Here is a 57,671-nt window from a genome sequence, read left to right as displayed (position 1 = left end):
CATCTTTAACCGCTTTACCATTCACTTTTATTGCTCCTGTTTTTAATAACCCTTTTACTTCTTTTCGACTACCATATCCCATATTAGCTAATAACTTATCTAATCTCATAAAATCCTCCTCAGTTTATATCCGAAAAGAAAGTGACTCATTGAATGAGTCACTTTCTCATTAACCGTTTGCTGGACGACGGCGCAAAATTTTTCGTTCAATTATGTTTATAATTCGTTTGCCCATTACTCGCTCTAGTAATGTCGAACGGTACGTTGCTACACCGTATACAATCCCTCCGACCCCTGCTCCAATAAAGGTGATCACCACAGCAGCGATGCGGCTTTGATCATACGCTAAGAAGAAGCCTAAAATAAAGGAAAGCAACTTAACGCTTAACCCCATAATTGCAACGAAGATAAAGATTAACACTGTACGTTTGATAAACGCATGGTAATCATAATTCGCATGCTTTTTAATGAGATAAAATGTATACGCAATAGATACAAGATAACCAAGAGCCGTTGCTAAAATTGAACCTAGCTCATGAAATAGATAAATAAATGGTACGTTACAAATAATTTTCACAATTAGACCAAATGCTAAACTGATTACCGCGTATTTTTGTTTATTCACACCTTGTAAAATCGCAGCATTCACAGTGAAAAATGAAAACAATAACGCAACCGGCGCATAAGCTAATAGAACTGTTCCACCAGCTTTAATATCTTCTATACCAAAGAATGTTCCATAGGCTGGACCCGCTAAAGCCATCAACCCAACTGATGCCGGTAATACTAAAAACATAATCGTTTGATACGTTTGGTCAATCTGTTTTTGAAGAGCCGTGTAATCTTGATTCACAAATGAACGTGTAATGGTTGGAACGAGTGTTAATCCAAACGCTGTCGCTAATGAAACAGGAATCATTACAAGCTTTGGTACATACGACTGCACAATCCCATTCATCGTTTCTGCAATTTCTTTTTGACCAGCAGCAACCATTGTACGGTTAAATGTAAATTGATCAACATACTGATAAAGGGGAATTGCAAGCCCTACAAATACATAAGGAATAGAATACGTAAACAACTCTTTAAAAATAGAAACCGTTGAAATACGCGTTGGCGTAACTTTTTGCTCTTGTACCATTTTGTCTAAATGAGGTTTTCGTTTTTTCCAATACCATAACAAGACAGCTAGTCCACCAAGCGCCCCTACAAATGCACCCATTGTTGCAAATCCAACCGCTAAGGCTAAACTTCCTCCGACAACTTTTAACACGATGTACGTAGAAGCGAGTAAGAAGACAACGCGGACAAACTGTTCAATAACTTGTGAAACAGCAGTTGGCCCCATAGACTGGTGTCCTTGGAAAAATCCTCGCATTAAACTCATAATAGGTACGACAAGAAGCGCCACGCTCACCATGCGCATAACCATGACAACGTCTTCTAACGAGTTATCTAAATCGGCTCCTCCTAGTGTTAAATCCGCAATAAAAGGAGATAAAGAATAAAGTAAGAGAAAAGATAAAACCCCTGTGACAAGCATAAGCTTAAGACCTGCACGATACATTCTCCTACTCGTATAGTAATCACCCATTGCGTTATATTTAGATACGAATTTTGAAACAGCCATCGGCATCCCTGCCGTTGCAATACTTAGGTAAATGGCATATTGGTTATATCCATATCCAAACAGCGCTCCACCTACAGCTCCAACGAGCGTTGCAAATGGAAAAATATAAATCATTCCTAATATGCGAGAAATATAGGTTCCTAACGTTAACACAAATGTTCCTCGTAATAGCTTTGAATCAGACATAAGCTTCCTCCGATACGTAATGTTACACTTTGATAATAGTGATAGAATAAAAAGGAATCAAGTTGCAGTTTTATTTCAGACATGCTTTAATGTTAACTGCTGCTAGCAGCTAGAAAAAAACAAGACTATAGCCCATTTTATCCAAAGTTTCTTCATTTGTCAGTGAACAAACTCAAATTTTATAAAATAGACAGGTTGGTGGAGATATGATTTATGATGTAATCGTAATCGGAGGAGGACCTTCTGGTTTGATGGCATCGATTGCAGCCGGTGAAAAAGGCGCAAAGGTACTATTAGTAGATAAAGGAACAAAGCTCGGTCGAAAGTTAGCTATTTCGGGTGGTGGACGCTGTAATGTTACGAACCGACTCCCAATCGATGAAATTATTAAGCACATTCCAGGAAACGGACGCTTTTTATATAGTGCATTTTCGATTTTTAATAATGAAGATATCATCAGATTTTTTGAAAACCTCGGGATTGCTTTAAAGGAAGAGGATCACGGACGCATGTTTCCCGTGTCAAATAAAGCACAATCAGTCGTTGATGCACTCATTGGTGAATTAAAGCGTTTAAACGTTCATGTACGCACAAATACGCCTGTAAGAAAAGTCGCATATGAGAACAATGCAGTAAAAGAAGTGCAGCTAGAGACGGGTGAAGTAATCCAAGCCAAGGCAGTCATTTTAGCTGTTGGAGGAAAGTCTGTTCCTCATACCGGTTCTACAGGCGATGGCTATGCTTGGGCGGAAGCAGCGGGACATACCATTACAGAACTTTATCCCACCGAAGTTCCCGTCACTTCAAGTGAATCATTTATTCGAGACAAGACATTGCAAGGTTTATCTTTACGTAGCGTTGGATTAAGCGTACTAAACAAGAAAGGCAAGCCTGTGATTACTCATCGAATGGATATGATTTTTACACACTTTGGAATTTCTGGACCCGCGGTATTGCGCTGCAGTCAATATGTTGTCAAAGAACTTAAAAAACAAAAAACAAAGACTGTTCAAATGATGATTGATTCGTTTCCAGACATAAATGAAGAAAATCTCTTTCAAAAAGTCGTAGCTCTTTTAAAAGAAGAACCAAAAAAAGCAATTAAAAATGTGTTAAAAGGGTTTGTGCCCGAGCGCTATTTATTATTTTTGTTTCAAGCTTCGCATATTGAAGAACAAGAACTTGCTGGACAAATTTCACATGATCGACTTCGCGAATTTGTTAGTCTTCTGAAACAATTTACGTTTTCTGTAAATGGAACGTTATCTCTTGAAAAAGCCTTTGTAACAGGTGGAGGCGTATCGGTAAAAGAGGTGCATCCAAAAGAAATGTCTTCAAAATTCATGAGTGGCCTCTACTTTTGCGGTGAAATTCTAGATATTCATGGATATACAGGTGGTTATAATATTACGTCAGCTTTAGTAACTGGAAGACTTGCTGGAGCAAATGCTGGAGAGTATGCCAAAAGCCTAGCGCATTAATGCGCTAGGCTTTATATATGACCATTGCTGAAAAACAGTATACTTGTTCATCTCGGTCCACATCTACTGTAACTTGATACTTAATGTCCACAATATCCTCATCATCAATTTTTTTCAAAAAGCGATTTAGAGCTACTTCTAAATCTTTTTCATGCTCTTTATCAAACACTTTTACCTGAACCACACCGCGACACCACTTTCATCCCATGATTATCACTGCTTGGACATTTCTATTAACATATGTATCAATCACTATAGACATTCTTATAAAATTTATACGTTGAATAAAAAAGAGTCTGGAATAAAAACAAATGATTCTTTCTCAAAGATGAATTATACCTTTTCTAAAGTAGTCAGGCTGGAACCACCAGTTCGTTCTATTGCGCCGCAGATGCGTGTCCTCCGCTCCGTTCCACTAAGTTTTTTAACTTATTTTAGGAATGAAGAAAAAGATACCCAAACTATCAAAAGTCGTTACCTTCCAATAGTTCGGATATCTCGTTAGCTAAAATACTTATGTCTCATCTTTTTTATTTACTTTTTAGTTGTTTCGCCTTCCCACTCAAGCATACCGCCAACCATGTTGCGTACTTTATACCCTTGCTCTTGTAAGTAGTAGCATACGTTCTCGCTACGACGTCCTGAGCGACAGATAAAGATATATTCTTTATCCTTATCAAAGGCATCAATATGTGCAGGAATATCATTCATACGAATATGTTTTGCTCCTGGAATAATGCCTTCTTCTACTTCTTCATCTTCGCGAACATCTATTAGTTCAAGTTCTTCATTTTGCTCCAAACGTTTCTTTAGCTCTTCTGTTGTAATTTCTTTTACTTGTTCCATCTTTTTCAACCCTCTCATTATGTATTCGTTCCCATGTTATTATTGTAACAAAAGTGATAAATGAAATTCTACTTACATGAAAAAAGCCTGAGGCTCTTGCCTCAGACTTCTATCATTAGTTCGCTACAATGTTTACTAATTTCCCTGGTACAGCAATCACTTTTCGGACAGTCTTGCCTTCGATTTGCTCTTGCACGTTTTCATTTGCCATTGCGATATCTTGAAGCTGTTCACGTGATGCTTCAGCTGGAACGTTTAGCTTTGCACGTACTTTACCGTTCACTTGAACAACAATTTCAACTTCATCATCTACTAATTTTGCTTCATCAAAAGCAGGCCAAGCCTCATACGAGATTGTTTCTTCGTAGCCAAGCTTATTCCACAGCTCTTCTGTAACGTGTGGACAAATTGGTGCAAGTAATTTCACGATGCCTTCCACGTATTGTTTTGGAAGAACATCGACTTTATATGCGTCGTTGATAAACACCATTAATTGTGAGATTGCTGTATTAAAACGAAGAGCTTCATAATCTTCTGTTACCTTCTTCACCGTTTGGTGATATACACGCTCTAATGTTTTATCATCGCTTTCCTGTACTTTATTGCTTAGCTCACCGTTGTCATCCATTAGCAAACGCCATACGCGATCGATGAAACGTCTTGCTCCGTCTAATCCTTTTGTTGACCATGCAATAGACGCATCTAAAGGTCCCATGAACATTTCATATAGACGAAGCGTATCTGCACCGTGACTCTCAACAATCTCATCAGGGTTAACAACGTTACCTTTTGACTTACTCATCTTCTCATTGTTTTCGCCAAGAATCATTCCTTGGTTAAATAACTTTTGGAAAGGTTCTTTTGTCGGTACTACTCCAATATCATATAAGAACTTGTGCCAGAAGCGAGCATATAATAAATGAAGAACGGCATGCTCTGCACCACCAATGTAAATATCAACCGGTAACCATTCTTTTAGCTTTTCTGCGTCAGCCAATGCATCTTCATTCTTTGGATCGATGTAGCGTAAGTAGTACCAGCAGCTTCCAGCCCATTGTGGCATCGTGTTTGTTTCACGACGACCTTTTTTACCTGTTTCTGGGTCTACTACGTTTACAAATTCATCAATGTTTGCTAATGGTGATTCACCAGTACCTGACGGCTTAATTTCCGTTGTTTTCGGAAGTACTAATGGAAGCTCACTTTCTGGAACAGGCGTTGTTGTACCATCTTCCCAATGAATTACTGGAATTGGTTCTCCCCAATAGCGCTGACGGCTAAACAACCAGTCGCGTAAACGATACGTAACTTGTTTTTCACCTTTTTTGTTTGTTTCTAGCCAAGCAATCATATTCTCAATTGCTTCTTCTTTATTTAAGCCGTTTAAGAAGTCAGAGTTAACGTGTTCGCCATCTCCTGTGTACGCTTCTTTCGAAACGTCTCCTCCCGCTACAACTTCCTTAATTGGAAGTTCAAATTTAACAGCAAATTCATAGTCACGCTCATCGTGAGCTGGAACTGCCATGATTGCACCTGTTCCGTAACTCATTAATACGTAATCTGCAATCCAGATTGGCATTTTTTCGCCATTTACTGGGTTAATCGCATAAGCTCCCGTAAATACACCTGTTTTATCTTTCGCTAAATCTGTACGCTCTAAATCACTTTTGCTTTTAATTTTCTCAATATAAGCATCTACTGCTGCTTTTTGCTCAGCTGTTGTGATTTTATCAACAAATGGATGCTCTGGTGCTAACACGGCATACGTTGCGCCAAAAAGCGTATCTGGACGCGTAGTGAACACCGTAAACGTTTCATCATGCCCATCAATTGTAAAGTGAACATGCGCCCCTTCAGAGCGACCAATCCAATTGCGCTGCATTTCTTTAATACTCTCTGGCCAATCTAATTCTTCTAAATCCTCTAGTAATCGATCTGCATAAGCAGTAATTTTTAACATCCACTGCTTCATTGGACGTCGTTCTACTGGGTGACCTCCACGTTCACTTTTACCATCAATAACTTCTTCATTTGCTAATACTGTTCCAAGAGCTGGACACCAGTTTACCGCAACTTCATCAATATACGCTAATCCTTTTTCATATAACTTTAAGAAAATCCACTGCGTCCATTTATAGTAGCTTGGATCTGTTGTATTAATCTCACGCTCCCAGTCATATGAGAAACCTAGAGATTTAATTTGGCGACGGAAGTTGTTAATGTTTTGCTCTGTGAATTGCGCTGGGTCATTTCCTGTATCTAACGCATACTGCTCTGCTGGTAAACCGAACGCGTCCCATCCCATTGGATGAAGTACGTTATATCCCTGCATACGCTTCATACGAGATAAAATATCTGTTGCTGTATACCCTTCTGGATGCCCTACATGTAGGCCAGCTCCAGATGGATATGGAAACATATCTAGCGCATAAAATTTACGCTTTCCTTTATCTTCAGTCGTTTTAAATGTCTGATTTTCTTCCCAAACCTGTTGCCACTTCTTCTCAATTTGCTTATGGTTAAAGGCCATGAATACTCCTCCTTCTATTTTAAGACAATGGTGTTAGAACTATAAAAAACCCCTCATCCCTTAAGAAAGGGACGAGAGGTTGAATAAACTTCCCGCGGTACCACCCACATTAGCACAAATTATGTATGTACTCACTCATTTTCCTTAACGCGGATGACGATAAATGCTACTTCGTTCACATTTACAGCTCAAAGGTGAGTTCATGAACGGTCGTTTGTTGACTCCCACCAACCGTCAACTCTCTTTGCTCGTATCGCTCACTACTATTCCTTCTCAATGCTTTTCATATAGTAACTACCTTGTATTGTAAATAATATGTGATTAAACTGCAAGTTGTTCACACCATTTTATCAAAGTTTCTCTTCTTATTTATAAACAAATCTCTTAAAAACATACATAATGCCCATTTTTTTAAGAAATATCCAAACATTCAGCACACAAACGGCTAAAATGTCCATGTGCTGAACAGCTTACTCTTTAAATACCCACTCCAAACGTAAAGAGTGCAATAGCTATCGCTAACCCTACGAGCGGAACAACGACAGTCATAGCTGCCACGGAACCATAGGCATCTTTATGTGTTTCACCACAAATAGAGTTAATTGTAGTTACAACATATCCATTATGGGGAAGTGAGTCCAACACGCCAGATGAAATGGCCACAACTCGATGAAGTGCTTCAGGATTAACACCTGCGTCCATATAATGTGGTGCTAAGAGCGGTAAAGCAATCGCTTGGCCACCGGATGCCGATCCGGTCATCCCTGCGATAACGCTTACTGCAATGGCGCCTCCAATTAACGGACTGCCCGGAATACTGGTCATCGCTTCAACAGCGACATTAAAAGCAGGAGCTGCCTTTGCTACTCCGCCAAATCCAACAACAGCTGCCGTATTTCCAATTGCAATTAAAGCACCAAGTGTTCCTTCAGATAGCGCTCCCCAGAAGTCTTTAAAGTAACGACGGTTTAATACATACGTAGCAATGATTCCACTTAATAGCGCAATGATAAGAGCTGATTGCATCAATGAATTATGGAATACAAATGAACAAATAAGAACGACAACTAAAGGAATTAAACTAAGCAATGGATGAGGTAACTCTCTTCCTTTCTCCATTTTTGGGTCCGTCTCTCTCTCAACAAAGTGCTCACCATTTTGCACTGCTTTTGTAATAATTTTCTTCAACCACCAATAGCCAAACACTGCCATTAATACCGCCACAATTAAACTTACTTCCCAACCTGCATAAGGCGATGTATTCAAATAATCAATTGGAATCCAGTTTTGAATTTCAGGTGAACCAGCTGAAGTCATTGTAAACGTAACAGAGCCAAAAGCAAGAGCAGCTGGAATAAAGCGTCGTGGTAGGTTAGCTTGCTTAAACAAACTTACCGCCATGGGATACACAGAAAAAGCTACGACAAACAAGCTGACTCCACCATAAGTTAATACAGCACAGGCTAAAACAATGGCTAATACAGCTCTTTTCATACCGAGCTTTTCAACAATCCATTTTGAAACGCTATCAGCAGCACCGCTATCTTCCATCACTTTTCCAAAGATTGCTCCAAGTAAGAACATTAAATACCAAGACGTCACAAAGCCCGTAAATCCTGACATATAGTTACCAACAAAGTTCACTTCACCTTCTTTAACAAGCTGCGGAAACAAAGGCATTCCACTTGTTAAAGCTACTACTAAAGCACTTAAAGGTCCTGCTATTAATAAGTTCATTCCTCTCATAGTAAGCACAATAAGCAAGACTAAACCACCGATTAACCCAATCATACTAAGCACGTTTTCTTCCCCCTTTATATTAGAAAGCGTTTACAATCAAGTGGAAAACAACCTCCTCCCTGCTGACTTCTACTATCTTATTAGACAAACCATTGAGACATACCAGGTTTTATGGAACAAAAAAGCGACGCCGTCTGGCATCGCTTTTCAGCTTTTTAATTTATTTTGAAACCGTTACTTGATAACGCTTTGTAGATTGTTCTTTTATTCTCAAATCATAAAACCATGTTGTGAAAAATGTTAAGAATAGAAAAGCAATTAAGCTATACACGAGCACAGAAACATCAAAATGATCCACCATCATCCCACCGAAAACAGGACCAATCATTCTGCCACCCGTAGCCGTACTATTTACAATGCCTTGATAGAATCCTTCTCTACCTTTTGGCGCTAATTCGTTTGCTACTGCTGGAACTGCAGGCCAAACAAACATTTCTCCAATCGTTAAGACAATCATCGCAATTAAAAAGTCTACAAATGTAGTTGCCTGCAAAACAATAATAAAAGATGCAATAAAGATTGCCGTACCAATCATAATTTGCACTTTTAACGTCTTCGCAAACTTTTGTACGACTGGTACAATAAACGGCTGTGCTGCAACGATTAAAATACCATTAATTGTCCAAAGCATACTGTACTGAGATAATGGGATATTAAGCTCTAATGTATGCGTAGCAATTGTTGTTTGCCACTGTACATACGCCATCCAGCACAGCAAATAGCCCACACATAAAGTTAATAAAGCAATCAGCTTATAGTGATTTTTAATCCCCTTAGCTTCTTGCAATACACTCGTTTGGGCTGAACCCGTAACTGAAATGTTCTTGTACGTGAAAAGTGCAATCAATAAAAAAACCACGTACAGTAACGTGTTTGCTAAGAAGATATAGGTAAATGAATAAGAAGCTACAATTCCTCCAAGAGCTGCACCAATTGCTACCCCTGCATTTTGAGCTACGTAAATGGCATTAAAGGACTTACGTCCACCTTCTGGCCAAACCGTTCCAGCCATTGCGTACATAGATGGAAATACAATTCCCGAGCCAAAACCAACGATGACAAGTAATACAACGTATGTAGGCCAATCGTGAAAAAACACTAACCCAACCAATGCTATCAAGGTGATAACAATACCTGATAAAATGGATTTATACCCTCCTATTTTATCAAACAAGGTACCTCCAATAAGATTACCAATTACGCTAGCACCAGCATTTAACATTAAAACAAAGCCTGCTACGGATAATGATTTACCGAGATGATCATGTATATAAATTGTATTTAAAGGCCATAAAAACGAAGCGCCCGTAACGTTTACTAACATTCCAATGATTAAAAACCATAATGACTTTGGCATATCTATTTCTCCTTTCAACTGTTGAGAACGTTTAAAGCCAACGTACATTCTAGTCCTTTCTACTTTATTTCGCAATGAGTTAGCATATAGAAAGTTAATTAAAAATGTTTTCAATTAACTTTCTATTAAAAAAGAGAGTTTGGGACATAACAAAATGATTGCTTCTAAGAGACGAACAATAGCTGTTCCAATCTCTTTGGTTTGTCTGAACACGTTCGTTCCATTGCGCTACGGCCACTCGCTTTCCGCGGGGAGGAACCTGAGCTTCCTCGCTGCGCTGCGGGATCTCCGTTTTCCCTCTCTTTCCCGCAGGAGTCGAGTGTCCAACGCTCCATTCCCCCCTGTTTCCAACATTGTTTTCACAATCAACCAAAAAACCTGAACGATTAAAAGTGAGAAACTCTCAATCGTTCAGGTTTATCATTGGCTGAATTACTTATGTCCCAGCCTCTTTTACCTTATTTGGTTTTTGATTTATCGGGCTGTGCACGCTTGCTGTTACGAGCCTTTAACTCTTTTACTGGATCGAAATCTTTACCTACTTCAATATCGTTATTATTGATTCCATCTTTTGTCTTTTGCTCTGGATTATTCTGATTTGAACGAGTAGCCATCGCTATTTCCCCCCTTAATGTTCAGTTAGGATCATTTGATTTTGCGTTTGCTGAATTTGAAGGCGCATGCGATAAAGCTGTTCACGCTGTTGATCATTTGCGCTATGAGCAAGCTCTTCAAGTTCTTTATATGCATTTTCAAGGCCAAGCTGTGCTTTTGTATATTCTGTATCATTATAATGTTCTTGTTTCATGCCTTCAGATAATTGACTTTGCGCATATCGAAGCGCATCTTCACATTGCTGAAGAAGCTTATCTACTGATTGACGTGTTGCCATGATTATCTCCCTCCACACTCTTTAGTTTCAGATGTATTTTGCTCATCTTTGGACAAATTTACGACATATCTCTAGAAAAAATCATTTGTAAAATATAGAATTTCACATTGCCTTTGGAACTTTTCTTTTTTTCTGATACAATTTGATGTTGTATTTAAGACACGTACTGTACATAGATAAAGGAGGGTATTGACTTGAGTCAAGAAAACCCATTTCCATATAAAGCGGAGGATAAACGTTATCACACATGGAACTACCATTTAAGACAACACTTTGGTCATAAAGTATTTAAAGTGGCGTTAGACGGCGGATTTGACTGTCCTAATCGAGACGGAACCGTTGCATACGGTGGATGTACCTTTTGTAGCGCTGCGGGATCTGGAGATTTTGCTGGAAATCGCACTGAAAGCTTGACTACACAATTTAACAAGATAAAAGAAAAGATGCACCATAAGTGGAAAGACGGAAAATATATTGCTTACTTCCAAGCATTCACAAATACACATGCACCAGTCGAAGAATTACGCCAAAAATATGAAGAAGTTTTAGCATTACCAGGCGTTGTCGGATTATCCATTGCTACCCGCCCAGATTGCTTACCAGATGACGTAGTTGAGTATTTAGCAGAACTCAACGAACGTACGTATTTATGGGTAGAGCTAGGGCTACAAACGATTCATGAGAGTACTTCTGCGTTAATTAATCGTGCACACGACCATGCATGTTACTTAGAGGGTGTTGCAAAGCTTCGAAAGCATGGGATTCGCGTTTGTGCTCATATTATTAATGGCCTTCCTCTTGAAACTCAAGATATGATGATGGAAACTGCAAGGGAAGTAGCAGAAATGGATGTACAAGGCATTAAGATTCACTTACTTCATTTATTAAAAGGCACTCCAATGGTGAAGCAGTATGAGAAAGGCCTACTCAAATTTTTATCATTTGATGATTACATCAGCCTTGTGTGCAACCAGCTTGAAATTTTACCACCAGAGATGATTGTTCATCGCATTACAGGAGATGGCCCAATTGACTTGATGATTGGACCGATGTGGAGCGTGGATAAATGGAATGTATTAAACACAATTGACCAAGAGCTCAAACGTCGAGGTAGCTACCAAGGAAAATTCTTTGCAAAGGGTGTTTCAGCATTATGAAAATTGAACGCATTCTTCCTTTTGCTCGCACGCTGTTAACAAGTGCTGTTAACGAAGGTGATACGGTCATTGATGCGACCGTTGGAAACGGTCACGACACGTCATTCTTAGCAAAATTAGTGGGCGCAAGTGGACATGTATACGGATTTGATATCCAAGATGAAGCAATTCAAAATACGTCTGAACGATTGGCTAAACAAGGGATTGAACAACAAGTTACTCTTATAAAAGATAGCCATAGTCGTTTAAAAAAACATATTCCAACTCATTTACATGGTAACCTAACAGGTGCAATCTTCAATCTTGGATACTTACCGGGTGGAAATAAAAAAATTGTTACTCTCTCAACGTCCACCATTCAAGCGATTGAGCAGCTGATTGAACTATTAGCACCCGAGGGGATTATCGTACTTGTTATTTATCACGGACATGAACAAGGACAGATAGAACGTGATGATGTGCTTCATTATGTATCGAATCTTGACCAACAAATCGTTCATGTTTTACGCTACCAGTTTATAAACCAACAAAATAATCCGCCATTTATTGTGGCCATTGAAAAAAGATAAGCTTTTGCCATTTGGCAAAAGCTTATCTTTTTAACATTCGATATAATCGCCCGTTGACATAGAAGAAATAACTCAAAGACCCACCTGCTTTTATAAGTTTTTTAGCGCTTCGAGCTACTTCCTTTTGGCTCCGAACTTTTTGATCTGATAAATAAACACCAAGTAAACCTTGGTAAATAAAACGGTGAAAATGAGCATCTGGTAAATGTTGAGCATGCTCGCCAGACTTTGTGACAAAATGTAGAAATCGATTCATCATATCTTGATGATGAGGATAATAGAAGCAGAAGTTTAGATCTCCTCCTTCAACGTCTTCCTCTTGATCGATTAAATAATCTAACAAGATATGCAACCCTTGAATATAAGGAAAGTAACCATTGCGTACTTGCTCTGCATGTTGCACTGTAAAGCCTTTTGTAAAGCTATACGCAGCTAAACAAAAGATACCGAGCGTCGAACCCGAACATGCTGAAAATTCATACCATGACATCGATGGCAATGACTCCTTATGCTCTGAAAACCACTTCTCAAGCCTAGGTACACGTTCTTCTATCTTTACATGTTTATGTATCTGTAAGTCACAATAATAATTAGCCAATTCAATCAAGTACGGCGCTACAATAGCGTACTTAGGTGCTTTTTCCAGCGTCTGTTGACATGTCAGAACCAGCTCATTAAGATATCCACCGTCATCTTTATCATCTCTATAGCGGTAATAGTCTTTTAATGGTGCACCAGGTGTTAACGCGTCTGGCATAGATTCATGGAGCGCTGCAAAATCTTTTGGATCGAGCGAATTGCTGCGATCACACAAGTTGTCTAAATAGTCACTAATGGTCTGATACGCAACGATAAAGCGAATACAGGTTTTCATTTGTTCTTTTGCCAAAATGGCCAGTATACCTCCTCCTTCACAGTGAAAGGTTTTGGTATCAATGCTATCTAAAGCTTGCGTTCGCAGTTCCATATTTGGTATTTTTTCTGCTTTCAAACGCCACTGTTTCAGCTCTTCATGTACAGTTGGCATGATGCCTCGATAAATTTTCCCCATTAAAGAAAAGGGATGAGACGGTATCTTCACAGGTTCCCCACCTCCGTTGTTTCAAGCTTCGTCAAATATGAAGGTTCACAAAGCTATTTGCATATGTGAAAACATAGTCTCGTTCAGGTTCATTAAAAATTTCATGGTAAAGCTGAGGCCACTCTTTATAGATTTTTTCGCTTAGATCTACTTCGTCAAACCATTGCTTTACAATTAATTTTTCAATAATTTTATCCTCTCCCGCTTGCATAACAAGAAGTGGAACATCAGGCATCTTTTCAATATCACGAAATGCCATATTGATCGCTTCTACAAGCTCGCGATACCACCTAACGGAAACTTTTGTCACATACAATGAATCATTTTGGTCTTCGTCTCTTACTTCTGGATTTCTCGTTGCTTTCTCTACAGTTAAGCCTAAGTCAAACAGTTTCGTTGGCATTACTTTATTTAACCCTTTAGATAAAACGTCTAAATAAGCCGGAACTTGTTCTTTAAGTCCTAGACATGGCGATGATAAAATCGCTCCCCATATTGGTAAGTTCTTCAACTGGAGCGTTCGAATAACGGCAAGCCCACCCATGCTATGACCTAATAAAAAAATAGGCAAATCATAAGTTTGTGCTTCTTTTACCCAGTTTTCAATTTCATGTACATATTCGTCAAATGATAAGATATGTCCTCTTCTTCTTGTTGTTAGACCTTGTCCAGGAAGATCCCCCATCACAACATTCATGCCGACTGAACGCCACATTTCAACTAGCCAGCGGTACCGTCCTTGATGCTCAGCTGCGCCGTGAACAATGACTACCACACCTTTTGGATTTTCTGTTTCCCACTTACGCATTTGAGTTACTCCCTTTCATTTGCTATTTACCTGTTTGAAAAAACTATGTACACTTACATTAGAAGATTATTACTCTTTTTTCAACTAATAAAGGAGATGAACGCATGATTTATCCTTATAAAGGAAAAACACCAGCTATTTCACCCACATGCTATATCGCTGATTACGTAACGATTACAGGTGATGTCACGATTGGCGATGAAAGTAGCATTTGGTTTAATACTGTTATTCGCGGAGATGTTTCACCGACTATTATTGGAAAGCGTGTCAATATTCAAGAACAATCTACACTTCATCAAAGCCCTAATTTGCCGCTTATCATTGAAGATGATGTAACAATCGGCCATCAAGTTATTTTACATAGCGCACTTATTCGCAAAAATGCGCTGGTTGGAATGGGCTCAATTGTTTTAGATGGAGCAGAAATTGGAGAAGGTGCATTTATCGGAGCCGGTAGCTTGGTCCCACCCGGTAAAAAAATCCCACCTCATACACTTGCACTAGGTCGCCCTGCTAAAGTTGTCCGTGAATTAACAGATGAAGATGTAAAAGATATGAACCGAATTCGCACGCAGTATGTTGAAAAAGGACAATATTATAAATCAATTAACCCGATTAACAGCTAATGCAACAAGCAGTGGTCAATGCCACTGCTTGTTTTTTTGTGTAGCGGCCTTACTTAGTATGCACTAAATAAATCCACACATTCTTTACACAATATTAGCACTAGCTCTACAAATATTTCTTACAATATAACATAGCGACTATACATTCGTTGAGAAACAAAAACATATAATTTTTTAACGTTTCATCGTCACCGATTACTTTAGCTATGAACATAATGGGCTTAAAGGAGGTTGCTATATGCGAACAAAACTAATTCGTCAAGTTTATGATTGGGAGTGCCACTTATTTCAAATTGTGAATAAACATTTCGACTTCAAGCCTCTCAACACTTTTTTTCGTACGATTACACATATCGGTGGTGCAACTTCAATGATTGGCCTAGCGCTACTCCTCATGCTATGTATTGATCGTGCATCTTTACCGCTTGCTTACGCATGCGCTTTATCTCTAGCAATCAGCCATATCCCTGTGGCGATTACCAAAAAAATTTATCCAAGAAAACGTCCTTACCTTCAATTAAAAGAAACAAAAGTATTGGATAATCCTTTACAAGATCATTCATTTCCATCTGGACATACAACAGCCATTTTTTCGTTTCTAGCACCTATCATGATTGCGGTACCTGTTTCAATTTTATTTTTATTTCCACTTGCTTTTTTAGTAGGAGTTTCGCGGATTTATTTAGGGCTCCATTACCCTACTGACGTATTTGCAGGCATGTTGTTAGGTATATTCTCTGGAATTATCGGTCTACAGTTGTTCTACTAAATCAAAATGGAGGTGGTAGGATGAGGATTGCATTGATATCAGATACGTTTTCTCCTGAGATCAACGGAGTCGCAAAAACATTAGAGCGCTTTACTTATTATTTATCTCGTCAACGAATTGACTATGAGGTTTTTGCACCTGAATCATCGTCCCCCACATTTAGTCCATTATCCATTAATCATTCATTAAGTATACCATTCTTTCTTTATCCACAATGTCGGTTTGCCTTACCGAATGTTATAAAGATGAAGAAAAAAATAAAGGAGTTCAATCCTACAATCATGCACGTTGCTACTCCTTTTTCAATGGGACTTAGTGGCATTCATGTAGCTAAAAAGCTTAGTATTCCTTTAGTTGGTTCTCATCATACTGACTTTGAACACTATCTTCCAAGCTACAAGTTAGGACACTTATCTCCTCTTCTGTGGAGATATATGAAATGGTTTTACGAACCGTTTGAAGAGATTTTTGTTCCCTCTCTTGAAACAAAAAAGCAGCTCTTAAATCAAGGCTTTAAATCTATATCTATGTGGTCTAGAGGAGTCGATCATCATTTATTTCATCCCTACTACGATAAATTTGATATCCGCATAAAATACAATATAAAAAAGCCTTATATCTTAACATATGTTGGACGTTTATCTCCTGAAAAAAACGTAGCATTTTTATTAAAGCTATCTCGCTTACTTCCTGACCATTTACGTCATCAAGTACAGTGGCTTATTGTTGGAGGTGGGCCTAGCAAGGAAGCGCTGCAGCAAGAAGCGGGTGAATCCATTACATTCATCGACTTCTTAGAACATGAGCATTTAGCTAAACTATATGCAGCTTCCGACCTATTCATATTTCCTTCTGAAACGGAGACCTTTGGTAACGTTGTATTAGAAGCATTATCCTGCGGTACGCCTGTTATTGCTGCTAATGCAGGGGGAGTAAAACATATTGTTAGCAATGAGAAGAATGGCTACCTCTGCACCCCGAATTCACTTGAAGAATTTATTGAATCCATTTGTACTTTGTTAGAGTCCTCCCAGCTTCGACTAAGGTTTGGAGACGCTGCTCGTCGCTATGCTCTTACGCAATCTTGGGATTCTATTTTTGACCAATTACTGCTTCGCTATGAAGCAGTCACTACTAAATCAAACAATGGGTTAGAATTTGTTCAATAAAAAAAAGTCGCTGTCTCTTTTGAGACAGCGACTTTTCATTATTTAGCTAAAGCTTCAGTTTTTAAAGCTTCTGCTTTATCAGTGAACTCCCAAGGAAGCTCAACATCAGTACGACCAAAGTGACCGTATGCTGCTGTTTGCTTATAAATTGGGCGTCTTAAATCAAGCATTTTAATGATACCAGCTGGACGAAGATCAAAGTTGTTACGTACTACTTCAACTAATACTTCTTCAGTTACTTTACCTGTTCCAAATGTATCAATAGAGATTGAAACTGGCTGAGCTACACCAATGGCATATGCAAGCTGAACTTCACAACGATCAGCTAATCCTGCAGCTACAATATTTTTCGCAACGTAGCGTGCTGCATATGCTGCTGAGCGGTCAACTTTTGTTGCATCTTTACCAGAGAATGCGCCACCACCGTGACGAGCATATCCACCATAAGTATCAACGATAATTTTACGACCTGTTAATCCTGCATCACCTTGAGGACCACCAATTACAAAACGTCCTGTTGGGTTAATGAAGTACTTCGTGTTCTCATCGATTAATTCTTGTGGAACAACTGGATTGATTACATATTCTTTTAAGTTACGTTGAATTTGCTCTAACGTTACTTCTGGATGATGCTGAGTTGAGATAACGATTGTATCAACACGAACTGGTTGATTGTTTTCATCATATTCAACCGTTACTTGCGTTTTACCATCTGGACGAAGGTAAGGTAAAATTTCTTCTTTACGCACTTCTGTTAAGCGACGCGCTAACTTATGAGCTAAAGAAATTGGTAACGGCATTAATTCTTTTGTTTCATTACAAGCGTAGCCAAACATTAAACCTTGGTCACCAGCTCCGATTGCTTCAATTTCTTCATCAGACATTGAACCTTCACGAGCTTCTAACGCTTGGTCTACACCAGCAGCGATATCTGGAGATTGCTCACCGATTGCTGTGATTACTCCACAAGTATCCGCATCAAAACCATATTTTGCACGCGTATAACCAATTTCTTTGATTGTATCACGTACTGTTTTTTGAATATCTACATAAGTAGATGTTGTGATTTCACCACTTACTAATACTAAACCAGTTGTTACGCTTGTTTCACAAGCAACACGAGCATTTGGATCTTCAGCTAAAATAGCATCAAGAATTGAGTCAGAAATTTGGTCACAAATTTTATCTGGATGTCCCTCTGTAACAGATTCTGACGTAAACAGACGACGTTGTGTTGACATCGGTTTTCCTCCTTTAAATATGATACATTGTGATACGGTACTCATTCCCTTATTGTGGTTCATTTACATTTTTTCAATATAAAAAACCTTTCCTTGTATCGAGGAAAGGTATCAAGTTCTGCATAAGCCTTTCACTCTTATCGATCAAGGTTTATTCCCTTGCATCAGGTTAGCACCTTATCACCTCTATGGAAATGGGTGATGGTTGCTGGGTTTCATAGGGCCTGTCCCTCCACCAGCTCGGGATAAGAGAGTATCCGTTCAAGGACATATCATACAGGAAAATGCTCTGTTATGTCAATAACATTCCTATGAAAATCACTTAAGGGTTGTATTTTCCTCCCCTATTATTTACAGAAACCTTTCACTAGTAAGATCATCTCACAAAAACGTTTTATGCTCTCTAAAACAAAAAAATTCGCAACATTTTAACATTTTCATTCGAATAGTATAGACTATTTAAAGTAATGTGTTATACTAATTGTACATTTAAACATCATTTTAAAAAAAGGAAGGTAGTGCACATGAGTACTGTTAATATGTCTATTGAATTAGCCAATCTCCTGGAATCTGAAAAAGTGAATCACCAACTATCTGTTTCTCAATTAGTCGAAAAGATTTTAGAGCGACAAGAAGGCGTATTGACTTCTACAGGTGCTATTCAAGTTGAAACAGGAAAATATACGGGGCGTTCCCCACACGATAAATTCATTGTAAGCGATTCCTTAACATCTCATACTGTTGAATGGGGAGATGTGAATCAACCGTTTTCATCTGAACGATTTGACGCGCTTTATAAAAAAGTATTAGAACATTTAAAAGAACAAAATGAGCTATTTGTGTTTAACGGCTATGCGGGCGCCGATGATAAATATCAGCTTCCAATCCAAGTCGTAAATGAATACGCATGGCATAATTTGTTTGCTCACCAACTATTTATTCGTCCAGAAGACACGAAGCTAAAAAGTGATGCTGAATCATTCTCAATTGTATCTGCTCCTACTTTTAAAGCTGTTCCAGACATTGATGGGACAAATTCAGAGACATTTATTATTATTTCATTTGAACGAAGAGTTGTTTTAATTGGTGGAACGGAATATGCAGGTGAAATGAAAAAATCTATTTTCTCAGTAATGAATTTCCTACTTCCTCAAAATAATATACTTCCTATGCACTGCTCAGCTAATGTTGGCAAAGAAGGTGATGTTGCACTATTCTTTGGACTATCTGGCACCGGAAAAACAACATTATCAGCTGACGCTACCAGAAGACTAATTGGTGACGATGAGCACGGTTGGTCTAGTACAGGCGTATTTAACATTGAAGGCGGTTGTTATGCAAAATGCATTCAACTATCAAAAGAAAAAGAGCCTCAAATTTTTAATGCCATTCGATTTGGAACAGTTTTAGAAAATGTTGTGATTAACTCGAATACTAGAATTGCAGACTATAATGATAATAGCTTAACAGAAAACACTCGTGCTGCTTATCCAATTCAAGCAATTGATAACACAATCTTACCGAGCGTTGCAGGACATCCTACGGCAATTGTTTTCTTAACAGCAGACGCATTTGGAGTTTTACCTCCAATTAGCAAACTAACAAAAGAACAAGCAATGTATCATTTCTTAAGTGGGTATACAAGTAAACTTGCGGGAACAGAGCGCGGAATTACTGCGCCACAGGCGACGTTCTCTACTTGTTTTGGTGAACCATTCTTACCTCTTCCACCTACAGCCTATGCTAAAATGCTAGGTAAAAAAATTGATGAGCATAACGTAAATGTTTATCTTGTGAATACGGGATGGACTGGTGGAGAGTATGGTGTTGGAGAGCGAATGAAGCTAGTTTACACACGCGCAATGGTTCAAGCAGCGTTAGAAGGAGAACTCATTAGCGTAGATACAGTTCAAGATCCTATCTTTGGACTTGAGATTCCTGCACATGTTCCTGGTGTCCCTGATGAAGTACTTCAACCAGTAAAAGCATGGAAGAATGCAAATTTATATGAAGAAAAAGCTCATCAATTAGCACAAAAGTTCACAAAGAACTTTGAGCGCTTTGCAAATGTAGCTCCAGAAATTTCACAAATGGGCGGACCGATTATTTCAAAATAATGAAAAGCCGGAATTTAATTCCGGCTTTTTTTAGTTTGTGGAGTGTAGCTTTATTAACTCGTATGTGACAACGGTTTTATTTTGCTCTAACTCAAGCTTTTTAATAATACCTGTCCCAACGCGTTCACCATTCTTCGTTTTATGAATACTAAGCGGAACCTCAAGAGGGTATAAGCGGTAGCCTTTTTTTTCAATTTGAAATACATTATCTACTACTCGCTTCTCATTTCCTTTTGTAACAATCATCGTATTTAATTCTAGTGGCATTCCCATCCTTCTTACCTCCCTTTCTTTTCCTCTATTGTACAATGCTTTTTCTATGCTGGCATATCTTTTATTTTGTTTTCATCCATTCAGTTAAATTTTTCACTGTCTCTCGGTTTTGCTTCGGAGGAAACGCATGAGGAAATCCATCAAAGTACCAGCTTTCCACGGGCTTCCCATGTTCACTCAGCATTTTCTCTAATTGATATGCATGCTCAATTGACACGTTTGCATCTTCTTTTCCATGTATTAACAATGTCGGTATACTTAGCTTATATGCCTGAGTTAGCGGTGAACGCCATTCATACCTGTCTGGATATTTCGAAGGTGTCCCACCAATGACCCTTTTCATCATACGCCTTAAATCTGTTCGCTCTTCATAGGTAAGAATCATATCCGTTACCCCTCCCCATAAAACAAGCGAACGTGCTGAACTTTTTTCAATGGCAGTAAACAAAGCCATTACGCCTCCTCGTGAAAAACCAAATACATGGATTCGGTCTTGATGAACTCGAGGGTAATTGACAAGTAAGTCATAAGCTGCAAAAGCATCGTAACGATCATCTCCCCCAAAATCTTCGTTTCCTTCTCCACCTTGATTCCCTCGATAAAATGGAGCCATTACAATGAATCCTTGAGATGCGAATTGAATTAGCCTCCCTGGTCTCACAGTACCTACATTTTTTATGCCACCTCTTAAATATAAAAATCCATCATATGTACCTTCTTCTTTTGGTTCCGCTAACATCCCCTTAATTTTTAAACCTTGACACATATACGTCACAATTGACAACGAAATGCGTGGATTGGGAGATGGAAAAGGATATTGACTAATAATAGTTCCGTCCTTCATAAAAAACCCTCCTTATCATTCAATCGTTTTTAACCAGACGTTCACACTATTTTATCCATTATCATATATTATTGTAGAAAAAGTCACGCTATCAATCCTACTCCACATATTGGCCTATTACTATGTTTCATCATAATTGATTTACAATCTTATTTTAACGTTAGGAGGAAATACCATGCGAAAAATAAAATTGCTGCTGTCCATCATCACTATTTGTATTTTAACCTTCACTTTAATGAGCTGTGGTAAACAAAGCTCAATTGAAACTGTTCGCGTAGGAGAAGTAACAAGATCCATCTTTTATGCTCCCCAATATGTAGCTATATCAAAAGGTTTTTTTGAGAAAGAAGGACTAAACGTAGAATTAAAAACTACTTGGGGCGGAGACAAAACGATGACTTCCCTTTTATCCGATGGCATAGATGTTGCATTAGTTGGTTCAGAAACTTCAATCTATGTCGCTGCACAAGGTTCTGATGATCCCATTATTAACTTTGCGCAACTAACGCAAACGGATGGCACATTTCTAGTAGCACGTGAAAAAGTTGATAACTTCTCATGGGACCAGTTAAAAGGAAAAACATTCTTAGGACAGCGTAAGGGTGGCATGCCACAAATGGTTGGAGAGTACGTCTTAAAAGAACATAATATTGACCCTAAAAACGATCTAACACTTATTCAAAATATTGATTTTGCTAACGTTTCAAGTGCTTTTGCATCTGGAACTGGCGACTATGTCCAACTATTTGAGCCAACGGCCAGTATTTTTGAAAAAGAAGGAAAAGGTTACATTGTTGCTTCTTTTGGTGAAGAGTCAGGAAAGGTTCCATATACAACATTCATGTCAAAAAACAGCTTTTTAAAAGAAAATCCTGAAACTGCTGAGAAATTTACAAGAGCTATCTATAATGCACAGCAGTGGGTTGATACGCACAGTGCAAAAGAAGTTGCTGAAGCAATCGCTCCTTATTTTGACGACACATCAATCGATACAATTGAAACCGTTGTTGAGAGATATAAAACCCAAGATTCATTTGCTACTAACCCAGTGTTAGATAAAGAAGAGTGGGAAAACCTTCAACGCATTATGGATGAAGCTGGTGAACTACCTAAGCGTATTGATCACAAAACATTAGTCAACACAAAAATTGCAACTGACGTCATGGAGCAGTAACCATGTCAGGCTTACAAATCACAAACGTCCACCACGTATATGTCACAATGAAATCAGCCACCACAGCTTTAGAAAATATCAACCTTTCAATTAAAGAAGGAGAATTTATTTCTTTTCTAGGACCTAGCGGATGTGGAAAGACGACGCTTCTTTCGATTTTGGCTGGGTTAATTAAACCAACTTCAGGTGAAGTAAACATTAAGAATAAACTTGTTCAAGAGCCTACAGCAGAAGTTGGTTATATGCTTCAACAAGACTACTTATTTCCCTGGAAGACGATAAAAGACAACATCCTTCTTGGACTAACAATCCAGCGTAACCTTACAAAGGAACATGAGCAGCGAGCATTAATGCTCTTAGAAGGAATGGGATTGAAAAGCGTTTCAGATTTTTTTCCACATCAATTATCTGGAGGTATGCGTCAACGTGTGGCGCTCGTTAGAACACTCGCTACGAATCCTAGTATTTTACTTTTAGATGAACCCTTTTCAGCTCTAGACTTTCAAACGAAATTAAAGTTAGAAGAGCTTGTATCAAAAACCTTAATGACTTATGAAAAAACGGCGGTACTCGTTACGCATGATATTGGAGAAGCAATTGCCATGAGCAATCGAATCGTTTTATTTTCAGCCAACCCAGGAAGAATTGCTCGAATTTTCACCGTACCACCTATCCTTCAGACTCTGTCTCCTTTTGAAGCTAGACAACACTCTGTATACAACGACCTGTTCATGGAGATTTGGAAGGAGTTGGATCACCTTGAATCAGCCTCACAATCCTGATGTTTTACATCAGCAATACAAATCCGCAGTAAATAGCGAAAAGCGAATCATTCGTTTAGTTCAATTATTTATCTTCTTATCTTTTTTTGGGATATGGCAACTGGCATCTTCGCTCAAGTGGATTGACCCTCTTATTTTCAGCTCTCCACTCCGAGTGTGGAATTTGTTTATTGAAAAAACAGGGGATGGTTCATTATTAGAACACATTGGCTTTACGTTGTTTGAAACAGTACTTGGATTTATTATTGGAACGCTGTGTGGTATCATTTTAGCAACTTTGCTATGGTATTCAAATCGTTTAGCAAAGGTTTTGGATCCCTATTTAGTTATCTTAAATGCTATGCCAAAGGTAGCTCTAGGCCCGATTTTGATTGTAGCCATTGGACCTGGTTTCTTTTCCATTTTAACAATGGGCGCAATCATTTCTGTCATCATCACTGCTATTGTTGTCTATACAGCTTTTAAAGAAGTCGATCCAAACTATGTGAAATTACTGCAAAGCTTTGGTGCTACTAAGCATGATTGTTTTAAACAAGCAATTTTGCCTTCTACAATGCCAGCGATTATTTCAACCTTTAAGGTGAATGTTGGCTTATCATGGGTTGGCGTAATTGTGGGAGAATTTTTGGTTTCGTCTAAAGGGCTTGGATATATGATTATCTATGGCTTCCAAGTATTTAACTTTACCCTTGTTATTTTAAGCTTGTTGCTCATTGCTGTATTTGCAACTGGGATGTACCAAGCAATTTCCTATCTAGAAAAACGACTAACGCGTCATTAATATTAATACTAAAAAGCCCTGCTATGATAACAGGGCTTCTTTGCTTCTTACAAAAATGTGCGCTTTACATGCTTCATCACGTACTGTAAAACATTATCTTTCATAATAAAACTGTATTTCGCATTTTTTTGAATTCCTTGTTCTGGAATTTCTCGAATAACAACCGGTCCTTTTGTTTCCATATAGTCATCTTTTGGGACTAACTTTGAGACATTCGCAAAATAAATGTTTTTTATAATTGTTTTTCCTTTACTAACTACTTTATATTGACCAATATACGAGAGATTTTCTACTTCTCCACCTGTTTCTTCAAATACTTCTCGAACTGCCGCTTCCTCCGGTGTTTCCTCTAGCTCCACTTTACCTCCCGGAAACTCCAACCCCCGCTTAGAATGATTAGTTAGCAACCATTGTCCTTCGTATCGACAAACAACCCAAACGTGACGAGGAGTTTTTGAAAACGGACTGCGCTCAAACGATAAAAAAACCTGATTGTGGTATGCGTCCTTAAATGTGTACATCGTCTACTCAAACTCCATTTGATTTTTTCCTTATTTTATCACACATTTAAGTACTATCTCTTAGCTTTTCGAATAGAAATAACGGATTTTCTACCAATATTCTCGATAAAAGCCCTTAATAATCATTAATAGTAGCACTACTTTTACATTTTTATTATTTTTATGAAGGTAGAATTCCTATTGTGCGAATATGAGCCTTTGCATTCTCATCTCCTAGCTCATACAACATTTGATATAGCTGAGTATTCATATCATCATAAGCATCATTTGGACGATCATGATGATATTCTAGATAAGGAATATGCGCTCGAAGGAAACCTTGCCAATCATCTGAATAACGTTGATCTAAACGCTCTCGCAGTTGCTCTACTTCCAAATCGGTCGCACTTATTTTAAAATTCCATTCCGATGCCGTACTCACTTGAGAAATCTCACCCGAACCAAGGGATACATAATACGTTTTTTTCATTGAAAGATATTCAGCTCCTTTATACTGACTTACCTTTCTTATTTGTATAATGGTTTCCTTTTATACTGATCATTTAATTTGATTTTTTAATTTCTCAATTGCCTGCTTAATAACGGCGGGCACAGGAAGACCTACTCGACCAGCGTTCTCCGTAATAGAAATCATCTCATTTAAAATATAGAATAATATCGTTATATCTCTGATAAAATGATTGTCCGGCCAAAATACTTGGTCCATGAAGTTAGCCATTATAACAAGAGCAAAAATAAAAACCTTTTTGGCAATGCCCCGAAAGCCTACCTCACTAGATAAACTCTTATCAATAAACGCTGCAACTGTTCCAGTGACATAATCAACTGCTACCAGTGCTACTAAAGCCATCAATAAATAATTCCATTCCCCTACTAAGAAAAAGATAAATGAACCTAAACTAGATAAAGATAACAAGGATAGTTTGTACATATTCATTTTTCATCCTCTCAACTATTTACATAGTGGTACATACTATCATATGCAAAATAGTGAGAAGTGTTCTTCATACATGCTATCGTTTGTACACTTTTATGGAATAAAAAAACTTGCGAGAAGCTCGCAAGTTTTTATTTTCCTAAGAAAGAGTTTAACATCCACATATGCTTTTCCAGATTTTGATGAATAGCAAGAAGCATGTCACCTGTTGTCTCATCATCCACTTCGCCAGCTACATCCATACCTTGTTTTAACTCTGTTGTTAGCGTTGTGAAGTCTTTTACTAATTCAGATACCATGTCTTTTGCTGTTTCATTTCCATGTGCTTCTTCAATTGAACTCATTTCTAAAATTTCTTTCATTGTAGCAACTGGGCTACCACCTAGAGCTAATAAACGTTCTGCTAAGTCATCAATTACTGTTGCCGTTTCTGTATAAAGCTCTTCGAATTTTTCATGCAACGTAAAGAACTGTTCGCCTTTTACATACCAATGATAATTATGTAACTTGATATACATCACGCTAAAATTTGCTACTTGCTTATTTACGATTGTTGTTAACTCTTTAGACATAATACCCACTCCTTAATGATTTCTACTTCAATTATCTCTAGTATAGTAGTACCCCTTTTTCCTTGATTAAAACATTTTTTTAGAAGTTTTTCGTACTCTTCCGCTATTGACGATGAACCTTTTTTTATTATCATTTTCACAAAAAAACGAAATGATTACGATTTAAAAAGGTGGATACATTTGATTTACGATTGGATACGTGTCTTCTTAGCAACTGGCTTTGTTCAAACATTACCTGAAAAGCAGTGGCTGACACCCTTGATTCATGAGCATAAGTTACATTGCAGTGAGTATGGCTGTCCTATTGTTTCTCACTCACTACAATGGGGACCTAATCTATATGTTACAGGGGCCTTAGCTGAACTAGAAGTGGGACCGATCCCTAGAAATATTTCTGGTGCTAGACAAGCTGCGCAGCTCATTGTGAATAGTTTATAAAAATGGTCTAACACTAAACTTTTTAAAATACGTAGGTCGGCATTATGCTTAAACTAAAAAAACTCTAGCTTTCAAAGCTAGAGTTTTTTTAGTTTAACCGAATACCTTTGCTAAATCTTCTTTATCTTGATTCAACCAGAATTGCATTAAGCGCTTTGCTCCTTCTAAATCATGAAGCTTTGCTTGACCGCACTGCTTTTCGTTTGCAGCTGGAATTTCTGTGATTGTAATTGCATCTTTTAGTGTGTCTTCTAAAAGATCAATAATTTCTTCTACTTTTGGTTCTCCGCTGACAACAAGATAATATCCTGTCTGACAGCCCATAGGAGAAATATCAATAATATCAAAATGATCATATTTCTCTACGTGAGTACGGATGTTAAAAGCTAATAAATGCTCTAATGTATGAATAACATCAGGCTTCATCGCTTGCTTGTTGGGCTGGCAAAAACGAATATCAAATTTATTAACAACGCCGTCACTACCTACCTTGTGTACACCACAATGTCTTACATAAGGGGCTTTTACAGCGTTATGATCTAATTCAAAACTTTCTACTGATGGCATGCTATCACTCCTTTTTTATTCTTACTTTTTATCATACACTTAATTCCGATTTTTTTCATCAATTTAATATACTATATACCTGGTATTTGCATCCTGTGCTTTTTTTTCGATATATTTATAGAAAAGAATCTGTTTAGAAAGATGTGATATCAGTGCTTGCTAAAATCATGCTGAGTATTATAAAAGTATATCAAAAAGTTATTTCGCCACTCACACCCCCTACGTGTCGATTCTATCCAACATGTTCTCATTATGGGGTTGAAGCGATTAAGCGATTTGGAGCTTTTAAAGGCGGGTGGTTAACGATAAAGCGAATTTCCAAGTGTCATCCTTTTTACCCAGGAGGTATGGATCCCGTGCCCGAAAAAGAAACTGCAAAAAAAGATTAGCTATTTTGCTTTTCTTTAACATACTCGTATCCATCTACAATAACGTCTAACTTTCCTGTGCCTGGATCAATAACAAGACCATGTACAGGAATATGCTTTGCAAATAAAGGATGGTTACGAATTGTAGACGTCGTATGTTGCACCGTTTCTTCAACCGAATCGAATCCTTTTAACCAGCTTTTTAAATCAATTCCTGACTTTTCAATTGTATCGATTACTTCTTCTGAAATCCCTTGCTCTTTTACAGCTTCTAAAAATGAAATCGGCTCTAATTTTCCTGCACCACAATCATGGTGGCCAATTACATATACTTCATCTGCTTGAAGTGCATATACAGCTACTAAAATGCTTCTCATGACACTTCCAAAAGGATGAGATACAAGTGCCCCTGCATTTTTCACAATTTTCACATCACCGTTACGTAAGTTCATTGATTGAGGAAGTAATTCCACTAATCTTGTGTCCATACAAGATAAAATAACCATCTTTTTATCCGGCAGCTTGCTTGTCTCATATTTGCGATATTCATTATTTTCCACAAACTTCTCATTGTAAGTTAAAATCTCATTTAATAGACTCATGTTTCCTACTTCCTTTCCTATGTAAAAATTTTTTTAATCGTTCCCCTTGTATTATACTAAAAATTCTTATATGATGTAACAGCATAAATCGTAACTATTCTTGTTTAAAGAAAGGAAGAACAAAATGAAACAAGTACCTGTTACAGTATTAAGTGGTTACCTAGGTTCAGGTAAAACAACTTTATTGAATTATATTTTAAAAAATGGAGACGGGCTTAAAGTAGCCGTCATCGTCAATGATATGAGCGAAGTAAATATTGACGCCGACTTAGTCAAACAAGGTGGCTTTTCTCGTACTGAAGAAACATTAGTTGAAATGCAAAACGGATGCATTTGCTGTACGCTACGAGACGATTTAATGAAAGAAGTTGAACGTCTCGTTGATAAAGGAAATATCGATTACATCGTCATCGAATCTTCAGGAATTAGTGAACCCATTCCAGTTGCCCAAACGTTTACGTATATCGATGAAGAGCTCGGCATTGATTTAACAAAAAAATGTTCTCTGGATACGATGGTCACAGTAGTAGATGGAAATCGTTTTTGGGAGGATTTCTCATCCGGTGAAAGCTTGTTAGATCGTAAAGAAGGTAACGATGAACATGATACGCGTGAAGTTGTTGACTTACTCATTGACCAAATTGAGTTTGCAAATGTCATTCTGCTGAACAAAGTCGACTTACTGACAGAAGAAGACGCAAAAGAGCTGGAGTTAGTCTTAAAGAAGCTGAACCCTGAAGCTAAGATTATCCAAACAATTAAAAGTGTGATTGACCTAAAAGAAATTCTAAATACTGGTCTATTCGACTTTGAAAAAGCGAGTCAAGGAGCAGGTTGGATCAAGGAGCTAAATACAGATCACCACACTCCAGAAACAGAAGAATTCGGCATTTCTTCTTTTGTTTATAGACGAAAGCGTCCATTTCATCCAGAACGGTTAATGACATGGCTTGAAAATTGGCCAGTTGATATTGTCCGAACAAAAGGCTTTTTCTGGTTAGCTTCACGGAATGATATGGCAGGGCTGCTTTCACAAGCTGGAACATCGATTATGATCCAAGGTGCAGGCGAATGGGTAGCTGCATATTCAGAAGCTGAAAAGCAACAGACATTAAGAGAAGAGCCCGAGCTTCTCGAAAAATGGGACGATACATTTGGTGACCGCATGAACGAGCTAGTTTTTATTGGATTGGAAATGAATGAAGAAGAAGTCATTTCTACGCTTGATCACTGCTTGCTTACTGATGCAGAAATGCAGCAAGATTGGTCGGCTTTCTGTGATCCTCTACCTAAATTCACGGTCCAGTCATAAATTTATAGTTTCCAAATCGTAACTATTACGATATAATAACATAGGTCATTGTTCGTAACTAGTAATCGAAAGGAGAATTATATATATGAAAGTTAAAGCTACATTTATGGCATTAGCATTAGGTACAGCAGCATTTTTAGCTGGATGCGGTGCTGACAATTCAGATGAACAAGCAAGCAGTAAAGACGATAAATTAACGGTTTATACAACTATTTTTCCACTGCAAGATTTCACTAAGAAAATTGGTGGAGATGAAGTAAATGTTGAGAGTGTACTTCCTCCTGGAGTAGATGCTCACTCTTACGAACCAACAACAAAGGATATGGTAGAAATCGCTAAAGGTGATGCTTTCATTTATTCCGGCATTGGATTAGAAGGCTTTGCTGATAAAGCGCAAGATACCTTAAAAAATGAAGATGTGGCTATGGTAGAAGCAGCTAAAGGTATTGAGTTAGCTGAAAGTACGCATTCTGATGAAGATGAACATGCTCATGAAGATGAACACGCTCATGGTCACGGAGATACGGACCCACACATCTGGTTAGACCCGGTCTTATCAATTCAATTAGCTGAAAACATTAAGAATGAATTAATAGAACTAAAACCAGAAGCAAAAGAAGAGTTTGAAAAAAATTATGAAGACTTAAAGGCTCAGCTAGAGGAACTTGATCAAAAGCTAGAAACAACTATTTCTGAAGGAAAGCACAAAGAAATTTTAGTTTCCCACGCTGCATATGGATACTGGGAAAAACGTTATGGCTTAACTCAAATTAGTGTGGCCGGCTTATCTCCAACAAATGAGCCGTCACAAAAGCAGCTACAGTCTATTATTAAAGAAGCAAATGAGCATAACATTAAATATTTTATTTTCGATCAAAACTTAGAGCCTAAAGTATCTAAGCTTGTTCAAAAAGAAGTAGGTGCAGAAGCGCTTACCCTTCATAACCTGGAGTCTGCAACAAAAGATGATGTAGCAAATAAGGAAGATTACTTCTCAATTATGGATAAAAACATTGAAACACTTCAAAAAGCGTTAAACTAAATACAAACAAAAATAACTAGCCCATTAGCTAGTTATTTTTGTTTCATATTATATTTTTGCATGAAGCGCTCTGCACGTCCGCCTTTATCAGCAAACTTCTGTCTACCAGTATAAAATGGGTGTGTATCAGAACTTACCTCCACTTTAATTAATGGATATGTTTGACCATCTTCCCATTCCGTTGTCTCTGAAGAGTGCATTGTAGAACCTGATAGAAATTTAAATCCGCTATTTGTATCCATAAACACTACTTTTCGGTAGTCTGGATGAATATTTGGTTTCATCTTATAATCCTCTCCTTTAATAAGATATACATCTATTATATCGTAATGATTCTTATTTTTAAGTATTCTGTTTCAAAAATTTATTGATGAATAAATCGTGGTAAAAAGTGGACAATAAGGCTTATCAATACTTGATTGGAAAGGTTGTATTTCAATGGAACATTTAGTAACTGCTCGTTCGATGTTTGGTATGACCATGGGAGTTCACATTATTTTTGCTACGTTAGGCGTAGGAATTCCTTTAATGATTTTATTAGCAGAACTTCTCTATCAGCGCACAAAAGATAAAGATTATGAGCTAATGGCAAAGCGTTGGACAAAAGGCGCAGCGATTTTACTAGGCGTTGCTATCCCAACAGGAACTATTGCTGGAGTACAGCTAGCCTTACTATGGCCAGGTTTCATGGAAGTTGTTGGGAAAGTTATGTCATTACCTTTTCAAATTGAAATCTATGCTTTTTTTATTGAAGCACTCTTTTTGTCTATCTACGTGTATGCAGCTGATCGAATTTCGCGAACAATGCGAATTGTAAGCCTTATACTTGTAGCTATTGGAGCTGTAGCTTCAGCTGTGTTGATTACAAACGTCCATGCGTTTGAAGGAACTCCGGCCGGCTTTCGAATTGTAAATGGCGAAATTACAGATGTCGATCCGTGGGGAGCTTTCTTTAACCCAAGTTTTATCACAACAGCTGGACACGTTGCTGTATCTGCTTATGCGACGGGTGCCTTCGTTATTGCATCCATCGCTGCATTTAAGATGCTTCGCTCTCGTAAAGAGCCTAGACTTTATCGTTTTCACCAAAAAGCACTAATGATGGGGCTAATCGTTGGAGGGATATTTTCATTTTTAACAGCTCTAAATGGGCATGAATCTGCGCAGCTTCTTTATGAATATCAGCCAGAAAAGCTTGCAGGTGCAGAAGGTTTATTTGAAACGACCGACTATGCACCGCTCACTATTGGGGGATTTACAGATCGTGAAACTCAAACCGTCAAATGGGGAATTGAAATTCCATGGGCACTAAGCTTTCTAGCAGATGATCGCTTTGATACGGTTGTTGCGGGACTCAATGATTTTCCAGAAGAATACTGGCCCCCCCTTTTCATCCATACTCTTTTTAACGGTATGGTAGGGATTGGAGCACTGCTTATTCTACTATCTATCCTAGGAATTGCTTGGTATAAATTTATGAAAAAGCGTGGTTTTCCAAAGTGGTTAATGTGGGCATTTGTTATTTCTGGTCCTTTGGCCATCCTATCAGTAGAATTCGGCTGGATTTTCGCATGTACAGGTCGACAACCTTGGGTAATTTACCGAATTATGAAGACCTCTGAATCCGTTACAACCTCTGCTAATTTAGAATTTTTATTTGCTCTATTTTTAATTGTATACGCTATACTCGTTGTTGCTGTTTCACTTGTTCTTATTTATTACTTCAAGCGTAATCCATTGGAGAAAGAGCTTGCAGATATGAACTAAAAGGATGTGGAATTAATATGGGTGATTCACTACTTGCCATCACGGTCATTTGGGGATTTATTTTTATTTATGCTGTTATGGGAACAATGGATTTTGGAGCAGGATTTTGGTCAATGGTTTACATTAATCGTGAAAAAACCAATGCTACAAACATCGCTAACCGCTATCTCTCTCCAACTTGGGAAGTAACGAATGTATTTATCGTTGCAATTGTAGTTGGTTTATTTAGCTTCTTTCCTGGAGCTACGTTTACGCTTGGAACTGTTCTATTAATTCCAGGAAGTATTATTCTATTGCTTTTAGCACTTAGAAGTGGTTTCCTTGTATTTTCAAATTATACTAAGGGAGCTCGCCATCAAAAGGCTCTCGTTTATATTTCTGGTCTATCAGGCGTGTTGATTCCAGCGTTTTTAATTGCTGTTTTACCAATTAGCCAAGGCGGTTACATCGATACCATTGATGGAGTTGAAAAACTAAACTTACTCAAAGTATTTACCAGTCCAAACGTATATGCTTTTATAGGATTTGCTGTCAGCTCTTCGTTATTTCTATCCTCATTGCTTTTAGCTGATTACTCCAAGTCCTCAGATGAAATGGAAGCATATGAGGTATATAGAAGAGATGCGCTCATCACAGGTCCTATATCACTTGTCATGGCCATTCTCATTATGCTGACACTGCGTATGGAAGCCACTTGGCTTTATAATAACATGATGGAAGACAAACCCATCTTATTTATTTCCTTGTTTTTATTCCTAGTAGCAGGCGGAGCTCTTTTACTTCCATCATCAAAAGGAAAAGGAATGCCTAGACTAGCAGTTGTTGCGATTGTTCTTCAGTATTTTTTAGCGAGCTATGTATATGGAAAAGGTCATTTACCATATGTTATTTATCCGAATGTAACCATCGAAACAGGATTTACCCATCCTGATGCTTTTCGCTCATTATTCATCACGTACATTGTAGGATTTGCTATTTTATTCCCTGGATTCTACTATTTTTGGCGCTTGTTTATGAAAGACAACCGAAAGTATATTGGAAAGAAGCCGTATTAAACTAAAGAAGTAAAGAACGATTTATCTGTTCTTTACTTCTTTTACTATGTTTACTGCAATATTAAGCGCATACGCTTTACACTTTTCTACATCTTCTCCATATGGAGCAAGCTCTACTTTTAAGCCTTCTGTCATTAAGGTGCCACCTTTTTCACATAAACATTGTTAGTTTCTCAGCTTGAATAGTTGAATCTGTGCTGCACTCAAATCGGAGTGGACAATTTTTGCACTCTTGTAATGAACTTATCTTTTGAAAAAACTTTGGCTCTTCTAGTACACCTTTCATCATTTTCAGTTTATTAACTGACTCTAAATAATTTTCAGATACAATTTCAACAGTCTCTCTCTTCCCTGTTAGAAGTGAATAGAAATGAATAGCTTTTGGCATTCTATTGAATGCATGCTTGGTAAAAACCATCATAAAGGCTGTCAGCATTTCTTTTACTTCTGATTGATCATCAATTAGAAACTTTGTTACTTCATAAGAAGAATCCGACCAATATGCTGCATCAATTAACAGTGAAATATTTGTTTCTAATTCAGGAACGTATACTCCATATTTTTCATAAACAAATAGTGGCGTATCATCTTGCAATTCACTCATAAGAAACGTTAACAAATGATCACTCACCGATGCTAGGACTTCATAGTAATGAATTTTCGATTGGAAAAGTTCCGGTGAGAGCTTGGACCAATACCTTTCAATTAATTGTAAAATAAAATATGCAGATCTTTCATATGGCGCTTTTGCATAATATTCTTTGACAACCTTATGAATGGTTACGCTGACGAGACTTCGCCAATCAACCAGTTGGTGTTTACGAGCTTTAAGCTGCCTCTGATAAAATTTATAAGGGCATTGAATAAACTCTTCAATATGATGACTAGCCAAGGTTTTGATTTGAACTTTTAATTGCATCCTGTCACCACGCTTTATAAAATCACCTGTTGCTTTATCCTTTATGATACTTGTTCAATTACTTTGCGAATTGCGCTCCATGAATGCTTAACAAAATAAATTGGCTTTTGCTGCTTTTTCGCTTTTTCTTTAATGACCTTTGCCATGTTGTGGTTAATAAAATCTGTAATCACAAGTACAAAACCAATATGATCCGGAATTTCTCGCTTCACCATATTACTTTTTCTTCCATCAAGATGAATAACTTCGTTAAACCCCTCACCTGCTAACCGATCTGTAATATGCTTTAAACGATCTCCTCCAACAACCATAACTGATGACATGTATTTCTCCTCCTATACGATAAAATTAAGTTTATTTAAAATCTTAACGATGATTTAATCTTGTTTGCTATATACATAGAATAATTGAGAATGATTCTCTTTGTCAATTATTAATTGATAAAAATTCTCAATTAATTTTCTAATCTCTCGATTATAACAATAATGAAAATTGACCATACTACATATATCACGCGTATAAAGGAGGGGAATATATGTCACAAAACGTTCTTTGTGAAGTGAATAACTGTCATTATTGGAAGCAAGGCAACCGTTGTGGAGCAGACGAAATTTACGTAGTCAGCCATGCTGGTAAAAAGGCTTCTAATAGCCGCGAAACAGATTGTAAAACATTTAAACCTGAAGATCTTTAAATCGGTTATCCTAAAACAAACTTTGTTCTATTCCTAATTAATAAAAAAGGACAACCACGCGGGTTGTCCTTTTTCATATCAACGAAAGTGAAGGTAATATATGAATACCAATCAACTTGTTCATTTTTTCAAAGCAGAAGCTGTTAAAGCCAATAAACAAACGTTCCCCATTTATGTGCAATCATTTGCTCATTTATGGCAGTATGAATGTGGAACATTAGAAACCATTCCACCTGAAATTGACCTACTTATCACTACTCGTGCTATTGAACTAGGCCTTATTTCAACACAGGTAGCTGACTAAAACTGTTGTAGCCATTTAGTCAGCTTCTTTATTTTACAAATCATCAAATCCATTTACATCTGATGCTTTTGTATATTGTCTTGACTTTTGCTCAAAGAAGTCTGTCTTACCAAGGTCAACCTCTTGATACGCAACAATCCAACGCAGCGGATTTTCAATTGGTGCATCAGGAAACGCTACGCGCCCAAATCCCATTTGATTACAGCGTTTATTTGCCATATATTCGATGTATTGACGAATATCTTTCATCGTAATTCCATCAAACTTCTCACCAATGACTGACTCAGCCCATTCAATTTCAAGCTGGGCAGCTTGTCGGAATGTTGAAGTAACAAACTCTTCAAGCTCAGCCGTACGCTGTTCTGGATTTTCATTTAGCACTTCTTTAAAGATTTTTTCAAATAACCCCACATGAAGCTGCTCATCACGATTAATATAGTTAATCATCGTGGATGTGGCAACCATTTTTTGATTGCGTGCTAAGTTGTAGAAAAACGCAAACCCACTATAGAAGAACAGACCTTCTAAAATAACATCATATACAATGGACTTTAAAAAGTTTTCAACTGTTGCCTCTTCAGCGAATGCTTTATAACCATTTGTCACAAAGTCATTGCGTGCACGAAGCTTTTCATCCGTACGCCAATATTCAAATACTTCATCTTGCTTAGCTTTTGGCACTAAGCTTGATAATACATATGAATAAGAGTGATTATGAACAACTTCCTGCTGAGCTAAAATAATCATCAGCGCATTGATTGAAGAATCCGTAACATAATCAGCAACTTTGCTCGCATAATCTGACTGGATGCTGTCCAATAAAGCCAACAAACCAATAATCTTTAAAAAGCTCTCCTGTTCATCCGCTGTAAGCTGTGGAAACTGTTTGATGTCCTGTCCCATATTAATTTCAAACGGTGTCCAGAAATTAGCTAGCATGCGCTTATACTTTGGAAACGCCCAAGAAAATCGTACATCATCCCAGTTTAAAATATTTGAGGTTTCACCATTAATAATTCCCGTTGAGCGGTTCGGGGCATTTTCATTCATAATCTCACGTTTCTTTAGACTGTTCGTCAACAAAATCGACTCCTTTCTTAGCTATGGCAGCTTTCACACTCATCAATTACTTCGCTAGACGTAGAGCGAACATAATACGTTGTTTTTAGCTTTTCTTTCCATGCAGTCATGTGTAAATCTAGTAAATCTTTTGCACGAATATCATTTTGAACATAAATGTTAAACGAGATAGATTGGTCAATATGACGCTGACGCTTTGCATTTTGCTTAATGCTCCAATGTTGGTCGATTAAATAAACAGACTTATAATACCAATTCGTTTCCGGTGACAAATCTGGAGCAGTAACTGGAATTTTATAGTTTTTCTTCTCTTCTGAATAGAACTTACGGAAAATCGGATCAATACTAGCCGTAGACCCAGCAATGATGGAAGTAGATGAATTCGGCGCAACGGCCATTAAATATCCGTTTCGAATTCCCTTTTCTTTCACAAGCGCCTGTAGCTCATTCCACTGATTACTTTCGTAACCGCGTGCTGCAAAATAAGCTCCTGTTTCCCAATCGGACCCTTCAAATAGAGGGTATGCTCCTTTTTCTTCTGCAAGCTCCATGCTTGATTGAATCGTTAGGTAAGCAATTTTTTCATATAACTCATCGCAATACTGAACAGCTTCTTCTGTTTCCCAAGCGATCTTTTGTAGAGCTAATAAATGGTTCCAACCAAACGTACCTAAACCGATAGCACGATAGCGTTGGTTTGTTAGTTTTGCCTGTAGAACTGGAAGGTTATTCAGTTCAATTACGTTATCTAGCATACGAACTTGAATGGGCACAAGGCGTTCAAGTACATCTTCCGTTACTGCACGTGCTAAGTTGATAGACGATAGATTGCAAACGACAAAGTCACCTGGTTGCTTTGTAATGACGATTTTTCCATCTTCTGTGATTTCTTCAACCACAGTTGTCATGCTTTGATTTTGCGTAATTTCTGTACATAAGTTACTGCAATAAATCATGCCCTCATGACGGTTTTGGTTAGCACGGTTCACTGTATCACGGTAGAACATATATGGTGTTCCTGTTTCTAATTGTGAAATCATAATTCGTTTAAAAATTTCAATCGCAGGCACTTTTTCTCTTGATAGGGATTCATTTTCAATACATTCACGATAACGATTTCTAAAGGAGCCGCTGCCTTCCTCTTCATCATAGAAATCTTCTAGCGAGTAACCCATTACCGTACGAACTTCATGAGGATCAAACAAGTACCAGTCTTCACGTTTTTCAACAGCTTCCATGAATAAATCCGGCAAGCAAACGCCAGTAAATAAGTCATGCGTACGCTGACGCTCGTCTCCATTGTTTAAACGTGCATCTAAGAAAGAAAAAATATCCTTATGCCATACGTCTAGATATACAGCAATTGCCCCTTGACGTTGACCCAGTTGATCAACACTAACTGCTGTGTTATTAAGCTGTTTCATCCAAGGAATTGTTCCTGATGATACGCCCTTAAACCCTTTTATATCGCTACCTCGGCTACGGATATGACCTAGATATACGCCAATTCCACCACCGTTTTTACTTAGCGTAGCTAAGTCCGTATTGCTATCATAGATACCTCGTAAACTATCATCAACCGTATCGATAAAGCAGCTTGATAGCTGTCCATAGCTTTTTCCTGCGTTCGCTAATGTCGGCGTTGCCACTGTCATGTAAAGGTTTGAAAGTGCCCAATATGACTCTTTTACCAGCGCTAAACGCTCTTCTTTCTTTTCATTTGCCATGAGTGTCATAGCAATAATTAAAAAGCGTTCCTGCGGTAGCTCGTATACACGCTTATCATGTGATGTTGCTAAATAGCGATCAGCTAATGTTAACAGGCCAATATACGTAAATAGGCTATCTTTTGTATAATCAATGGCTAAGCCTAGCTCATTAATCTCTTCCACAGAGTATGTATCCAAAAGCTGTGTACTATAAATCCCCATATCTGTAAGCTCTGTAATAAGCTTATAAAATGAGCCGTACCTTTCAGCTTGATTGTATTTTCTATTGGCGGCAGCTTTGCGATATAGCTCTTGTAAATAGATATGAGCTGCTACATATGTCCAATCTGGCTCATCCATTGAAATTCGCTCAAGTGCTGCTAAAATAAAAACATTTGCTATTTTTTCGTCCGTCATATTCTCTTTCGCAGCAACTGTTTCTACTACCTTTTCCTCATACCATGAAAAATCAAGTTGTGGAAATTTTTCACCAAGTAGTTTCATATCATAATTTACTTTTTCAAGTTTATTTAAATCTGTTGTATTAATCATAAAAATAAGTTCCTCCTTTTTCTCCAGCATAAAAAAATCGCTCACCTGACGCAGTGAGCGAATAGAACGAAGATAAAAGAAGACAAAAATGTCTTTTCTCAATCCTCGCTCTATCCTCTCACCTCCCGAAGAAGATAAAACGTCATAAAAAAGGCAGGTCTCCTGACTTATGCTTCGCTTTACTCTAAGGCCTTCCCATGATCGTTACTCACAGTGGCTATTCCTTATTTCATCAGCATTCACAGTTGCGGGGACAGTTTTGGATTTACACCAAATTCCCTTTTAAGTCTTTTTTCAGACACCTTTTCTACTGGAAAACACAAAATATAGTATATGAAGTTTTAATAAAAAACAAGATGTTGTGTTATAAACACATTATAAGGGACAACTTACAGAACTACAATATCTTTTTCAAAATAAATTCCCGCACATTTACCCCACCTTACTTAATATACTGATTTACGCCTTTGTTAAGTAAGGTTTCCTAAACATATGTAAAAAAAGAAATTTCTAAAAGTTTTGTTAGGTATTAGCAACTAGCTACTACAAACAGTCTTATTTTTCATCAAACTATTCCATCATAACATGTTTTCTCGGATTGGTTGTACTATTTGATTTATGAAATTTAATCAAACTTTTTTCACATGACTAGACAGCTGCTATATAAATAAAAAGAAAATTTTTTTAAAAACCGAACTCACAATAAAAAATCCACTTTTAAAGTGGATTTACATTATGCATATGTTTTTTGATATGTGGAAACTTTATTTAAAAATATCCTATCCACCCGATAGCCAATGCCTGGTTCTTTTGGCACATGAATTAACCCATCATCCACTTCTACTTCTGGAAGAATGACATCTTTGTTCCAATAGCGTGAAGAAGCTGAAATGTCTCCAGGTATCGTGAAATTCTCTAATGAAGCTAATGCAATATTATGAGCTCTTGATATACCCGATTCCAGCATTCCCCCTACCCATAGTCGAACATTACTTTTCTGGCACAAGTCATGAATTCGTTTTGCTTCTGTTAAGCCGCCTACCCGTCCAACTTTTACATTAATAACTTGACAGCTCCCTAACTCAATTGCTTTTCTAGCATCATCATAAGACACAATGCTTTCATCTAAGCAAACGGGCGTGCGTAGCTGCTGTTGTAAATGACGGTGATCGATAATATCACTAGAATCTAATGGCTGTTCAATCATCATAAGGTCAAATTCATCTAGCTTTTGAAGCAAATTCAAATCATTTAAGGAGTAAGCAGAGTTTGCATCTACCATCAGCGGCAGTTTTGGATAATGATTTCTAATTTGCTTAATAAGGTCATAATCAGCTCCAGGCTTAATCTTTACTTTAAAACGTTTATATCCAGCTTTCAAGTGTTCATCTATTTTATGAACCATCTTATGAATATCATCGAGTCCAACTACTACACCAGCTTCTACAGCTTCTTTTGTGCCACCAAGAGCTTGAGATAGAGACTTGTTGTTCTTCTTAGCAAACAAATCCCACACCGCACAATCTATTGCTGCTTTACTCATATGGTTTCGCTTAATCGGATTAAATATTTCCTGTAGGTCTAAAGGCGTCGTTAATCGCTTTCCAATTAAAGCCGGAAGTAAAAAATCATTGAGCATATGAAAGCACGTTTGGATGGTTTCTTCTGTGTACCAAGGAGTTGAAAATGCTACCACTTCTCCCCAGCCTGCTTCACCGCTTATATCTTCTACTTCTAAAAGAAGCAATTCTCGATTTGTCACAGTTCCATAACTAGTTGAAAACGGTGATAATAGGTTCAATTCAATAGCATGAATGGTTGCTTTATGGATTTCAATCATAGTTGACGCCCCTGTTCTATACGCTGAGGTAATTTTCGTCTAATAATTTTATTGGAAGCGGTTCTTGGTAGATCATCAACAATAAAATAATACTTTGGTACTTTATAATTGGCTAACATCGACTGACAATATGCCTGTAACTCTTCTTTTTTTATTGGTGATGTAACTACTAAAAAAGCTGCTGGAACTTGTCCCCACTGTTTATGAGGCAGCCCTGTAACCCCGGCTTCTGCAATAAGTGGATGCTTTAATAGAGTGCTCTCAATTTCTGCTGGATAGATATTTTCTCCACCTGAAATAATTAAATCTGACCTTCTATCTAATACGTATAAAAATCCATCTTCATCAAGTTTGCCGATATCTCCTGTATAAAACCAACCATTTTTTATTGCTTTATCTGTTTCTTCTGGTTTATTAAGGTACCCAGACGTTACGTTAGGACCTTTCACAGCAATTTCACCTTCTATACCATTCATTACTTCCTCACCGTTAGCATTTACAATCTTAAGCTGGCAAGGCATCAGGGGCTTTCCTGCAGATCCAAGTTTTTGAATACTATCTTCTGGAGCTAACGTTACAAACTGAGAAGAAGTCTCTGTCATGCCATACGTCTGGTAGACAGGGATTCCTTTCTCTATACAGTCGTCCAAGAGAACTCTTGGCACGGGACCTCCTCCTGCTAACATGCAGCGAAATGATTCAGGATATTTTCTGCCACCTAGTTCCTTTAACATTTGGGTCAGCATCGAAGTTACGACCGACATAATGGTCACACCTTTTGTTTCAATAGCAGCGTTTGCTTGTATAGCTTCAAACTTTGAGTGTAATACAATTCTCATCCCATAAATAACATTTCTCATTAAAATAGAAAAACCGCTAATATGAAACAAAGGCACAGCAACGAGCCAGCAGTCATTTGTCTGAAGTCCAAGGTTTAGCGATGACCCAGTAGCACTCCACCAGTGATTTCCATAAGACTGCATAACTCCTTTTGGGTTACCTGTAGTACCTGACGTATACATAATTGTATACGTATCATTTAAATCATACTGAGATTGAAGCACAATTTCTTTTTCGTGTCGATAGATAAGGTCTTGTAGCTGAATTAGTTCTGTTCCTGAAAGCAGTATGGTTTCTTCATAACTCTCATCCACAACAAGAAAGTTCGCTTTTGCATCGCTACATTGATACTGAATCTCTTGCTGCTTTAAACGCGTATTGAGTAATAGTGCTTTTGCTCCTATATAAGCTAAAGCATGAATTAATTCAATATATTCTATTCGGTTCTTCATATATATAGCAACTGTGTGACCTTTTTTTATCCCATAGCTCGCTAATTGAAAAGCTCGCTTCACCACTCGTTTATGCAGCTGTAAAAATGTAATCGATTCCGCTGCTAAGTCCACCGCAACTCGGTTAGGTGTTACTTTCGCTCGTTGACTTAACCAATTAGGTAACAAATTCATGCTTCTATTCTCCTTTCCATAGAAAAAACAGCTTGATGAATGTCATCAAGCTGTTTTGAGCATTATGGGAAACGTGGGAACTGTTTGAAGTCTGGGTTGCGCTTTTCTTTGAATGCGTCACGACCCTCTTTTGCTTCATCAGTTGTGTAATATAAAAGCGTAGCGTCTCCAGCAAATTGCTGTATACCAGCTAATCCATCTGTATCAGCATTAAATGCAGCTTTTAAGAAACGTAGAGCTGTTGGGCTCTTTTCTAACATTTCTTCACACCATTTAATTGTTTCTGCTTCTAGCTCTTCTAATGGTACAACAGTGTTAACAAGTCCCATTTCAAGTGCCTCTTGCGCATTGTATTGACGGCATAGATACCAAATTTCACGCGCTTTTTTATGACCAACAATACGCGCTAAATAGCCTGAACCATATCCAGCGTCAAAGCTTCCAACTTTTGGACCCGTTTGGCCAAAAATTGCATTATCTGCAGCAATTGTTAAGTCACATACGATATGTAAAACATGACCTCCACCGATTGCATAGCCTGAAACCATCGCAACAACTGGTTTTGGAATAACGCGAATTAATCGCTGTAAGTCTAATACGTTTAAGCGAGGAATTTCGTCTTCCCCTACATAACCACCATGCCCGCGTACTTTTTGGTCTCCACCAGAACAAAATGCTTTGTCTCCAGCACCAGCTAGCACAATTACACCAACGCTTGAATCATCACGCGCATATGCAAAAGCATTAATTAATTCCATTACCGTTTTTGGACGGAAAGCATTTCGTACTTCTGGACGATTAATTGTAATTTTTGCAATTCCATTATATGTTTCATACAAAATATCTTCATAATTACGTTGAGATACCCATTCAACTGTCATCTTTCTTCCTCCTCATGTTGTGATAAAAACTCACTTACTATTTTACCAAAAATTCTTGGTTGTTCCACATGAATTGCATGGCCAGTGTTTAAAACAACTTTATACCTACAAAATTTGAGCTGGTTAGACATGTCTTTTGCGATTTCACAAAATTTCTGATCAAGTTCACCTGTAATTAACAGGACAGGAAGCAACAAGGTATGTAACTTCTCCCAATAAGATTGTTGAGCTCCAGTTCCCATACCGATTAGACTATTTGCTAACCCGAGCTTACATTGAGCCAACCTCTCTTGACGAACTAGTGCTTGATCTTTTTCAGGCATGCGCTTTTGAGTTTTAAACATGGGGATGCTTTCCCAGTAGTCCACAAACTTCAACACACCTTGCTCCCTAATGAACGCAGCTAATTCTTCATCAGCAGCTTGCCTTGCCATTCGCTCCGGTTGTGTTTTTAAGCCCGGTGATCCACTCTCTAGAATGAGCGCTTTCACTCGTTCTTGATAATGAATGGAAAATGCCAACGCTAGACGCGCTCCCATTGAATAGCCAAGAAAAAAGGCCTTTTCAATTCGGAGCCTATCTAGAAGACTTACAATAACGTTCATCATCTGAGTCATTTTATATGGAGCTACATCGCTAGGGGAATCTGTCTTTCCATGGCCAATAATATCAATTGTAATAACCTGATAATAACGTGCCCAAGACTTCGTAAATGTACTCCAAGTTTGAGAGGAACCTGTAAAGCCATGCAATAACAAAAGGGGAGTTCCTTTCCCTTGTACTTCAACATGGTACGAAACATCTTCATATCTATAATACATCTCTTATTCCTCAAATTCAGACAAATTTATTACCTGGGAAACGTCACTCCAGATTTCACGATGTATTTCGACATTTTCTTTGCGAGCTGTTGGCACTTCAATAATGTGCAAGCCACCCTCTTTAAACGAAGCTTTTAATGCGCAGTGAAGCTCATCTGCTGTATAGGCTCTACTAAATGTACCCTCATATAACTTTGCAGCATGTTCAAACTGTAGACCTGTTGGCGTACCGAATAAAAACTCAAAATGCTTCTCTTCTTTTGACTGAGGTAAAAATGAAAAGATTCCCCCGCCATCATTGTTAATGAGCACGACTGTTAAGTTAAGATTATGCATTTTAGCAGCGAGCAAGCCGTTTAAATCATGGTAAAAAGATAAGTCCCCAATTAAAAGTACAGTATGTTCATATTCCGTGCTAACACCTAAAGCTGATGAAACAACACCATCAATGCCATTAGCACCGCGATTTGCAAATAAGTGAATTGGTTTATCTGTCGCAAAGAAAAACGAATCTACATCTCTTATTGGCATTGAGTTGCCAATAAACAAAGCCGAATTAGCTGGTAAAAGCTTTGATAGTTCCTGTACAATGCTACCTTCAAACCACTTATCTTGTAAGTTGATTTTTAACGAATCCTTAACCTGCTTATTTAATTCAATCCACTTTTCACTCCATGAATTAGAAGATTTCTTACTTCCTATATACTTTGGTAATTCACGAGCGAATAGCCCTTCGTTGCACTGAATCATATGCGTTGAGCGAAGTGTAGGATCTCGCCATCCATTACTTTCATCTACTACAAAAACAGCTTTTGGCTCATACGCTTTTAAAAATAAAGTCAAACCCTTTGACACAGGCATGGCACCAAACCGAATGACAACTTCTGGCTTCAATAGCGGTTGAATTCCTTCTTTTTTCAAAAAAGAATCGTACGTATCGATAACGAGATTTTTAGCATGATCACCGCTTCTCATCTGCGAGAGTGGATCTGCAATAATTGGAAATTGAAGATAACTTGCTAACTCTACAATAGCCTGTTTATCTTCCCCCTTTAGCTGATCTCCACATATGATCAAACCTTTTGTTTCGTCTTTTATGAACTGACCAATATGCGCAAAAGCTTGACTAGAAAGCATTGGATTTCCCTTATTAAACGAAACGTACGAGTTGTCACGCTCATGTAAGCTCCATAAATTTTCTAAAGAAAGATTTGGAACAATTGGTTCACGAAGCGGCATGTTAATATGAACAGGACCTTTTGGAGCACCAGCTGAAACGCTAACAGCTCTTCCAGCCACAGTTCGAATATAACGAATTGCCTCTTCCGCAGCTTCTGGTAAAGCTGTATCCACAAACCACTTTGCATAATGACTAAATAAGTATTGTTGATTAATTGCCTGTGGAGCTCCTACCTCACGCAGTTCATGCGGACGATCTGCCGTAATGACAAGTAGAGGAACCCTTGAGTGATGTGCTTCGACAACTGCTGGAAAATAATTTGCAGCAGCTGTTCCAGATGTACAAACAAGCGCAACAGGCTGATTTTTTGCTTTTGCCATACCTAAAGCAAAAAATCCAGCCGAGCGCTCATCAATATTTAAATGAACTTTTATCTTTTCATGCTCAGACATTAACATAGCAATCGGTGTTGAGCGAGAACCAGGGCTTACCACAACATGATTTACACCTAATTTAGCTAGTTCGTCTACAAAAGCTGCTACGTAAGCAGTTAACTGATCAGTATGGTCCACTTGCTATACCCCCTAAAGCTGATAGCATTGGATTAAATTTAATCGTTGTTTCTTCGTATTCACTCTCAGGTGTCGAATCTGCTACAATCCCACACCCTGCAAAAAGCATCGCTTGTTGTCGTTCAATTACACCTGAACGAATCCCAACAATAAACTCTCCGTTACCGTTAATATCAATCCACCCAATTGGAGCTGCATACCATCCACGATCGAACGGCTCTAACTTTCGAATAATGGACAAGGATTCTTTTTGCGGATATCCTCCTAGAGCAGGTGTTGGGTGGAGCTCTTTCAACAGAGAAAACAATGTCACACCTTTCTTGATTTTACCTCGTACAGGTGTATAGAGATGTTGGATATGCTTCGTTTTATACAATGTTGGCTGCATAGGTATTTCTACTTCCATACAATAGGCGTCCATTGCTTCTTTAATCATATGCACGACCACGTCATGCTCAATTAAATTTTTTTGGTCATTTAAAAGCTCATCACCTAGAAGCGCATCTTCTTTACGTGTTTTTCCTCGCTTAATGGAACCCGCTAAACAAGTTGAAAAAACATAGTCTCCTTCTTTCTGCACCAAACGCTCTGGAGATGCACCAACAAAATGTTGGTTTTCATTCTCAAAAATGAAGGTGTAGCTTGTAGGCTGCTCTCTCAGTAAACGCTGAATAACGTACTCTGTCGAAATTGCTTCAGTAAATGTTGCTTTTAACTGTCGAGCTAGCACGACTTTTTCAATTTTTTCTTGTTGAATTAAGGAAGTAGCATTTTGAACATTTTTTGTAAACCTTTGTACATCAATTTCTTCTTTTGTTAATAGTAAAGGTGATGAGTAGCTACTGCCATCATACTCTTGATTTATTAACAATCCTTCAAACTCTTCAATGTGCTTAAGGTGATCTTGTATATTGTCTTCACCACTTACTTTAATGTTTATACTTAGATACCCATTTCCATCTGCCTCTGTATACAGAACAGAAGGAATTACAAATTTACTATTGGAAAAATCCGTCCAATAGCTGTCCTTTTTTTGATAAGGATCAAATGAGAATCCTCCAAAAAGCAGAGGACCTGTACCATTTGGAAATTCTACGTTATTTGTATATAAAATATCTTTTTTAAAGCGCTTCCATTGTTTTTCTGTATCAAAAAAACGCGCAGACCCTTCTTTGGAAGACAGCGTATAAGCTCTTCCTAATCCAACGAACGTGTACTGTTGGTTCGAATCTCTCCAAAAGAAACGTTCTTTACAAAACTGTCTATAGCCGTTTGCATAAAAAATAAGGGGGTCAATAGGTCTTACTTTTTTGACTACGCTGACAAGTTTTGTATTACTTTCATTTCTGGCACATTCAATTGCCTTTGATAAATGATCATGTATTAACTGTTCAGTTATTGCAATCACACTACGTCCCCCCGTTTATAATCTCGTAAGTCTTTAACCAATTTATTATAAACTTTCGTTGTAAAAAAATCTAGTTTGACAACTGAATTCCTTTGATAAGATTGTATCATATCTCATCAGAAGTTAACGAGTTTGTGCTCTTGGTTTCTGCGTTACGTGATATAACTACGGAAAGTATCAACTCTCCTTCATCATTGAAAGTATCTACCACCTAGTTTTTCCATAACTAATGGAAGAAGTCATTACACATTTCATCATAAATGCCAATCATTTCACATGTGAAACACGATAGAGCTTAATTTTTTTAAATCATTTAACACATAATAATGTGGAATTGAGTAATTCAAGGGAAAAGGGAGAGAATTTTTATGATTTCCAACAAGCAGCTAAACCAATTAAGGGACGTATTATTAACTGAGCAGGAAAACTTACTAAACCAGTTAAAAGATAATAATGATTTTGGATTAACATCCCAAAGTTTACATGATTCAACAGGGGAGTTATCAAGTTATGATAACCACCCTGGAGATATGGCGAGTGAAATTTATGAACGGGAAAAAGACATTGCATTATATGAACATACACGGGAAGAGCTAGAGGAAATTAAGACTGCTTTAAATGCGATGGAGGCAACCACATATGGAAAATGTAAAACATGTGGGAAGGATATTAGCTTTGAACGACTAGAAGCAGTTCCTACCACGTTGTATTGTAAAGAGCATAGTCCATCTCAGGAAACATCACACCAAAGACCTATCGAAGAATTAAGTCCTCGTCATCCATTTGGACAATACGACCTGGACACTTCCGGAGCAACTGAATATGACGCAGAAGATTCTTGGCAAGACGTAGAGAGGTATGGAACGTCTGAGTCCCCATCTGATTTTGAAGGAGATATTTCTTCTTATAACGACACATATATTGAGCATGACGAAAACGTCGGTTATGTAGAAGACTATGAGAACTTTGTAGGTACTGATTTATATGGAAAAGAAATTGTTGTCTATCCGTCCAAGCAACATGAAGAGTATGAACAAAGCTTAGATGAAGAAGGCATCATGACCACTTTTGGTGACCTCCCTTCTCACGAGAAAGAACATTATACAGATTAACAGGAGTAGCGTAATACTCCTGTTTTTTTATGTTGAATATACCTTTAAGGGAATTTCTTAAGTGGTGACAATAGATAAAAAGGAGCCTAAAGGCTCCTTTTTTAGTATGATAATATTTGTTTTGATGAATTAATCTCCCAAATTTCCTTTGCATATTCTGATATTGTGCGATCACTAGAGAAATAACCTGATTGAGCAATATTTAACGCACTCATTTCAAACCACTTGTCTTTGTCACCATATGCTTGATTTACTTTTTCCTGTGCTTGAACGTAGGACGCAAAGTCTCTCAGTACATAGTATTCATCATTTTGCATTAACAAAGAATCATAAATTGGCTCAAATAAATCATAAGTATTCTTAAAAAAGCCGTTTGTAAGCTGCTCTAACACTTTTTTGATTCGTTGATCATGATGGTAATAATCAAATGAACGATACCCACCGTTTTGTTGATAGTGTAGAACTTCCTCGGATGATAAGCCAAAGATAAACATATTATTTTCTCCAACAACTTCCGCAATTTCTACGTTTGCTCCATCCATTGTTCCAACGGTTAAAGCACCGTTCATCATGAATTTCATATTCCCTGTTCCTGATGCTTCTTTACTAGCAGTTGAGATTTGTTCACTAACATCCGCTGCTGTAAACACATCTTCAGCTAAAGAAACACGATAGTTTTCGAGAAAAACAACTTTTAAAAACGGCGATGTGACGGGATCACTATTTACTACATCAGCCACTGAGTTAATTAACTTAATAACCTTCTTAGCATAATAATATCCTGGGGAAGCTTTTGCCCCAAAGATGAACGTTCTCGGTACAATTTTAAAGTTAGAATCCTCTTTTAAACGATTGTACAGGTACATAATATGAAGTACATTTAGCAACTGTCGCTTATAAGCATGCAGTCTCTTCACCTGCACATCAAAGATTGATTGTGGATTTATTTCAATACCAGTTTGCTTTTTGATAACTTCGCTTAAAATATCTTTTCGCTGTTGCTTTACTTTTTTTAATTGGTCTTTAAAATTTTTATCTTGAGCATAAGATTCCAACTGTTTTAATGCGTAAGGGTTTTTCACCCATTCATCACCAATGGTTTCATTGAGAAGTATTGATAATTCTGGATTCGCCTTTAACAGCCATCGTCTATGAGTAATACCATTTGTTTTATTAATAAATTTCTGTGGATAGAAATCAAAGAAGTTTTTCATTTCTCGCTTTTTCAAAATATCGGTGTGTATTTTAGCTACACCGTTTACTTTATGGCTGCCTACAATAGCTAAATGAGCCATTTTCACCATATCATGTGCGATAATTGCCATATCCTCAATTCTTTTCCATTGATAAGGATATCGTTTCCACAACTCTTCACAAAAGCGTTGGTTAATTTCTTCCACAATCATATAAATGCGAGGAAGAAGTGGCTTAAATAAATGAATTGGCCATTTTTCTAAAGCTTCAGATAACGTTGTATGATTCGTATATGAGATTGTCTGTGTAGTAATATGCCAAGCATCATCCCAGCTAAGCTTTTCCTCATCTAATAGAATGCGCATAAGCTCTGGTATAGCTAATACAGGGTGAGTGTCATTAATATGAATAGCTACTTTTTCATGTAGATTGGCAAGCGTCCCGTATACGATACGATGTGAACGAACAATACTTTGCAAACTAGCTGATACAAGAAAATATTGCTGCTTTAACCTTAAAATTTTACCATCTTCATGGGTGTCATCTGGATATAAAAATTCAGAGACTGCTTCCGTTTCTCTTTTATACTGCATTACGTCTTTATGTACTGGAAATGAGGCAGGTTCTGCATTCCAAAGTCGAAGCGTATTCACTGTAGTCGTGTCATAACCTACTACAGGAATGTCGTACGGCACAGCTAAAATAGACTCTCCGTTAATATGTCGAAATGCTAGTTTACCATTATCACTGTAATATTCAACGTCTCCCCAGAAGTTCACTTCAATGGATTGATCAACTTTCCTCACTTCCCAAGAGTTACCGTGGCGAAGCCATTGTTCAGGTAACTCTACTTGAAAGCCATCCACAATCTTTTGATCGAATAACCCATGCTTATATCGAATTCCACATCCATGCCCTGGTAAATTTAAAGAGGCTAAAGAATCTAAAAAGCAAGCAGCTAACCGGCCCAATCCACCATTCCCTAACCCAGCATCTGCTTCAATTTCCTCAATCTCTTCTAGTGAAATATTTAAATCCTTTAACCCTTCTTCAACTACTTCTTTTATTCCAAGATTAAGTAAGTTTTGTCCTAATAGCCTGCCTAATAGAAATTCAATCGATAGATAATACACTTGTTTTGAGTGATTTGATCTCTGAGCCTCATTAGTAGCAATCCAATCACTACTAATATACTCTCTCACCATATTTCCTAACGTATGGTATTGATCTTGTACCGTCGATTCTTTGAAGCTTTTCCCATAAGTCATTTCTAACTTTTTTAAAAATACTTTTTGAAAGCTTTCTTTATTAGAGAACAAGCTTATCACCCTTTCAAGATGAAATAGATGTTAAGTTCGCATATAGTTGATTGTATTTAAATGCCGATTGCGCCCAGCTATAATCTTGACTCATAGCGTCTCGCATTAATTTCTCCCACACGTCCTTATCATTGTAAAAGGAAATTGCCCTTTCAATTGTGTAAAGCATATCGTGAGCGTTATAGTTTGCAAAAGTAAATCCGTTTCCTTCATAGGTATACTCATTATACGAAAGGACCGTATCGTTTAGCCCACCTGTTTCTCTAACGATGGGTATTGCACCATAGCGTAACGCAATTAATTGACCTAATCCACATGGCTCAAACTTTGAAGGCATTAAAAATAAATCTGATCCTGCATACACTTTATGCGCTAGCGCTTCATTAAAACCAATAATTGCTTTTACCTGATTGGGATACTGAGATTCCATCTCTTTAAAAAATGATTCAAATTCTGCTTCACCTGTTCCCAGTATAACAACCTGCGCATCTAAACGAATTATTTCATGAAAAACATGCTTTACAAGATCTAACCCTTTTTGCTTTGTTAATCGCGTGACCATTGAAACAAGTGGAACATCATTTCTCACATCTAATCCAAGGTATGCTTGTAAATCTTCTTTATTCTTATACTTACCTGCTAAATCTTGAGCTGAGTAGTTAAATGCAATTAATTCATCATTTTCCGGATTATAGGCTTGGTCATCAATACCATTTACAATCCCTATCAAATCCTGGTCTCGTTGTCTTAGTAACCCATCTAACTTTTCACCATAATAAGGCATTTGGATTTCATTTCGATAAGTTGGGCTCACTGTCGTAATTTTATCCGCAGAGACAATGCCGCCTTTCATAAAATTTAAATTGCCATAAAACTCTAACTGGTTGGACGTAAAATGATACTCATTTAAGTTTAATAGCTCATATAAATTCTGCTTTGGAAAGATACCCTGAAATTGTAAGTTATGAATGGTGAATACTGTCTCAATATGGTCATACATACTATATTGTGCTCTTAATAGAAACGGAATCATGGCTGTATGCCAGTCATGACAATGAATAATATCCGGCTCATTTACTAGAGTTGGAATAGCCTCTAGTACCGCTTTGGAGAAAAAAGCAAAGCGCTCCGCATCATCATAATGACCGTACAGACTATCTCTTTTAAAATAGTATTCATTATCGATAAAAATGTACTGAGTACCATTCATTTCTAGCGTATAAATCCCACAATATTGTCTTCTCCAGCCAACTTGGACGTAGATCACTTTTTCTAGAGTCATCTGCTCACTGTACTTCTCAGAAATCAAGCTATACTTAGGCATAATCACGGACACGTTAGTACCCAACTGCTTCAATTCTTTAGGCAAAGCACCAGCTACGTCTGCTAATCCCCCTGTTTTAATAAAGGGTACACATTCTGACACTGCAAATAATACATTCACGAATTCATCAACGCTCCTTGAACTGTTCCTTTTGCTAATACTCTTGGTAGATTAGGTTCACCATTCAACTCTTCATGGCTACCTATTTTTACATCTTTATCTAAAACAACATAGTTTAATACACTATTCTCAAGAATAGCTCCTTTTTGCATCACGATACTATTTTTAACAACTGCACCTTTTCCTATCTTTACTCCTCGGAAAATAATACTATTTTCCACATGCCCTTCAATAACGCAACCGTTAGCAATCATTGAATTTTTCACGACAGCTGTTTTTGCATAGCGTGTTGGAGGTTCATCTTTTGTTTTTGTATAGATTGGACGAGTTCTTAAAAATAGCTGCTTCCATGTTTCTGCAGATAAAATATCCATACTAGCTTTATAATAGGCTTCTAGCGAATCTACTTGAGAAAGGTACCCATTTTGCTCATACGTGATCACTTTCGAGGACGAAGAAAGATAGTGTACGAGCTCTGTAATCGTATCAAAGTCTTGGGTTTCATTTTGTAGGATATCAAGTAACGCTTTTTTATTAATAATGTATATATTTAGAGGTGTATTACCGTTCACTACTGACGTTACAACTGCACCTTGAGCTACATGACGCTTTAATACTTGGTTAAAATCAATGGTACAAATGGTATAGCTGTTTGCAATAATAACGTAATCTTGTTTACTTCGAAGGAAATAATCAATATGATAGCGGAATTGAGCAATTAGCGATGGGTCTTCTAATTTTAAATCGTTTTTTACAGGTGGAAAAATGAATAGACCATCTCTTTTTCGGTCTAAATCCCACTCCTTGCCTGAACCAATATGGTCGGTAAGAGCACGATAGCGATCTTTCGGAAATATAGCTACGCTTTGCACACCAGAATTAACCATGTTTGATAGCATAAAATCAATTAATCGGTAGCGTCCTGCAAATGGAACAGCCGCAATTGAACGATAAAAAGTTAATGGTTGTAAGGAGCTCGTAGTTGTGCAAGCATCAATAATGCCTAGCATTTGATTATTCAATGTAGTTCATCCTCTCTGTTAATTAAATGCGTTATGAAATGGACTCTAACAGTTCATTCGTCACTAAAATAACTTCTTCTTTTCCCTTGGTTGGCTTAATAATTGTTCCATCTGGAATAATTACGTCTGACGGAATAATAGCATTTTCAATATATACGTTTACGCCAACCTTTGCTGATGGCATCACAACGCTTCGCTTTACTTCTGAACCACTACCAATTTGTACACCTGGAAATAACACGGAACGTTCAATACTACCTTCAACTACGCAGCCTTCATTGACTAATGATTCTACGACGCATGCTGTTGGAGCAATGTATTGAGGGGGTTGACTCGGATTTACGGAATAGACCTTCCACGAAGAGTCAAATAAATTGAGCTCATCACTTTCATCTAATAAATCCATATTTGCTTCCCATAGGCTCTTAACCGTTCCTACATCCTTCCAATATCCTTTAAATGGATATGCCATTAAACGCTTTTTCTCTTCTAACAATAGCGGAATGACATCTTTTCCGAAGTCATGACTAGAATAAGGGTTACGTGCATCCATTTCTAAATATTCTTTAAGAATATTCCATTTAAAAATATAAATACCCATAGATGCCAAGTTATTTTTTGGATACTGTGGCTTTTCATCAAATTCTTGAACTTCTAAGGCTTCATTTGTATTTAAAATTCCAAACCTACTTGCTTCATCCCAAGGAACTTCAATTACTGAGATAGATACATCTGCTTCTTTTTCAATATGATAATCTAGCATACTTTCATAATTCATTTTGTAAATATGGTCTCCTGATAAAATTAACACATACTCAGGCTCATACTGGCATAGGTAGTTTAGGTTTTCATAAATAGCGCTGGCAGTTCCTTTATACCACTTTACCCCTGATGACTCTGAATAAGGAGGTAATACAGTAACGCCTCCGTCTCTTCTATCTAAGTCCCAAGCGCTTCCAATACCAATGTAAGAGTGTAAGAGTAAAGGCTGGTACTGCGTTAAAATTCCAACTGTTTCAATCCCAGAGTTGGAGCAATTGCTTAGCGCAAAATCAATAATTCGATACTTCCCACCAAATGGAACAGCTGGCTTTGCTAAATTTTTTGTAAGCGAACTTAATCGACTACCTTTTCCTCCTGCCAACAACATCGCTACGCACTTCTTTTTTAACATTGTTTCTTCTCTCCCCCCGTTTTTTCTTTGTTCTCATGATGCTAATCCCAAAGGGTGGTACATCCATTTCAATATGAAATGGTAGACCATGAAATCCTTCTTCGATTACTTTTAAAGGTTTTGGGTTAACAACTCCAGAACCTCCAAAATCAACATGATCACTATTGATGACCTCAACATATTCTGTGTTTAGAGGAACACCTACTTTATATGCATGATATGGAACATCTGAGAAGTTACATACCACAACAAGCTTATCTTGACTATTTGTTGATGTTCGAATAAATGAAAAGATTTTTTGTTCTCGATTATTCACATCAATCCAAGAGAAACCCTCTTCTTGATGATCTAATTCATAAAGTGGTTTACTTCGTTTATAAATCTTAAGAAGTTCTTTGAAATAGCTATTTAAACTTTGGTGCATATCAAAGTCATATAGCTGCCAATCTAAATCACTTGCGTCTTTCCACTCATCAAACTGACCAAATTCTCCGCCCATAAATAGCAATTTTTTGCCAGGATGAGCAATAAAATAACCGTATAATAACCGAAGCTGTGCAAATTTCCTCCAATAGTCTCCAGGCATTTTATTTAACAATGATTTCTTTCCATGAACTACTTCATCATGAGAGAATGGTAAAATAAAGTTTTCATTAAAGGCATACATTAAAGAGAAAGTCATTTTTTCATGAAGATTTGCTCTTTGATGAATGTCGGCTTCCATATAAGTTAAAACATCGTTCATCCAGCCCATGTTCCATTTATAATTAAAACCTAGCCCACCGTCATATGTAGGAGCCGTAACTAATGGCCAATCCGTTGAATCTTCAGCCATCATTAAGATAGTCGAATCATAAGCAAAAACCGCCTCATTCAGCTTTCTTAAGAATTGAACAGCATATTGATTCTCAACCAATTCATGAGAATTTGGCCAATATAACATATTAGCAACAGCATCGACTCTAAAACCATCAATGTGAAAGTATTCTAACCAAAAAAGTGCATTTGATATTAAGAAACTTTGTACTTCCGGTTTACCTAAGTCAAAATTAGCCGTGCCCCATGTATAGTTTTCGCGATCTAATTCGTTCTTATATTCATACGTGGGTGAACCATCAAACATATATAATCCATGCGCATCTTTACAAAAATGCCCTGGAACCCAATCTAAAAGAACACCTATGCTGCTTTGATGACACTGGTCAATAAAATACATTAAATCATGTGGTGAACCGTATCGACTGGTTGCAGAAAAATAACCAGTTCCTTGGTACCCCCAAGATTTATCGAGCGGATGCTCAACTAGAGGTAATAGTTCGATATGAGTAAACCCTTGTTCTATTACATAAGGAATTAACTCTTCAGCTAACTCACGATACGTATATAGTTCACCATCCTCATGAACTTTCCATGAACCAGCATGTAATTCGTAAATACACATAGGCTTTTCATAAATAGTTTGTTGTTTCTTCTTACGTTTCCAATACCGATCTCCCCACTTGTACCCTTCTAAATAATAAATTTTAGAAGCAGTATCGGGTCTTACTTCACTATGAAAAGCATAAGGATCAGCTTTTAGTAGTTTTGTTCCATCACGAGTTGTAATTTCATATTTATAAATCATATCCTCTTCAAGATACGGAATGAATATTGTCCATATCCCTTCAGAATTTAATCGCTCTAGCCGGTGATTCAAACCGTTCCATTCATTAAAATCACCCACAATACTTACTGCAGAAGCATTAGGAGCCCAGACAGAAAAACGTACTCCCTCTGTGCTGTTTATTGTTAACTTATGTGCCCCAAAAAGCTTATAACTATGAAATAAATTTCCTTCGTGATAAAGATGGATGTCAAAATCAGTAGGTTGAACAGTCGAATTCAAAAATACCCCTCCTTGATAACAATTAACCTAGTAAATAAACCTTCTTCTATCATTTCTATTATCTAATTTACATTCCATAAAGCAGCTGTTTTTTCCTTCTTCTCTGAATATTTTTACGAAAATAAAAAAACCATCTATTTATTAGACGGTTTTCAAATAAATAAAAAAGGTTTGCATAAATGCAAACCTTTTTAGATATGACCCGTACGGGATTCGAACCCGTGTTACCGCCGTGAAAGGGCGGTGTCTTAACCACTTGACCAACGGGCCATTATTAAAATTGACTGGCGGAGAAGGAGGGATTTGAACCCTCGCGCCGCTTACGCGACCTACACCCTTAGCAGGGGCGCCTCTTCAGCCTCTTGAGTACTTCCCCAATATAATGGCTCCACAGGTAGGACTCGAACCTACGACCGATCGGTTAACAGCCGATTGCTCTACCACTGAGCTACTGTGGAATAATAAATGGTGGGCCTAAGTGGACTCGAACCACCGACCTCACGCTTATCAGGCGTGCGCTCTAACCAGCTGAGCTATAGGCCCATTATGGAGCGGGTGATGAGAATCGAACTCACGACATCAGCTTGGAAGGCTGAGGTTTTACCATTAAACTACACCCGCTTAATTATATGGGGCGACTGATGGGAATCGAACCCACGAATGTCGGAACCACAATCCGATGCGTTAACCACTTCGCCACAATCGCCATATAGATGGTGGCTCGGGACGGAATCGAACCGCCGACACAAGGATTTTCAGTCCTTTGCTCTACCAACTGAGCTACCGAGCCTTTTTATAATGGCGGTCCCGACGGGAATCGAACCCGCGATCTCCTGCGTGACAGGCAGGCATGTTAACCGCTACACCACGGGACCACTTTGGTTGCGGGGACAGGATTTGAACCTGCGACCTTCGGGTTATGAGCCCGACGAGCTACCAGACTGCTCCACCCCGCGATAATTTGATAATAATATAATGGCGGAGGAAGAGGGATTCGAACCCCCGCGGGCTTTAACACCCCTGTCGGTTTTCAAGACCGATCCCTTCAGCCGGACTTGGGTATTCCTCCGTATATTATATATGGTAGCGGCGGAGGGGATCGAACCCCCGACCTCACGGGTATGAACCGTACGCTCTAGCCAGCTGAGCTACACCGCCATATTATCATAAATGTATTAAATTGGTGGAGCCTAGCGGGATCGAACCGCTGACCTCCTGCGTGCAAGGCAGGCGCTCTCCCAGCTGAGCTAAGGCCCCAGAAATGGTCGGGAAGACAGGATTCGAACCTGCGACCCCTTGGTCCCAAACCAAGTGCTCTACCAAGCTGAGCTACTTCCCGTTTATGGCGCGCCCGAGAGGAGTCGAACCCCTAACCTTTTGATCCGTAGTCAAACGCTCTATCCAATTGAGCTACGGGCGCTTATTAAAATGGTGCCGAGGGCCGGACTTGAACCGGCACGGTAGTCACCTACCGCAGGATTTTAAGTCCTGTGTGTCTGCCAATTCCACCACCCCGGCAGGACTTATTTGTGGAGCGGAAGACGAGGTTCGAACTCGCGACCCCCACCTTGGCAAGGTGGTGTTCTACCACTGAACTACTTCCGCGCATTATGAAATTAAATGGTGCGGGTGAAGGGACTTGAACCCCCACGTCGTAAAGACACTAGATCCTAAGTCTAGCGCGTCTGCCAATTCCGCCACACCCGCATGTGTGTATTTAAAATGGTGAGCCATGAAGGACTCGAACCTTCGACCCTCTGATTAAAAGTCAGATGCTCTACCAACTGAGCTAATGGCTCGA

55 protein-coding genes, 18 tRNA genes, 2 riboswitches and 1 other annotated feature (1 of these 76 running past the window's edge) are annotated in these 57,671 nt (G+C 38.0%); of the genes, 19 read left to right on the top strand and 54 right to left on the bottom strand.

Annotated elements, in window-relative coordinates:
- Nucleotides 1-109, bottom strand: the 5' end (the start) of a protein-coding gene (locus A2U94_RS04240) for a pseudouridine synthase (protein WP_025909503.1). 608 nt of this gene lie to the left of the window's left edge; 109 of the gene's 717 nt are visible here — the first part of the coding sequence; the start codon lies at nt 107-109; its stop codon lies off the left edge, out of view.
- Nucleotides 110-169: 60 nt separating this feature from the next.
- Nucleotides 170-1,816, bottom strand: coding sequence for a putative polysaccharide biosynthesis protein (locus tag A2U94_RS04235; protein ID WP_025909504.1), 1,647 nt, complete (start codon nt 1,814-1,816; stop codon nt 170-172).
- A gap of 206 nt (nt 1,817-2,022) precedes the next feature.
- On the opposite strand from A2U94_RS04235, the gene A2U94_RS04230 reads away from it, so the two are divergent.
- Complete coding sequence (locus tag A2U94_RS04230) at nt 2,023-3,297, top strand: BaiN/RdsA family NAD(P)/FAD-dependent oxidoreductase (RefSeq protein WP_025909505.1); 1,275 nt, start codon at nt 2,023-2,025, stop codon at nt 3,295-3,297.
- Between the two features lie 4 nt (nt 3,298-3,301).
- Here A2U94_RS04230 and A2U94_RS04225 read toward each other — a convergent pair whose 3' ends face one another.
- From A2U94_RS04225 to A2U94_RS04195, 7 genes are all read right to left on the bottom strand, one after another.
- The gene (locus tag A2U94_RS04225) at nt 3,302-3,481 is read right to left on the bottom strand and encodes a sporulation protein Cse60 (RefSeq protein WP_025909506.1); all 180 of its coding nucleotides are present in this window, start codon (nt 3,479-3,481) and stop codon (nt 3,302-3,304) included.
- Nucleotides 3,482-3,831: 350 nt separating this feature from the next.
- Entirely contained in the window at nt 3,832-4,143 is a 312-nt protein-coding gene (locus A2U94_RS04220) for a rhodanese-like domain-containing protein (RefSeq protein WP_025909507.1), read from the bottom strand.
- Nucleotides 4,144-4,258: 115 nt separating this feature from the next.
- On the bottom strand, nt 4,259-6,673 hold the full coding sequence (gene leuS, locus A2U94_RS04215; protein ID WP_025909508.1) for a leucine--tRNA ligase: 2,415 nt from the start codon (nt 6,671-6,673) through the stop codon (nt 4,259-4,261).
- Nucleotides 6,674-6,737: 64 nt separating this feature from the next.
- Nucleotides 6,738-6,959 (bottom strand) — a binding site (T-box leader).
- Nucleotides 6,960-7,150: 191 nt separating this feature from the next.
- Nucleotides 7,151-8,473: a GntP family permease gene (locus tag A2U94_RS04210; protein WP_025909509.1), complete on the bottom strand. Its 1,323-nt coding sequence runs from the start codon at nt 8,471-8,473 to the stop codon at nt 7,151-7,153.
- Between the two features lie 160 nt (nt 8,474-8,633).
- A complete protein-coding gene (locus A2U94_RS04205; protein WP_062686755.1) occupies nt 8,634-9,830 on the bottom strand; it encodes an MDR family MFS transporter in 1,197 nt (398 codons plus the stop codon).
- A gap of 458 nt (nt 9,831-10,288) precedes the next feature.
- Nucleotides 10,289-10,444: a hypothetical protein gene (locus tag A2U94_RS04200; RefSeq protein ID WP_025909512.1), complete on the bottom strand. Its 156-nt coding sequence runs from the start codon at nt 10,442-10,444 to the stop codon at nt 10,289-10,291.
- Nucleotides 10,445-10,458: 14 nt separating this feature from the next.
- Nucleotides 10,459-10,722 (bottom strand): YtzC family protein, encoded by a 264-nt coding sequence (locus tag A2U94_RS04195; RefSeq protein WP_025909513.1) that lies wholly within the window; start codon nt 10,720-10,722, stop codon nt 10,459-10,461.
- Nucleotides 10,723-10,916: 194 nt separating this feature from the next.
- Between A2U94_RS04195 and mnmL the strand changes: the two genes are divergently transcribed.
- Both mnmL and mnmM read left to right on the top strand, forming a co-directional pair.
- Nucleotides 10,917-11,879: a tRNA modification radical SAM protein MnmL/YtqA gene (gene mnmL / locus A2U94_RS04190; protein WP_025909514.1), complete on the top strand. Its 963-nt coding sequence runs from the start codon at nt 10,917-10,919 to the stop codon at nt 11,877-11,879.
- Entirely contained in the window at nt 11,876-12,448 is a 573-nt protein-coding gene (gene mnmM / locus A2U94_RS04185) for a tRNA 5-(aminomethyl)-2-thiouridylate-methyltransferase MnmM (protein ID WP_025909515.1), read from the top strand. The genes mnmL and mnmM overlap by 4 nt, the downstream gene beginning before the upstream one ends.
- A gap of 22 nt (nt 12,449-12,470) precedes the next feature.
- Here mnmM and tbcS read toward each other — a convergent pair whose 3' ends face one another.
- A complete protein-coding gene (tbcS, locus tag A2U94_RS04180) occupies nt 12,471-13,529 on the bottom strand; it encodes a tetraprenyl-beta-curcumene synthase (protein WP_025909516.1) in 1,059 nt (352 codons plus the stop codon).
- 31 nt (nt 13,530-13,560) lie between these two features.
- Complete coding sequence (locus tag A2U94_RS04175) at nt 13,561-14,337, bottom strand: alpha/beta fold hydrolase (RefSeq protein ID WP_025909517.1); 777 nt, start codon at nt 14,335-14,337, stop codon at nt 13,561-13,563.
- 104 nt (nt 14,338-14,441) lie between these two features.
- Here A2U94_RS04175 and A2U94_RS04170 point away from each other — a divergent pair, with 104 nt between their 5' ends.
- The 3 genes from A2U94_RS04170 to A2U94_RS04160 all read left to right on the top strand — a co-directional run bounded on the left by A2U94_RS04170 (nt 14,442) and on the right by A2U94_RS04160 (nt 16,901).
- Nucleotides 14,442-14,963, top strand: coding sequence for a gamma carbonic anhydrase (locus A2U94_RS04170; protein ID WP_062954425.1), 522 nt, complete (start codon nt 14,442-14,444; stop codon nt 14,961-14,963).
- A gap of 238 nt (nt 14,964-15,201) precedes the next feature.
- Nucleotides 15,202-15,732: a phosphatase PAP2 family protein gene (locus A2U94_RS04165; RefSeq protein ID WP_025909519.1), complete on the top strand. Its 531-nt coding sequence runs from the start codon at nt 15,202-15,204 to the stop codon at nt 15,730-15,732.
- Between the two features lie 20 nt (nt 15,733-15,752).
- Nucleotides 15,753-16,901, top strand: coding sequence for a glycosyltransferase family 4 protein (locus tag A2U94_RS04160; RefSeq protein ID WP_062954423.1), 1,149 nt, complete (start codon nt 15,753-15,755; stop codon nt 16,899-16,901).
- 38 nt (nt 16,902-16,939) lie between these two features.
- Here A2U94_RS04160 and metK read toward each other — a convergent pair whose 3' ends face one another.
- Entirely contained in the window at nt 16,940-18,142 is a 1,203-nt protein-coding gene (gene metK, locus A2U94_RS04155) for a methionine adenosyltransferase (RefSeq protein ID WP_025909521.1), read from the bottom strand.
- Nucleotides 18,143-18,276: 134 nt separating this feature from the next.
- Nucleotides 18,277-18,394, bottom strand: a riboswitch (SAM riboswitch).
- Nucleotides 18,395-18,666: 272 nt separating this feature from the next.
- Between metK and pckA the strand changes: the two genes are divergently transcribed.
- Nucleotides 18,667-20,259 (top strand): phosphoenolpyruvate carboxykinase (ATP), encoded by a 1,593-nt coding sequence (pckA, locus tag A2U94_RS04150; protein ID WP_025909522.1) that lies wholly within the window; start codon nt 18,667-18,669, stop codon nt 20,257-20,259.
- A gap of 30 nt (nt 20,260-20,289) precedes the next feature.
- Here the strand turns inward: pckA and A2U94_RS04145 are convergent, their stop codons facing one another.
- On the bottom strand, nt 20,290-20,532 hold the full coding sequence (locus tag A2U94_RS04145) for a DUF2584 domain-containing protein (protein WP_025911924.1): 243 nt from the start codon (nt 20,530-20,532) through the stop codon (nt 20,290-20,292).
- A gap of 61 nt (nt 20,533-20,593) precedes the next feature.
- Nucleotides 20,594-21,376: an alpha/beta hydrolase family protein gene (locus tag A2U94_RS04140; protein WP_025911923.1), complete on the bottom strand. Its 783-nt coding sequence runs from the start codon at nt 21,374-21,376 to the stop codon at nt 20,594-20,596.
- Between the two features lie 175 nt (nt 21,377-21,551).
- Between A2U94_RS04140 and A2U94_RS04135 the strand changes: the two genes are divergently transcribed.
- From A2U94_RS04135 to A2U94_RS04125, 3 genes are read left to right on the top strand one after another with little or no spacing between them, the layout of a single operon-like run.
- A complete protein-coding gene (locus A2U94_RS04135; protein WP_062954422.1) occupies nt 21,552-22,550 on the top strand; it encodes an ABC transporter substrate-binding protein in 999 nt (332 codons plus the stop codon).
- A 2-nt stretch (nt 22,551-22,552) separates the two neighbouring features.
- On the top strand, nt 22,553-23,332 hold the full coding sequence (locus tag A2U94_RS04130) for an ABC transporter ATP-binding protein (protein ID WP_025911921.1): 780 nt from the start codon (nt 22,553-22,555) through the stop codon (nt 23,330-23,332).
- The gene (locus A2U94_RS04125; protein ID WP_025911920.1) at nt 23,310-24,113 is read left to right on the top strand and encodes an ABC transporter permease; all 804 of its coding nucleotides are present in this window, start codon (nt 23,310-23,312) and stop codon (nt 24,111-24,113) included. The genes A2U94_RS04130 and A2U94_RS04125 overlap by 23 nt, the downstream gene beginning before the upstream one ends.
- A 47-nt stretch (nt 24,114-24,160) precedes the next feature.
- Here A2U94_RS04125 and ytkD read toward each other — a convergent pair whose 3' ends face one another.
- The 4 genes from ytkD to A2U94_RS04105 all read right to left on the bottom strand — a co-directional run bounded on the left by ytkD (nt 24,161) and on the right by A2U94_RS04105 (nt 26,143).
- The gene (gene ytkD / locus A2U94_RS04120) at nt 24,161-24,634 is read right to left on the bottom strand and encodes an RNA deprotection pyrophosphohydrolase (RefSeq protein ID WP_025911919.1); all 474 of its coding nucleotides are present in this window, start codon (nt 24,632-24,634) and stop codon (nt 24,161-24,163) included.
- A 160-nt stretch (nt 24,635-24,794) separates the two neighbouring features.
- Complete coding sequence (locus A2U94_RS04115) at nt 24,795-25,103, bottom strand: hypothetical protein (protein WP_025911916.1); 309 nt, start codon at nt 25,101-25,103, stop codon at nt 24,795-24,797.
- 69 nt (nt 25,104-25,172) lie between these two features.
- The gene (locus tag A2U94_RS04110; protein ID WP_025911915.1) at nt 25,173-25,571 is read right to left on the bottom strand and encodes a phage holin family protein; all 399 of its coding nucleotides are present in this window, start codon (nt 25,569-25,571) and stop codon (nt 25,173-25,175) included.
- A 131-nt stretch (nt 25,572-25,702) separates the two neighbouring features.
- Nucleotides 25,703-26,143 carry a Dps family protein gene (locus A2U94_RS04105; protein WP_025911913.1) on the bottom strand — a complete coding sequence of 147 codons (441 nt, stop codon included), beginning with the start codon at nt 26,141-26,143 and terminating at the stop codon, nt 25,703-25,705.
- Nucleotides 26,144-26,323: 180 nt separating this feature from the next.
- Between A2U94_RS04105 and A2U94_RS04100 the strand changes: the two genes are divergently transcribed.
- A complete protein-coding gene (locus A2U94_RS04100; RefSeq protein ID WP_025911911.1) occupies nt 26,324-26,581 on the top strand; it encodes a hypothetical protein in 258 nt (85 codons plus the stop codon).
- Nucleotides 26,582-26,674: 93 nt separating this feature from the next.
- Here the strand turns inward: A2U94_RS04100 and A2U94_RS04095 are convergent, their stop codons facing one another.
- The gene (locus tag A2U94_RS04095; protein WP_025911910.1) at nt 26,675-27,148 is read right to left on the bottom strand and encodes an S-ribosylhomocysteine lyase; all 474 of its coding nucleotides are present in this window, start codon (nt 27,146-27,148) and stop codon (nt 26,675-26,677) included.
- 167 nt (nt 27,149-27,315) lie between these two features.
- On the opposite strand from A2U94_RS04095, the gene yidD reads away from it, so the two are divergent.
- Nucleotides 27,316-27,537 (top strand): membrane protein insertion efficiency factor YidD, encoded by a 222-nt coding sequence (gene yidD, locus A2U94_RS04090; protein ID WP_035321473.1) that lies wholly within the window; start codon nt 27,316-27,318, stop codon nt 27,535-27,537.
- Here yidD and A2U94_RS04085 read toward each other — a convergent pair.
- Nucleotides 27,534-28,118 (bottom strand): beta-class carbonic anhydrase, encoded by a 585-nt coding sequence (locus tag A2U94_RS04085; protein ID WP_025911908.1) that lies wholly within the window; start codon nt 28,116-28,118, stop codon nt 27,534-27,536. The genes yidD and A2U94_RS04085 overlap by 4 nt on opposite strands.
- A 124-nt stretch (nt 28,119-28,242) precedes the next feature.
- Between A2U94_RS04085 and A2U94_RS04080 the strand changes: the two genes are divergently transcribed.
- A complete protein-coding gene (locus A2U94_RS04080; protein ID WP_025911907.1) occupies nt 28,243-29,430 on the top strand; it encodes a GTP-binding protein in 1,188 nt (395 codons plus the stop codon).
- A gap of 85 nt (nt 29,431-29,515) precedes the next feature.
- Entirely contained in the window at nt 29,516-30,472 is a 957-nt protein-coding gene (locus A2U94_RS04075) for a metal ABC transporter substrate-binding protein (RefSeq protein WP_025911906.1), read from the top strand.
- A gap of 32 nt (nt 30,473-30,504) precedes the next feature.
- Here A2U94_RS04075 and A2U94_RS04070 read toward each other — a convergent pair whose 3' ends face one another.
- Nucleotides 30,505-30,756: a type B 50S ribosomal protein L31 gene (locus A2U94_RS04070; RefSeq protein ID WP_025911905.1), complete on the bottom strand. Its 252-nt coding sequence runs from the start codon at nt 30,754-30,756 to the stop codon at nt 30,505-30,507.
- Nucleotides 30,757-30,910: 154 nt separating this feature from the next.
- On the opposite strand from A2U94_RS04070, the gene A2U94_RS04065 reads away from it, so the two are divergent.
- The gene (locus A2U94_RS04065; RefSeq protein ID WP_025911904.1) at nt 30,911-32,239 is read left to right on the top strand and encodes a cytochrome ubiquinol oxidase subunit I; all 1,329 of its coding nucleotides are present in this window, start codon (nt 30,911-30,913) and stop codon (nt 32,237-32,239) included.
- Nucleotides 32,240-32,256: 17 nt separating this feature from the next.
- Complete coding sequence (locus tag A2U94_RS04060; protein WP_025911903.1) at nt 32,257-33,294, top strand: cytochrome d ubiquinol oxidase subunit II; 1,038 nt, start codon at nt 32,257-32,259, stop codon at nt 33,292-33,294.
- A gap of 151 nt (nt 33,295-33,445) precedes the next feature.
- On the opposite strand, the gene A2U94_RS04055 is transcribed toward A2U94_RS04060, so the two are convergent.
- Complete coding sequence (locus tag A2U94_RS04055; RefSeq protein ID WP_025911902.1) at nt 33,446-34,213, bottom strand: PD-(D/E)XK nuclease family protein; 768 nt, start codon at nt 34,211-34,213, stop codon at nt 33,446-33,448.
- A gap of 41 nt (nt 34,214-34,254) precedes the next feature.
- Nucleotides 34,255-34,536: a DUF2325 domain-containing protein gene (locus A2U94_RS04050; protein WP_025911901.1), complete on the bottom strand. Its 282-nt coding sequence runs from the start codon at nt 34,534-34,536 to the stop codon at nt 34,255-34,257.
- A 212-nt stretch (nt 34,537-34,748) separates the two neighbouring features.
- Here A2U94_RS04050 and A2U94_RS20400 point away from each other — a divergent pair, with 212 nt between their 5' ends.
- Both A2U94_RS20400 and A2U94_RS04045 read left to right on the top strand, forming a co-directional pair.
- The gene (locus A2U94_RS20400) at nt 34,749-34,907 is read left to right on the top strand and encodes a DUF1540 domain-containing protein (RefSeq protein WP_064484027.1); all 159 of its coding nucleotides are present in this window, start codon (nt 34,749-34,751) and stop codon (nt 34,905-34,907) included.
- A gap of 100 nt (nt 34,908-35,007) precedes the next feature.
- Nucleotides 35,008-35,211 carry a hypothetical protein gene (locus A2U94_RS04045; RefSeq protein WP_025911900.1) on the top strand — a complete coding sequence of 68 codons (204 nt, stop codon included), beginning with the start codon at nt 35,008-35,010 and terminating at the stop codon, nt 35,209-35,211.
- A gap of 33 nt (nt 35,212-35,244) precedes the next feature.
- Here A2U94_RS04045 and A2U94_RS04040 read toward each other — a convergent pair whose 3' ends face one another.
- The 8 genes from A2U94_RS04040 to A2U94_RS04005 all read right to left on the bottom strand — a co-directional run bounded on the left by A2U94_RS04040 (nt 35,245) and on the right by A2U94_RS04005 (nt 46,720).
- Nucleotides 35,245-36,291 carry a ribonucleotide-diphosphate reductase subunit beta gene (locus A2U94_RS04040; RefSeq protein WP_025911899.1) on the bottom strand — a complete coding sequence of 349 codons (1,047 nt, stop codon included), beginning with the start codon at nt 36,289-36,291 and terminating at the stop codon, nt 35,245-35,247.
- 17 nt (nt 36,292-36,308) lie between these two features.
- Nucleotides 36,309-38,504 carry a ribonucleoside-diphosphate reductase subunit alpha gene (locus tag A2U94_RS04035; RefSeq protein ID WP_231882734.1) on the bottom strand — a complete coding sequence of 732 codons (2,196 nt, stop codon included), beginning with the start codon at nt 38,502-38,504 and terminating at the stop codon, nt 36,309-36,311.
- Between the two features lie 183 nt (nt 38,505-38,687).
- Nucleotides 38,688-38,873, bottom strand: a riboswitch (cobalamin riboswitch).
- A gap of 412 nt (nt 38,874-39,285) precedes the next feature.
- Nucleotides 39,286-40,392 (bottom strand): o-succinylbenzoate synthase, encoded by a 1,107-nt coding sequence (gene menC, locus A2U94_RS04030; RefSeq protein ID WP_035321466.1) that lies wholly within the window; start codon nt 40,390-40,392, stop codon nt 39,286-39,288.
- On the bottom strand, nt 40,389-41,858 hold the full coding sequence (locus A2U94_RS04025) for an o-succinylbenzoate--CoA ligase (protein WP_025911895.1): 1,470 nt from the start codon (nt 41,856-41,858) through the stop codon (nt 40,389-40,391). Before A2U94_RS04025 ends, menC begins: the two co-directional genes overlap by 4 nt.
- A gap of 62 nt (nt 41,859-41,920) precedes the next feature.
- Nucleotides 41,921-42,739, bottom strand: coding sequence for a 1,4-dihydroxy-2-naphthoyl-CoA synthase (gene menB / locus A2U94_RS04020; protein ID WP_025911893.1), 819 nt, complete (start codon nt 42,737-42,739; stop codon nt 41,921-41,923).
- Entirely contained in the window at nt 42,736-43,560 is an 825-nt protein-coding gene (menH, locus tag A2U94_RS04015) for a 2-succinyl-6-hydroxy-2,4-cyclohexadiene-1-carboxylate synthase (RefSeq protein ID WP_025911892.1), read from the bottom strand. The genes menB and menH overlap by 4 nt, the downstream gene beginning before the upstream one ends.
- A 3-nt stretch (nt 43,561-43,563) precedes the next feature.
- Complete coding sequence (gene menD / locus A2U94_RS04010) at nt 43,564-45,312, bottom strand: 2-succinyl-5-enolpyruvyl-6-hydroxy-3-cyclohexene-1-carboxylic-acid synthase (protein WP_025911891.1); 1,749 nt, start codon at nt 45,310-45,312, stop codon at nt 43,564-43,566.
- The gene (locus A2U94_RS04005; protein ID WP_025911890.1) at nt 45,299-46,720 is read right to left on the bottom strand and encodes an isochorismate synthase; all 1,422 of its coding nucleotides are present in this window, start codon (nt 46,718-46,720) and stop codon (nt 45,299-45,301) included. Before A2U94_RS04005 ends, menD begins: the two co-directional genes overlap by 14 nt.
- Before the next feature lie 368 nt (nt 46,721-47,088).
- On the opposite strand from A2U94_RS04005, the gene A2U94_RS04000 reads away from it, so the two are divergent.
- Nucleotides 47,089-47,832 (top strand): TraR/DksA C4-type zinc finger protein, encoded by a 744-nt coding sequence (locus tag A2U94_RS04000; protein ID WP_035321464.1) that lies wholly within the window; start codon nt 47,089-47,091, stop codon nt 47,830-47,832.
- Between the two features lie 101 nt (nt 47,833-47,933).
- Here A2U94_RS04000 and A2U94_RS03995 read toward each other — a convergent pair whose 3' ends face one another.
- From A2U94_RS03995 to A2U94_RS03885, 23 genes are all read right to left on the bottom strand, one after another.
- Nucleotides 47,934-50,345: a glycogen/starch/alpha-glucan phosphorylase gene (locus tag A2U94_RS03995; protein WP_025911889.1), complete on the bottom strand. Its 2,412-nt coding sequence runs from the start codon at nt 50,343-50,345 to the stop codon at nt 47,934-47,936.
- 13 nt (nt 50,346-50,358) lie between these two features.
- The gene (glgA, locus tag A2U94_RS03990; RefSeq protein WP_025911887.1) at nt 50,359-51,789 is read right to left on the bottom strand and encodes a glycogen synthase GlgA; all 1,431 of its coding nucleotides are present in this window, start codon (nt 51,787-51,789) and stop codon (nt 50,359-50,361) included.
- A complete protein-coding gene (locus tag A2U94_RS03985; RefSeq protein WP_025911886.1) occupies nt 51,786-52,811 on the bottom strand; it encodes a GlgC family sugar phosphate nucleotidyltransferase in 1,026 nt (341 codons plus the stop codon). Before A2U94_RS03985 ends, glgA begins: the two co-directional genes overlap by 4 nt.
- Before the next feature lie 31 nt (nt 52,812-52,842).
- Nucleotides 52,843-53,985 (bottom strand): glucose-1-phosphate adenylyltransferase, encoded by a 1,143-nt coding sequence (locus tag A2U94_RS03980; RefSeq protein WP_025911884.1) that lies wholly within the window; start codon nt 53,983-53,985, stop codon nt 52,843-52,845.
- On the bottom strand, nt 53,936-55,870 hold the full coding sequence (gene glgB, locus A2U94_RS03975; RefSeq protein ID WP_025911883.1) for a 1,4-alpha-glucan branching enzyme: 1,935 nt from the start codon (nt 55,868-55,870) through the stop codon (nt 53,936-53,938). Before glgB ends, A2U94_RS03980 begins: the two co-directional genes overlap by 50 nt.
- Before the next feature lie 198 nt (nt 55,871-56,068).
- Nucleotides 56,069-56,140: transfer RNA gene (locus A2U94_RS03970), tRNA-Glu, on the bottom strand.
- Between the two features lie 15 nt (nt 56,141-56,155).
- Nucleotides 56,156-56,246, bottom strand: a tRNA-Ser gene (locus A2U94_RS03965).
- Between the two features lie 7 nt (nt 56,247-56,253).
- Nucleotides 56,254-56,328, bottom strand: a tRNA-Asn gene (locus tag A2U94_RS03960).
- Between the two features lie 8 nt (nt 56,329-56,336).
- Nucleotides 56,337-56,413, bottom strand: a tRNA-Ile gene (locus A2U94_RS03955).
- A 4-nt stretch (nt 56,414-56,417) separates the two neighbouring features.
- Nucleotides 56,418-56,491: transfer RNA gene (locus A2U94_RS03950), tRNA-Gly, on the bottom strand.
- A 9-nt stretch (nt 56,492-56,500) separates the two neighbouring features.
- Nucleotides 56,501-56,576, bottom strand: a tRNA-His gene (locus A2U94_RS03945).
- A gap of 8 nt (nt 56,577-56,584) precedes the next feature.
- Nucleotides 56,585-56,660 (bottom strand) — tRNA-Phe (locus tag A2U94_RS03940).
- Nucleotides 56,661-56,669: 9 nt separating this feature from the next.
- Nucleotides 56,670-56,745, bottom strand: a tRNA-Asp gene (locus A2U94_RS03935).
- A 4-nt stretch (nt 56,746-56,749) separates the two neighbouring features.
- A tRNA-Met gene (locus A2U94_RS03930) sits at nt 56,750-56,826 on the bottom strand.
- Nucleotides 56,827-56,846: 20 nt separating this feature from the next.
- Nucleotides 56,847-56,939: transfer RNA gene (locus A2U94_RS03925), tRNA-Ser, on the bottom strand.
- A gap of 12 nt (nt 56,940-56,951) precedes the next feature.
- Nucleotides 56,952-57,028, bottom strand: a tRNA-Met gene (locus tag A2U94_RS03920).
- Nucleotides 57,029-57,051: 23 nt separating this feature from the next.
- Nucleotides 57,052-57,127 (bottom strand) — tRNA-Ala (locus A2U94_RS03915).
- Nucleotides 57,128-57,132: 5 nt separating this feature from the next.
- A tRNA-Pro gene (locus tag A2U94_RS03910) sits at nt 57,133-57,209 on the bottom strand.
- Between the two features lie 4 nt (nt 57,210-57,213).
- Nucleotides 57,214-57,290 (bottom strand) — tRNA-Arg (locus A2U94_RS03905).
- 9 nt (nt 57,291-57,299) lie between these two features.
- A tRNA-Leu gene (locus tag A2U94_RS03900) sits at nt 57,300-57,388 on the bottom strand.
- A gap of 12 nt (nt 57,389-57,400) precedes the next feature.
- A tRNA-Gly gene (locus A2U94_RS03895) sits at nt 57,401-57,475 on the bottom strand.
- 16 nt (nt 57,476-57,491) lie between these two features.
- Nucleotides 57,492-57,577 (bottom strand) — tRNA-Leu (locus A2U94_RS03890).
- A 16-nt stretch (nt 57,578-57,593) separates the two neighbouring features.
- Nucleotides 57,594-57,669, bottom strand: a tRNA-Lys gene (locus tag A2U94_RS03885).
- Nucleotides 57,670-57,671 lie beyond the last annotated feature (2 nt).

The organism is Bacillus sp. VT 712 (genome assembly GCF_001614195.1).
Lineage (GTDB): Bacteria > Bacillota > Bacilli > Bacillales > Bacillaceae_H > Priestia > Priestia flexa.
The sequence above is the reverse complement of the archived record's forward strand: the minus strand, read 5'-3'. Positions and strand labels throughout refer to the sequence as shown.

Bases quoted from the DNA above. Each gene is read 5' to 3' on its own strand.
- A2U94_RS04235 (WP_025909504.1), bottom strand. From the start codon at position 1,816: ATGTCTGATTCAAAGCTATTACGAGGAACATTTGTGTTAACGTTAGGA.
- A2U94_RS04230 (WP_025909505.1), top strand. From the start codon at position 2,023: ATGATTTATGATGTAATCGTAATCGGAGGAGGACCTTCTGGTTTGATG.
- A2U94_RS04220 (WP_025909507.1), bottom strand. From the start codon at position 4,143: ATGGAACAAGTAAAAGAAATTACAACAGAAGAGCTAAAGAAACGTTTG.
- leuS (WP_025909508.1), bottom strand. From the start codon at position 6,673: ATGGCCTTTAACCATAAGCAAATTGAGAAGAAGTGGCAACAGGTTTGG.
- A2U94_RS04205 (WP_062686755.1), bottom strand. From the start codon at position 9,830: ATGCCAAAGTCATTATGGTTTTTAATCATTGGAATGTTAGTAAACGTT.
- A2U94_RS04200 (WP_025909512.1), bottom strand. From the start codon at position 10,444: ATGGCTACTCGTTCAAATCAGAATAATCCAGAGCAAAAGACAAAAGAT.
- A2U94_RS04195 (WP_025909513.1), bottom strand. From the start codon at position 10,722: ATGGCAACACGTCAATCAGTAGATAAGCTTCTTCAGCAATGTGAAGAT.
- mnmM (WP_025909515.1), top strand. From the start codon at position 11,876: ATGAAAATTGAACGCATTCTTCCTTTTGCTCGCACGCTGTTAACAAGT.
- A2U94_RS04175 (WP_025909517.1), bottom strand. From the start codon at position 14,337: ATGCGTAAGTGGGAAACAGAAAATCCAAAAGGTGTGGTAGTCATTGTT.
- A2U94_RS04170 (WP_062954425.1), top strand. From the start codon at position 14,442: ATGATTTATCCTTATAAAGGAAAAACACCAGCTATTTCACCCACATGC.
- A2U94_RS04165 (WP_025909519.1), top strand. From the start codon at position 15,202: ATGCGAACAAAACTAATTCGTCAAGTTTATGATTGGGAGTGCCACTTA.
- A2U94_RS04160 (WP_062954423.1), top strand. From the start codon at position 15,753: ATGAGGATTGCATTGATATCAGATACGTTTTCTCCTGAGATCAACGGA.
- metK (WP_025909521.1), bottom strand. From the start codon at position 18,142: ATGTCAACACAACGTCGTCTGTTTACGTCAGAATCTGTTACAGAGGGA.
- pckA (WP_025909522.1), top strand. From the start codon at position 18,667: ATGAGTACTGTTAATATGTCTATTGAATTAGCCAATCTCCTGGAATCT.
- A2U94_RS04145 (WP_025911924.1), bottom strand. From the start codon at position 20,532: ATGGGAATGCCACTAGAATTAAATACGATGATTGTTACAAAAGGAAAT.
- A2U94_RS04140 (WP_025911923.1), bottom strand. From the start codon at position 21,376: ATGAAGGACGGAACTATTATTAGTCAATATCCTTTTCCATCTCCCAAT.
- A2U94_RS04135 (WP_062954422.1), top strand. From the start codon at position 21,552: ATGCGAAAAATAAAATTGCTGCTGTCCATCATCACTATTTGTATTTTA.
- A2U94_RS04130 (WP_025911921.1), top strand. From the start codon at position 22,553: ATGTCAGGCTTACAAATCACAAACGTCCACCACGTATATGTCACAATG.
- ytkD (WP_025911919.1), bottom strand. From the start codon at position 24,634: ATGTACACATTTAAGGACGCATACCACAATCAGGTTTTTTTATCGTTT.
- A2U94_RS04115 (WP_025911916.1), bottom strand. From the start codon at position 25,103: ATGAAAAAAACGTATTATGTATCCCTTGGTTCGGGTGAGATTTCTCAA.
- A2U94_RS04110 (WP_025911915.1), bottom strand. From the start codon at position 25,571: ATGAATATGTACAAACTATCCTTGTTATCTTTATCTAGTTTAGGTTCA.
- A2U94_RS04105 (WP_025911913.1), bottom strand. From the start codon at position 26,143: ATGTCTAAAGAGTTAACAACAATCGTAAATAAGCAAGTAGCAAATTTT.
- A2U94_RS04095 (WP_025911910.1), bottom strand. From the start codon at position 27,148: ATGCCATCAGTAGAAAGTTTTGAATTAGATCATAACGCTGTAAAAGCC.
- yidD (WP_035321473.1), top strand. From the start codon at position 27,316: ATGCTGAGTATTATAAAAGTATATCAAAAAGTTATTTCGCCACTCACA.
- A2U94_RS04085 (WP_025911908.1), bottom strand. From the start codon at position 28,118: ATGAGTCTATTAAATGAGATTTTAACTTACAATGAGAAGTTTGTGGAA.
- A2U94_RS04080 (WP_025911907.1), top strand. From the start codon at position 28,243: ATGAAACAAGTACCTGTTACAGTATTAAGTGGTTACCTAGGTTCAGGT.
- A2U94_RS04075 (WP_025911906.1), top strand. From the start codon at position 29,516: ATGAAAGTTAAAGCTACATTTATGGCATTAGCATTAGGTACAGCAGCA.
- A2U94_RS04070 (WP_025911905.1), bottom strand. From the start codon at position 30,756: ATGAAACCAAATATTCATCCAGACTACCGAAAAGTAGTGTTTATGGAT.
- A2U94_RS04065 (WP_025911904.1), top strand. From the start codon at position 30,911: ATGGAACATTTAGTAACTGCTCGTTCGATGTTTGGTATGACCATGGGA.
- A2U94_RS04060 (WP_025911903.1), top strand. From the start codon at position 32,257: ATGGGTGATTCACTACTTGCCATCACGGTCATTTGGGGATTTATTTTT.
- A2U94_RS04055 (WP_025911902.1), bottom strand. From the start codon at position 34,213: ATGCAATTAAAAGTTCAAATCAAAACCTTGGCTAGTCATCATATTGAA.
- A2U94_RS04050 (WP_025911901.1), bottom strand. From the start codon at position 34,536: ATGTCATCAGTTATGGTTGTTGGAGGAGATCGTTTAAAGCATATTACA.
- A2U94_RS20400 (WP_064484027.1), top strand. From the start codon at position 34,749: ATGTCACAAAACGTTCTTTGTGAAGTGAATAACTGTCATTATTGGAAG.
- A2U94_RS04045 (WP_025911900.1), top strand. From the start codon at position 35,008: ATGAATACCAATCAACTTGTTCATTTTTTCAAAGCAGAAGCTGTTAAA.
- A2U94_RS04035 (WP_231882734.1), bottom strand. From the start codon at position 38,504: ATGAAACTACTTGGTGAAAAATTTCCACAACTTGATTTTTCATGGTAT.
- menC (WP_035321466.1), bottom strand. From the start codon at position 40,392: ATGATTGAAATCCATAAAGCAACCATTCATGCTATTGAATTGAACCTA.
- A2U94_RS04025 (WP_025911895.1), bottom strand. From the start codon at position 41,858: ATGAATTTGTTACCTAATTGGTTAAGTCAACGAGCGAAAGTAACACCT.
- menB (WP_025911893.1), bottom strand. From the start codon at position 42,739: ATGACAGTTGAATGGGTATCTCAACGTAATTATGAAGATATTTTGTAT.
- menH (WP_025911892.1), bottom strand. From the start codon at position 43,560: ATGTATTATAGATATGAAGATGTTTCGTACCATGTTGAAGTACAAGGG.
- A2U94_RS04000 (WP_035321464.1), top strand. From the start codon at position 47,089: ATGATTTCCAACAAGCAGCTAAACCAATTAAGGGACGTATTATTAACT.
- A2U94_RS03980 (WP_025911884.1), bottom strand. From the start codon at position 53,985: ATGTTAAAAAAGAAGTGCGTAGCGATGTTGTTGGCAGGAGGAAAAGGT.